At 39.8% G+C, this 57026-nt stretch carries 63 protein-coding genes, 2 pseudogenes and 1 other annotated feature (2 of these 66 only partly in view); of the genes and pseudogenes, 19 read left to right on the forward strand and 46 right to left on the reverse strand.

What is annotated here, in order from left to right; genetic code table 11:
- On the forward strand, positions 1-879 hold the 3' portion of the coding sequence (locus ACLHK8_RS03970) for an LCP family protein (RefSeq protein WP_082854879.1). The gene continues 279 nt to the left of window position 1, outside the view; 879 of the gene's 1158 nt are visible here — the last part of the coding sequence; its start codon lies off the left edge, out of view; its stop codon occupies positions 877-879.
- Positions 880-965: 86 nt separating this feature from the next.
- Here ACLHK8_RS03970 and ACLHK8_RS03975 read toward each other — a convergent pair whose 3' ends face one another.
- The 5 genes from ACLHK8_RS03975 to ACLHK8_RS03995 form a co-directional block, all read right to left on the reverse strand.
- Entirely contained in the window at positions 966-2390 is a 1425-nt protein-coding gene (locus ACLHK8_RS03975) for a GW dipeptide domain-containing protein (RefSeq protein ID WP_063698174.1), read from the reverse strand.
- A gap of 111 nt (positions 2391-2501) precedes the next feature.
- Positions 2502-2948, reverse strand: a complete 447-nt coding sequence (locus tag ACLHK8_RS03980; RefSeq protein ID WP_057771831.1) for a threonine/serine exporter family protein — start codon at positions 2946-2948, stop codon at positions 2502-2504.
- A 13-nt stretch (positions 2949-2961) separates the two neighbouring features.
- The gene (locus ACLHK8_RS03985; protein ID WP_063698177.1) at positions 2962-3705 is read right to left on the reverse strand and encodes a threonine/serine exporter family protein; all 744 of its coding nucleotides are present in this window, start codon (positions 3703-3705) and stop codon (positions 2962-2964) included.
- Between the two features lie 161 nt (positions 3706-3866).
- Positions 3867-4067 (reverse strand): cold-shock protein, encoded by a 201-nt coding sequence (locus ACLHK8_RS03990; protein ID WP_046871276.1) that lies wholly within the window; start codon positions 4065-4067, stop codon positions 3867-3869.
- A 218-nt stretch (positions 4068-4285) separates the two neighbouring features.
- Positions 4286-4948 (reverse strand): metal-dependent transcriptional regulator, encoded by a 663-nt coding sequence (locus ACLHK8_RS03995; protein ID WP_057771829.1) that lies wholly within the window; start codon positions 4946-4948, stop codon positions 4286-4288.
- 145 nt (positions 4949-5093) lie between these two features.
- Between ACLHK8_RS03995 and ACLHK8_RS04000 the strand changes: the two genes are divergently transcribed.
- Positions 5094-5435: a hypothetical protein gene (locus ACLHK8_RS04000; RefSeq protein ID WP_057771826.1), complete on the forward strand. Its 342-nt coding sequence runs from the start codon at positions 5094-5096 to the stop codon at positions 5433-5435.
- Positions 5436-5450: 15 nt separating this feature from the next.
- On the opposite strand, the gene ACLHK8_RS04005 is transcribed toward ACLHK8_RS04000, so the two are convergent.
- Both ACLHK8_RS04005 and ACLHK8_RS04010 read right to left on the reverse strand, forming a co-directional pair.
- Positions 5451-6347, reverse strand: coding sequence for a cation diffusion facilitator family transporter (locus ACLHK8_RS04005; RefSeq protein ID WP_057771824.1), 897 nt, complete (start codon positions 6345-6347; stop codon positions 5451-5453).
- A gap of 100 nt (positions 6348-6447) precedes the next feature.
- Positions 6448-8010 carry a bifunctional metallophosphatase/5'-nucleotidase gene (locus tag ACLHK8_RS04010; RefSeq protein WP_057771822.1) on the reverse strand — a complete coding sequence of 521 codons (1563 nt, stop codon included), beginning with the start codon at positions 8008-8010 and terminating at the stop codon, positions 6448-6450.
- A gap of 232 nt (positions 8011-8242) precedes the next feature.
- Here ACLHK8_RS04010 and ACLHK8_RS04015 point away from each other — a divergent pair, with 232 nt between their 5' ends.
- Complete coding sequence (locus tag ACLHK8_RS04015; protein WP_057771820.1) at positions 8243-8704, forward strand: hypothetical protein; 462 nt, start codon at positions 8243-8245, stop codon at positions 8702-8704.
- A 69-nt stretch (positions 8705-8773) separates the two neighbouring features.
- Here ACLHK8_RS04015 and ACLHK8_RS04020 read toward each other — a convergent pair whose 3' ends face one another.
- The 10 genes from ACLHK8_RS04020 to ACLHK8_RS04065 all read right to left on the reverse strand — a co-directional run bounded on the left by ACLHK8_RS04020 (position 8774) and on the right by ACLHK8_RS04065 (position 17210).
- The gene (locus tag ACLHK8_RS04020; protein ID WP_057771818.1) at positions 8774-9454 is read right to left on the reverse strand and encodes a phosphatase PAP2 family protein; all 681 of its coding nucleotides are present in this window, start codon (positions 9452-9454) and stop codon (positions 8774-8776) included.
- Positions 9455-9466: 12 nt separating this feature from the next.
- A complete protein-coding gene (locus tag ACLHK8_RS04025) occupies positions 9467-10132 on the reverse strand; it encodes an HD domain-containing protein (RefSeq protein WP_057771816.1) in 666 nt (221 codons plus the stop codon).
- Positions 10133-10134: 2 nt separating this feature from the next.
- Complete coding sequence (gene rny / locus ACLHK8_RS04030; RefSeq protein WP_057771814.1) at positions 10135-11682, reverse strand: ribonuclease Y; 1548 nt, start codon at positions 11680-11682, stop codon at positions 10135-10137.
- Positions 11683-12147: 465 nt separating this feature from the next.
- Positions 12148-13122 carry a Gfo/Idh/MocA family protein gene (locus ACLHK8_RS04035; RefSeq protein WP_063698181.1) on the reverse strand — a complete coding sequence of 325 codons (975 nt, stop codon included), beginning with the start codon at positions 13120-13122 and terminating at the stop codon, positions 12148-12150.
- Positions 13123-13138: 16 nt separating this feature from the next.
- The gene (locus ACLHK8_RS04040) at positions 13139-13585 is read right to left on the reverse strand and encodes a hypothetical protein (RefSeq protein ID WP_057771810.1); all 447 of its coding nucleotides are present in this window, start codon (positions 13583-13585) and stop codon (positions 13139-13141) included.
- A gap of 145 nt (positions 13586-13730) precedes the next feature.
- Positions 13731-14330, reverse strand: coding sequence for a GNAT family N-acetyltransferase (locus ACLHK8_RS04045; protein ID WP_057771808.1), 600 nt, complete (start codon positions 14328-14330; stop codon positions 13731-13733).
- A 98-nt stretch (positions 14331-14428) separates the two neighbouring features.
- On the reverse strand, positions 14429-14980 hold the full coding sequence (locus tag ACLHK8_RS04050) for an NUDIX hydrolase (protein WP_057771806.1): 552 nt from the start codon (positions 14978-14980) through the stop codon (positions 14429-14431).
- Positions 14973-15851: an RluA family pseudouridine synthase gene (locus ACLHK8_RS04055; protein ID WP_057771805.1), complete on the reverse strand. Its 879-nt coding sequence runs from the start codon at positions 15849-15851 to the stop codon at positions 14973-14975. Before ACLHK8_RS04055 ends, ACLHK8_RS04050 begins: the two co-directional genes overlap by 8 nt.
- A gap of 13 nt (positions 15852-15864) precedes the next feature.
- Positions 15865-16497: a TMEM175 family protein gene (locus tag ACLHK8_RS04060; protein WP_057771803.1), complete on the reverse strand. Its 633-nt coding sequence runs from the start codon at positions 16495-16497 to the stop codon at positions 15865-15867.
- A gap of 137 nt (positions 16498-16634) precedes the next feature.
- A complete protein-coding gene (locus tag ACLHK8_RS04065) occupies positions 16635-17210 on the reverse strand; it encodes a hypothetical protein (protein ID WP_057771802.1) in 576 nt (191 codons plus the stop codon).
- 184 nt (positions 17211-17394) lie between these two features.
- Between ACLHK8_RS04065 and ACLHK8_RS04070 the strand changes: the two genes are divergently transcribed.
- Entirely contained in the window at positions 17395-17541 is a 147-nt protein-coding gene (locus tag ACLHK8_RS04070; protein WP_164481576.1) for a hypothetical protein, read from the forward strand.
- A gap of 140 nt (positions 17542-17681) precedes the next feature.
- Positions 17682-17921 (forward strand) — a binding site (T-box leader).
- 74 nt (positions 17922-17995) lie between these two features.
- Positions 17996-19381: a branched-chain amino acid transport system II carrier protein gene (brnQ, locus tag ACLHK8_RS04075; protein WP_063698183.1), complete on the forward strand. Its 1386-nt coding sequence runs from the start codon at positions 17996-17998 to the stop codon at positions 19379-19381.
- Between the two features lie 53 nt (positions 19382-19434).
- Here brnQ and rpsN read toward each other — a convergent pair whose 3' ends face one another.
- The 3 genes from rpsN to recQ all read right to left on the reverse strand — a co-directional run bounded on the left by rpsN (position 19435) and on the right by recQ (position 21729).
- Positions 19435-19704: a 30S ribosomal protein S14 gene (gene rpsN / locus ACLHK8_RS04080; RefSeq protein ID WP_063698215.1), complete on the reverse strand. Its 270-nt coding sequence runs from the start codon at positions 19702-19704 to the stop codon at positions 19435-19437.
- 6 nt (positions 19705-19710) lie between these two features.
- Entirely contained in the window at positions 19711-19833 is a 123-nt protein-coding gene (locus tag ACLHK8_RS04085) for a putative metal homeostasis protein (RefSeq protein WP_158694967.1), read from the reverse strand.
- Between the two features lie 111 nt (positions 19834-19944).
- Positions 19945-21729, reverse strand: coding sequence for a DNA helicase RecQ (gene recQ, locus ACLHK8_RS04090; protein ID WP_057771796.1), 1785 nt, complete (start codon positions 21727-21729; stop codon positions 19945-19947).
- Between the two features lie 174 nt (positions 21730-21903).
- Here recQ and ACLHK8_RS04095 point away from each other — a divergent pair, with 174 nt between their 5' ends.
- Positions 21904-22293, forward strand: a complete 390-nt coding sequence (locus ACLHK8_RS04095) for a hypothetical protein (RefSeq protein ID WP_057771794.1) — start codon at positions 21904-21906, stop codon at positions 22291-22293.
- A gap of 114 nt (positions 22294-22407) precedes the next feature.
- Here the strand turns inward: ACLHK8_RS04095 and ACLHK8_RS04100 are convergent.
- The 7 genes and pseudogenes from ACLHK8_RS04100 to ACLHK8_RS04130 form a co-directional block, all read right to left on the reverse strand.
- Positions 22408-22503, reverse strand: a pseudogene (locus tag ACLHK8_RS04100) (LPXTG cell wall anchor domain-containing protein); the annotation flags it as partial.
- 61 nt (positions 22504-22564) lie between these two features.
- A complete protein-coding gene (locus ACLHK8_RS04105) occupies positions 22565-23161 on the reverse strand; it encodes a hypothetical protein (protein ID WP_057771792.1) in 597 nt (198 codons plus the stop codon).
- 203 nt (positions 23162-23364) lie between these two features.
- Positions 23365-23676, reverse strand: a complete 312-nt coding sequence (locus ACLHK8_RS04110; protein WP_057771790.1) for a hypothetical protein — start codon at positions 23674-23676, stop codon at positions 23365-23367.
- A 75-nt stretch (positions 23677-23751) separates the two neighbouring features.
- The gene (locus ACLHK8_RS04115; protein ID WP_057771789.1) at positions 23752-24345 is read right to left on the reverse strand and encodes a peptidylprolyl isomerase; all 594 of its coding nucleotides are present in this window, start codon (positions 24343-24345) and stop codon (positions 23752-23754) included.
- 88 nt (positions 24346-24433) lie between these two features.
- Positions 24434-25294 carry a TMEM175 family protein gene (locus ACLHK8_RS04120; protein ID WP_063698218.1) on the reverse strand — a complete coding sequence of 287 codons (861 nt, stop codon included), beginning with the start codon at positions 25292-25294 and terminating at the stop codon, positions 24434-24436.
- On the reverse strand, positions 25282-27087 hold the full coding sequence (locus ACLHK8_RS04125) for an ABC transporter ATP-binding protein (protein WP_057771788.1): 1806 nt from the start codon (positions 27085-27087) through the stop codon (positions 25282-25284). Before ACLHK8_RS04125 ends, ACLHK8_RS04120 begins: the two co-directional genes overlap by 13 nt.
- 23 nt (positions 27088-27110) lie before the next feature.
- The gene (locus tag ACLHK8_RS04130; RefSeq protein ID WP_057771787.1) at positions 27111-27653 is read right to left on the reverse strand and encodes a MarR family winged helix-turn-helix transcriptional regulator; all 543 of its coding nucleotides are present in this window, start codon (positions 27651-27653) and stop codon (positions 27111-27113) included.
- A 176-nt stretch (positions 27654-27829) separates the two neighbouring features.
- On the opposite strand from ACLHK8_RS04130, the gene ACLHK8_RS04135 reads away from it, so the two are divergent.
- Positions 27830-28786 carry an alpha/beta fold hydrolase gene (locus ACLHK8_RS04135; RefSeq protein WP_057771786.1) on the forward strand — a complete coding sequence of 319 codons (957 nt, stop codon included), beginning with the start codon at positions 27830-27832 and terminating at the stop codon, positions 28784-28786.
- A gap of 90 nt (positions 28787-28876) precedes the next feature.
- Here the strand turns inward: ACLHK8_RS04135 and ACLHK8_RS04140 are convergent, their stop codons facing one another.
- From ACLHK8_RS04140 to ACLHK8_RS04160, 5 genes are all read right to left on the reverse strand, one after another.
- On the reverse strand, positions 28877-29332 hold the full coding sequence (locus ACLHK8_RS04140; RefSeq protein WP_057771785.1) for an acyl-CoA thioesterase: 456 nt from the start codon (positions 29330-29332) through the stop codon (positions 28877-28879).
- 155 nt (positions 29333-29487) lie between these two features.
- A complete protein-coding gene (locus tag ACLHK8_RS04145) occupies positions 29488-30045 on the reverse strand; it encodes an NADPH-dependent FMN reductase (protein WP_057771784.1) in 558 nt (185 codons plus the stop codon).
- A 250-nt stretch (positions 30046-30295) separates the two neighbouring features.
- A complete protein-coding gene (locus tag ACLHK8_RS04150) occupies positions 30296-30679 on the reverse strand; it encodes an iron chaperone (protein ID WP_057771782.1) in 384 nt (127 codons plus the stop codon).
- A gap of 96 nt (positions 30680-30775) precedes the next feature.
- Positions 30776-31174, reverse strand: coding sequence for a VOC family protein (locus tag ACLHK8_RS04155; protein ID WP_057771779.1), 399 nt, complete (start codon positions 31172-31174; stop codon positions 30776-30778).
- Positions 31175-31576: 402 nt separating this feature from the next.
- A complete protein-coding gene (locus ACLHK8_RS04160) occupies positions 31577-31702 on the reverse strand; it encodes a hypothetical protein (protein ID WP_320531932.1) in 126 nt (41 codons plus the stop codon).
- A 130-nt stretch (positions 31703-31832) separates the two neighbouring features.
- On the opposite strand from ACLHK8_RS04160, the gene ACLHK8_RS04165 reads away from it, so the two are divergent.
- Positions 31833-33158, forward strand: coding sequence for a dihydrolipoyl dehydrogenase family protein (locus ACLHK8_RS04165; RefSeq protein ID WP_057771777.1), 1326 nt, complete (start codon positions 31833-31835; stop codon positions 33156-33158).
- Positions 33159-33203: 45 nt separating this feature from the next.
- Here ACLHK8_RS04165 and lepA read toward each other — a convergent pair.
- Together lepA and ACLHK8_RS04175 are read right to left on the reverse strand one after the other, a co-directional pair.
- A pseudogene (gene lepA / locus ACLHK8_RS04170) lies at positions 33204-34998 on the reverse strand (translation elongation factor 4).
- A gap of 33 nt (positions 34999-35031) precedes the next feature.
- On the reverse strand, positions 35032-35451 hold the full coding sequence (locus ACLHK8_RS04175) for a MerR family transcriptional regulator (RefSeq protein WP_057771773.1): 420 nt from the start codon (positions 35449-35451) through the stop codon (positions 35032-35034).
- Between the two features lie 106 nt (positions 35452-35557).
- On the opposite strand from ACLHK8_RS04175, the gene ACLHK8_RS04180 reads away from it, so the two are divergent.
- The 7 genes from ACLHK8_RS04180 to ACLHK8_RS04210 all read left to right on the forward strand — a co-directional run bounded on the left by ACLHK8_RS04180 (position 35558) and on the right by ACLHK8_RS04210 (position 38584).
- Positions 35558-35782 (forward strand): NAD-dependent epimerase/dehydratase family protein, encoded by a 225-nt coding sequence (locus ACLHK8_RS04180; protein WP_057771771.1) that lies wholly within the window; start codon positions 35558-35560, stop codon positions 35780-35782.
- Positions 35764-36189 carry a hypothetical protein gene (locus ACLHK8_RS04185; RefSeq protein ID WP_057771769.1) on the forward strand — a complete coding sequence of 142 codons (426 nt, stop codon included), beginning with the start codon at positions 35764-35766 and terminating at the stop codon, positions 36187-36189. Before ACLHK8_RS04180 ends, ACLHK8_RS04185 begins: the two co-directional genes overlap by 19 nt.
- A gap of 210 nt (positions 36190-36399) precedes the next feature.
- A complete protein-coding gene (locus tag ACLHK8_RS04190) occupies positions 36400-36582 on the forward strand; it encodes a type II toxin-antitoxin system HicA family toxin (RefSeq protein WP_231908609.1) in 183 nt (60 codons plus the stop codon).
- Between the two features lie 45 nt (positions 36583-36627).
- Positions 36628-37020 (forward strand): type II toxin-antitoxin system HicB family antitoxin, encoded by a 393-nt coding sequence (locus tag ACLHK8_RS04195; protein ID WP_057771765.1) that lies wholly within the window; start codon positions 36628-36630, stop codon positions 37018-37020.
- Positions 37021-37264: 244 nt separating this feature from the next.
- Positions 37265-37447, forward strand: coding sequence for a type II toxin-antitoxin system HicA family toxin (locus ACLHK8_RS04200; protein ID WP_063698224.1), 183 nt, complete (start codon positions 37265-37267; stop codon positions 37445-37447).
- 33 nt (positions 37448-37480) lie between these two features.
- On the forward strand, positions 37481-37879 hold the full coding sequence (locus ACLHK8_RS04205) for a type II toxin-antitoxin system HicB family antitoxin (RefSeq protein ID WP_057771761.1): 399 nt from the start codon (positions 37481-37483) through the stop codon (positions 37877-37879).
- A gap of 33 nt (positions 37880-37912) precedes the next feature.
- The gene (locus ACLHK8_RS04210; protein ID WP_320531935.1) at positions 37913-38584 is read left to right on the forward strand and encodes an HAD family hydrolase; all 672 of its coding nucleotides are present in this window, start codon (positions 37913-37915) and stop codon (positions 38582-38584) included.
- Positions 38585-38623: 39 nt separating this feature from the next.
- On the opposite strand, the gene ACLHK8_RS04215 is transcribed toward ACLHK8_RS04210, so the two are convergent.
- Positions 38624-39148: a dihydrofolate reductase family protein gene (locus tag ACLHK8_RS04215; protein ID WP_057771757.1), complete on the reverse strand. Its 525-nt coding sequence runs from the start codon at positions 39146-39148 to the stop codon at positions 38624-38626.
- Positions 39149-39300: 152 nt separating this feature from the next.
- On the opposite strand from ACLHK8_RS04215, the gene ACLHK8_RS04220 reads away from it, so the two are divergent.
- Positions 39301-39996, forward strand: a complete 696-nt coding sequence (locus tag ACLHK8_RS04220) for a CPBP family intramembrane glutamic endopeptidase (protein ID WP_057771755.1) — start codon at positions 39301-39303, stop codon at positions 39994-39996.
- Between the two features lie 76 nt (positions 39997-40072).
- Here ACLHK8_RS04220 and ACLHK8_RS04225 read toward each other — a convergent pair whose 3' ends face one another.
- From ACLHK8_RS04225 to ACLHK8_RS04255, 7 genes are all read right to left on the reverse strand, one after another.
- Entirely contained in the window at positions 40073-41836 is a 1764-nt protein-coding gene (locus tag ACLHK8_RS04225; RefSeq protein ID WP_057771753.1) for an ABC transporter ATP-binding protein, read from the reverse strand.
- 30 nt (positions 41837-41866) lie between these two features.
- Positions 41867-42418, reverse strand: coding sequence for a MarR family winged helix-turn-helix transcriptional regulator (locus tag ACLHK8_RS04230; RefSeq protein ID WP_057771751.1), 552 nt, complete (start codon positions 42416-42418; stop codon positions 41867-41869).
- Positions 42419-42600: 182 nt separating this feature from the next.
- Positions 42601-45135 (reverse strand): M1 family metallopeptidase, encoded by a 2535-nt coding sequence (locus ACLHK8_RS04235; RefSeq protein ID WP_434520419.1) that lies wholly within the window; start codon positions 45133-45135, stop codon positions 42601-42603.
- 196 nt (positions 45136-45331) lie between these two features.
- Positions 45332-46513, reverse strand: a complete 1182-nt coding sequence (locus ACLHK8_RS04240) for an NADH-dependent flavin oxidoreductase (protein ID WP_057771748.1) — start codon at positions 46511-46513, stop codon at positions 45332-45334.
- A gap of 79 nt (positions 46514-46592) precedes the next feature.
- Entirely contained in the window at positions 46593-47627 is a 1035-nt protein-coding gene (locus ACLHK8_RS04245; RefSeq protein WP_434520420.1) for a DUF4767 domain-containing protein, read from the reverse strand.
- Positions 47628-47766: 139 nt separating this feature from the next.
- On the reverse strand, positions 47767-48630 hold the full coding sequence (locus tag ACLHK8_RS04250; RefSeq protein ID WP_057771746.1) for an aldo/keto reductase: 864 nt from the start codon (positions 48628-48630) through the stop codon (positions 47767-47769).
- A 26-nt stretch (positions 48631-48656) separates the two neighbouring features.
- A complete protein-coding gene (locus ACLHK8_RS04255; protein WP_057771744.1) occupies positions 48657-49523 on the reverse strand; it encodes an aldo/keto reductase in 867 nt (288 codons plus the stop codon).
- 130 nt (positions 49524-49653) lie between these two features.
- Here ACLHK8_RS04255 and ACLHK8_RS04260 point away from each other — a divergent pair, with 130 nt between their 5' ends.
- Positions 49654-50529, forward strand: coding sequence for a LysR family transcriptional regulator (locus ACLHK8_RS04260; protein WP_057771742.1), 876 nt, complete (start codon positions 49654-49656; stop codon positions 50527-50529).
- A gap of 52 nt (positions 50530-50581) precedes the next feature.
- Here the strand turns inward: ACLHK8_RS04260 and ACLHK8_RS04265 are convergent, their stop codons facing one another.
- From ACLHK8_RS04265 to ACLHK8_RS04280, 4 genes are all read right to left on the reverse strand, one after another.
- Entirely contained in the window at positions 50582-51769 is a 1188-nt protein-coding gene (locus ACLHK8_RS04265) for an acetate/propionate family kinase (RefSeq protein WP_057771740.1), read from the reverse strand.
- Between the two features lie 128 nt (positions 51770-51897).
- Positions 51898-53295, reverse strand: a complete 1398-nt coding sequence (locus tag ACLHK8_RS04270) for an amino acid permease (RefSeq protein WP_057771737.1) — start codon at positions 53293-53295, stop codon at positions 51898-51900.
- Positions 53296-53504: 209 nt separating this feature from the next.
- Positions 53505-54512, reverse strand: coding sequence for an aldo/keto reductase (locus ACLHK8_RS04275; RefSeq protein WP_057771967.1), 1008 nt, complete (start codon positions 54510-54512; stop codon positions 53505-53507).
- A gap of 37 nt (positions 54513-54549) precedes the next feature.
- The gene (locus tag ACLHK8_RS04280) at positions 54550-55191 is read right to left on the reverse strand and encodes an NAD(P)H-binding protein (RefSeq protein WP_057771735.1); all 642 of its coding nucleotides are present in this window, start codon (positions 55189-55191) and stop codon (positions 54550-54552) included.
- 178 nt (positions 55192-55369) lie between these two features.
- On the opposite strand from ACLHK8_RS04280, the gene ACLHK8_RS04285 reads away from it, so the two are divergent.
- Both ACLHK8_RS04285 and ACLHK8_RS04290 read left to right on the forward strand, forming a co-directional pair.
- Positions 55370-56764 (forward strand): FAD-binding oxidoreductase, encoded by a 1395-nt coding sequence (locus ACLHK8_RS04285; protein WP_063698229.1) that lies wholly within the window; start codon positions 55370-55372, stop codon positions 56762-56764.
- A gap of 14 nt (positions 56765-56778) precedes the next feature.
- Positions 56779-57026, forward strand: partial view of an SAM-dependent methyltransferase gene (locus ACLHK8_RS04290; RefSeq protein WP_236698809.1) — the beginning only. Its footprint extends 922 nt past the window's final position; 248 of the gene's 1170 nt are visible here — the first part of the coding sequence; the start codon lies at positions 56779-56781; its stop codon lies beyond the right edge, outside the window.

The following is a 57026-nucleotide window of genomic DNA, read 5'->3' on the forward strand; positions in this document are numbered from 1 at the left end:
GTTATCAAAAAAAATAAGCCCATTTCTATCTTACTTTTAGGAACTGATACCGGGGCTCTTGGCCGAAATTATCGTGGCCGAACCGACACTATCATCATTGCCACTTTAAATCCCAAAAAGAAAAGCATGACCCTAACTAGTATCCCCCGTGATACTGCTCTTTCAATTCCGGGATACACACAATATGCGCCTTCAAAATTAAATTCCGCTTACTCATTTGGCGGTGCGGGAACCAGTATCAAATCCATTCAACAACTATTAGATGTCCCCATTGATTTCTACGGATTGATCAACATGGGTGGCTTAGAAAAAATCGTCAACGGTGTTGGTGGCGTGACCGTCAAACCAACTCTCACATTTAAGTATGGGGCAGCCAACGTTGTCAAAGGTAAAAAGATCCATTTAGGCGGAAAGGCCGCATTAGACTATTCTCGGATGCGGGATGACGATCCTCAAGGTGATTATGGCCGGCAAGTTCGTCAACGCCAAGTTTTGATGGCTATTTTACGTAAAAGTGATTCCATCTCCACTTTGCTCAGTCAAAGCTTTATGGATTCTTTAAAGAAACAAACCCAAACTGATTTAAGCTTCAATGAGATTGTTGCTTTATCCACTAAATATCGGGTAGCTACACATCATCTTAAGTCTACCCATCTCCAAGGAACCACTCAACTTATCAATGGACAGGATTTTGAAGTTACCAGTCAAACTGAAATGCAGCGAGTCACAAACTTCATTCGAAAAGGTTTAGATCTTGGTCACAAATCAACCGGAACAGCCAATTTGACCAGCGTCACAACCGGTACCACTGCTGACACAAGTCAATCAAGCTATTACGATAGTACCCAAACAGGAACAGATAACACAACTGGTTATTAAATAAAAATTTACACCAAAACAGGCTTTAGTCACATGCTGATACATGTACTAAAGCCTGTTTTGTTGGTTTTAATTTCTGAAATTTCCTAGTTTAAAGCACTACCGTAGATCCAGCCAATTATTTTACCGTTATATAAGCAGCGGTAATAAGGGACTTTGCAATCCGCACGATAAGCAATGTTATCAACAGTAACCTGTTTACCGGCATAATCCTTGCTATAGTAGGTTCTTTTTACGGTATATTTACTAGCGGTCACATGATTTAAAAAGTCATGTGCACCGGGAACTGCCTTGACCGTCTTGGTTTGATTGATGGTCTTGTAGGTAACTTGCACTCCTAAAGCACCGCCATAAATCCAGCCAATCCGTTTGCCATTGTAGTAACAACGGTAATACGGTGTTTTGGTGCCATCGCGGTATGCCACATTATCAATCGTGACCGTTTTTCCTGCATAAGTTTTGCCATAGTGTAACAATTTATTATTATATAAACTGCTTGTCACATGATTATAGAAATTGTTACCTGGTGCTACTTTTACATCCATGGTCTTGCTAGTCGTTGTATAACTCACGTGCTTAGCTAAGCCGCCGCCGTAAATCCAGCCGATCAATTTACCGTTATAATAACAACGATAATAAAGGGTGCCAGTGCCGTCACGTTTACCAGTCATATTAACCGTGATCGTCTTACCCGCGTAGGTCTTTCCATAATGAACCCGTTTCGTCGTATACTTACTTTCAGGAACATGATTATAAAAATCATGACCCGAAGTTGACTTGACGTCCATCGTCAAGTTAGTGCTCGTATATTTCACATTTTTAACGTGGATAGAAGTATAGTATTTCTTAACTAATTGATAGAACTGCGCCATGGTATAACCCTGGCCAAAGTATTTTTTCCCATTACTCATGTAATAACCATAAGGATCAGTATGGGTTGAACCCCCATAATACTGGGCAACTGCCTTGTGAGACCACACTGTCCCTTTTCCATCATAACAAGCGTCATTCGGGCTTAAATTGTATTTATTTAGCAAATAAGCTGTATACCAAGCTGCATTGGCAATTTCATGGGCAAAGGCACTTTTAGAGTGCACTTCAATTTGTTCAAACTGGACATATTTGCCGTTTCCTGGATACCCAACACCCCATGACAAATAATTTGTATTGGCAATGTTAATAATGTGAGTGGCATCCACAAAACTGTGGACAAACGCATTATTATAATTAGCCTTCATATAATTAATTTCGCCATAAATTGTGGAGCTAGCGTTAGCCGTTTCATGGACGACAACCCCTTCAGGCTTACCATATCCCTTATTGTAATCATTCTTTGGAAAACCACTCCAAATTGCTGTTGTAATACCAGCGGGTTTAATTTTTTTTGAACTAATATAGCTATTGACTGCTTCTGCTTTTACACTTGGTGTTTTTACGACTAATAGTCCGACCAATAAAGTGAGCGTTAATAAAACCGCCGTCATAATTCCCCGTTTTTGTGTCTCTTTCAAACTAATTCCTCCAATATTCTCCCGATCTGCACAATTAATCACTATGTATAGTTTCATACTAATATTTCTACCCAACATTCCGATATCATCATTTTTACAATTTTATGACATTCACACAGATGCTTTTTTTGCCTTGAGCTTTTTCCATAGTTTATTCAACAATTCGGCAAGCAAAAAGCCAATCGCGATTGAGCCTGTAATTTCAATCACCTGGGTTAAAAAATGAACCCCTTGAGCGACATTTCCCAATGCAATGTTGCGGACCATCTGGTAGGCCTGCCCTCCCGGAACAAGGGGCACCAAACTGGGGATATTAAAAATCAGCATTGGCATTTTCATTTTCCTAGCTGCTACATCACTTAAAATCCCGATCACCACCGCAGCTGTCAAATTGCTTAAAGCTAAACCAAGTTTCATGTTAACAATCGCCCAATAAATCAGCCAGGCAACCGTCCCAATCGACCCAGCTGCCACCAGGGCACGATGAGGAATATTAATAATAATGCCAAAACCTACTGTTGCAATAAACGCAAAAAACAATTCAACTATCATAATCATTTCGAGTCCCACCTTAGAAAAATCGGAATACAAACGCGATACCAAAACCAATTGCTGCCGCCGTTAGAAGTGCTTCAATGCCCCGTGCTGGCCCACTGACAAAATGGCCGTTCAAAATATCACGAACGGCATTTGTTAGTGGCACACCGGGAACTAAAGGCATCACAGCACCAATAATAATATTATCCACCGAATGGCCCATGCCAAGACGTACCGTTATCACTGCCATTATGCCAATTAAAAGGGATGCCACAAATTCACTAATGAACTTGATGTTAAGGTATTTGTTGATCACATAATAGATAGCAAATCCCACTGCCCCAATAATGGAAGTAACCCCAATGTCATAAAAATTATTACAAAAGATGGTCATTAATGGCCCACTTACTAAAGCTGCTCCCAAAACTTGTAACCAAAAAGGAAAATAAGGAACCGCCTGATCAAGGGTCTGGAGTTGATCGTAAAACGTCTCTAGGGTGATTTTGTGCTCCGCATAATCTCTAGAGAGCCGATTCACCCAACTCACTTTTTCCAAATCAATGCTGCGGCGACTCACACTTATTACCTGCGCATTTTTTTGATCTGGAATTGACATAATAATTCCTGTGACCGTGGAAAAAACTTGGGTACTTGGAAAACCCGAGTTTGTCGCAATTCGCATGATTGTGTCTTCCGCGCGCGCCATTTCTGAGCCGCTCTCAATCATAATTCTTCCTGCTAACAAGCAGGTATCCACTACCAAGTCAGTTTGGTCCATAACTATCACCCCATTAATTAATCAAGCTCTATTATGCCATAGCCTTTCAAACAAAACACCCACTAATTCAGGATTCCTAAAACTGGCACAGGAATATTTAGGCTCAAAACACAAAAAAAGCCAGGAATAAAATTCCTGACTTGATAAATTCTAATTTTAAATTAGTCTTTGTTTACGTTAACTGCTTGTGGTCCACGGTCACTTTCTTCTACATCGAAAGTAACTGCTTGGCCTTCTTCAAGAGTCTTGAAGCCGTCGCCTTGGATAGCTGAGAAATGTACGAATACATCGCTACCGTTTTCGCGAGTAATAAAACCAAAACCTTTGTCTGCGTTAAACCATTTAACTGTACCATGTTCCATAATAGAAAATCCTCCTGAGTGCTTTTTGCACTAAATATTTTAATACTTGATCCGGTGCAAATTGGGGATATTTCTTTATGAAACAATCTTACCAAAATTACCTAACCAAAATACAAAGTAATTGTACCATGTATTTTTAGAAAAAGAAAGTAAATTCAGAAATTAGTGTTGTTTTTTTGTTAACGGGTCTTTTTAAACTTAAATTAAGCCTTATAAAGCTAATCTTCTTGGACGAAAACATAATGAGCTGCCTTATAACTAATTTGACGCTCATCAGTCGCCGAATCATTATCAATTAGTTTAACCGTTGTGGCACCTTCAAATGGGGCGTGATGAATAACATGTACTTTATCGCCAATATCTAAATCGATCTCATCTAAGTAGTTCAACAGTTCATGATTATCAATAAATCGATCTACTGTGACCGTTGTTCCCTCTTTTACGTCGGCTAACAGCGTATGACTGTCTTCGTGATAGTTTCCCTCTTTATCCGGAATCACACCACCATGGGGGCAATGGGTTGGATAATCGAGAAATTTATCAAGCGAATCCAATAAGTGGTCGCTAGTCACATGCTCCAAAACTTCCGCATCGGTATCCACTTCAGAAAGTTTATAATCCAATTTATCCACCAAAAAGGTTTCCCAAATCCGGTGTTTGCGAACCATGATCTCAGCAATTTGAATTCCTTCATCAGTTAGCGAAATTCCAGCATAGGGTGTGTGCTTTGCGAGCCCCTCTTCCACTAGCTTGGTTACCATTTCCGTAACCGAACCGGCCGCAATATTTAGTCCCATTGCAATTTGTTTGTTAGATATTTTCTTTGATTTCCCGCCTAGCTCAAAAATGATTTTGAGATAGTCTTCCTTCATAGGGGTCAATTCATTCACCTCATTATTATTAATACTACTTTTATAACTCATATAGCTCGGAAATACAACTAAGGCATCCCAAACTTTAATTTTACACTTTTATTGATTAAGGTCTATACTTAAATTGTAAACAACAAAGTTAGGAAGGACTATTATGGGTAATTCAGTATCAATCACAGAATTGAGTGCACCAAATCAACTCAAAGCAGTTAACGCATTTGCAAAGTTTTATATTCAACTTTACAAGACAGAAAGTCTCGAGATTATTTCTTCATACGTTCCTGCTGGCTATCTTAGCGATATCAACGCCTTCATTACACGCAATCGCTACCTAACTAAAGAAGGGCTTCTAGCCATCAGTGTTGAAGCTTCACGAACAGATTATGTGCAAGTAATTGCACATCTGGATCAAAACTTCACTTCTAATGGAGTTCCAGAAACACCTTGGCATGACTGGCTTAACGCTCATCACAAGCAACTTGTCAAAGAGAGCTAACCAACTGCCCCCTTTTTAAATATCATGGCGATCACGCGTAAATAGCTCATTACTTTTTCCACGAAAAACTTCAGCTTGTAAAGTCACGTGATCCACGTGATATTTTTTTTGCAATAAATTCTCTAAATGTCGATAAATAGGCTCCACATCACTTAATAATTGATCGTTTAAATTGATATGTGCAGAAAACATAATCCGATTTTCATCGATTTGCCAAACATGAATGTGATGCACATTGACAACTCCCGGTTCCTTTAACATATCTCGTTTTAACGCTTCGTAATCCAGAATTGGAGCTGCTTGCATCAAAATATCAATGGACTCTTTCAAAACGGGCCACGTCTCACGTAATATATAAATTGAAACTAGAATTGTAACAATTGGGTCAACAAGATCAATTTTCCAAATCTGAATGATAATGGCGCCAATAATAATCCCAAAAGAGGATAATGCATCACTTAAAATGTGCAGATATGTAGCCTTTAGATTTAAATTATCTTTAGCTCCTTTGCTCAACAACAAGGCAGACACAAAGTTTGCAATTGTGCCGATAATAGCCACAATAAGCATAATGCCGCCATTTACTGGCTCGGGATGCATTAGCCGGCGTAAACTTTCGCCAATCAAGACAACCGAAACCAAAATCAAAAAAATGGCATTTACAAACGCTGAAATAATTTCGGCCCGTCGATAACCAAAAGTTTTAGAATCATTTGAAGTTTTAAGTCCAATTCGACTTGCCACGTACGCTAACACGACCGATGCAGAATCACCTAAATTATGAAAAGCATCAGAAAGAAGCGCTAAACTACCAGAAAGCATCCCTCCTACCAGTTCAACCACCGTGATCAAAGCGTTCAAAATTGTAACGAGCAAAAACCGGGTCCCGCTCATTTTTGACTTGTTATGCATCATAAAACTCCCCTTCGGTCATAATTATTAACCAAAACAGACGACTAAGCAAGCTCAGGCTGTTATCTAAAAAGAGCCCGCAATTTTTAATCGCGAACTCTTATTTGATGATTTTAAAATTATTATTAACGGTTGCTTCGATGATTGGATGTTTTTGAAGATAATCGGCAATCAATTCTGACATGGCCTCTGTATTTTCGCGAATGATTTTAGATTCTGAAAACATCGGATAATGGCCACCACCGACTGCGCGATATTTATTCAACACAATTTCAAACGAGTCGTTAGGTTGAATGACATGGCCTTTGCAACTCAACCGAGTTACCCGTTGACCAACCGGTTTGGAAATATCCAGTGTATAGTCAATGCCCTCGTACATATCATAATTATAATGACGTTTCTTGGGGGTCAAATACCTTGGATTCACAATTAACTCATCATGTTCATTCAGTTTGAAATATTTGGCACTCACTTCAAGAGCTGCGCGAATATCTGTTCCTGAAACTCTGAGAACTGCTAGTGAATTGGGATAAACATAATTTGTGACTACTTCTCTCATCGAAATCTCTTCACCAAACCCAGTTGCTTCATCGTTAAATAGCGCCGTTGCAGAAATGGACGTCCCGGTGGCTGCCATCTGTACCTTTTGAATAAACTCAATGAAGGCTGATTCTTCAATCCGCGCTTGGAAAGGATCCGTAATTTTCATATCACCATGAACCCGTCCAAGCGGTTGATCCAGCCAAGTTTGCGTGTCGGCTTCCACATCTGCCATAACTGCTTTTATATCTTTATGTACAGGCATTTTTGCCGTTGAACACAGTTCAGAAGTGGCCCCGACAACCATATGTGGGCTCTTGGGATCAATTTTTAAAACAATCTTGCCAACCGCAGCGCCGCGATGCCCTGCTTGAACAACCGGAATTCCAAATAACTTAGTCGCAATTAAACGATGTTGATGCGCCGAAATCAAAGCATCAATGCCCTTAACTGTTTCCAAAAGTTTATAGCCAACATTCTCACCACGTAACGATTCGGTCTCTAAGCCCGTTTTTAGATCTCGTTCAAATCCACCGTGATAAACAACAATAACCACGTCAGCCCGTTCTTTTAACCAAGGTACATAATGTTTTGCCGTTTCGAGCACCTTGTTAAACTTGAGCCCTTCAATATGTACTGGATCTTCCCAAAAAGGGATATAAGCAGTTGTTAGTCCTAAAACAGCTACGCGAACCCCTTTAATTTTAAAAATCCGATAGGCACCATCGCCGATTGGGTGATTCTCTTCATCCAAAATATTAGCTGATAAAATTGGATAAGTCGCACTCTGAATCGCGGTCTTCAGATAATTCAATCCGTAATTAAATTCATGATTGCCTAAAACTCCAATGTCATAATTAATCGCATTGTAGGCTTTCAGTAAGCGGTGCGGTGCGGGCGGATTACTAAACTTAGCCAAATATTCGGTCAACGGGGACCCTTCTAACACATCTCCTGCATCAATGGTTAAAACAGGATCTGTCGTACTTTTACGCTCATTTTCAATAACAGTTGCCGCTCTTAAAAGGCCGAACGGTAAATTTGAATGGCGTTTTATAAAATTAGTTGGATACACGAAGCCGTGAACATCACTTGTTGAAAGTAACGTTAAATTAAATGCCAAAATTTCGCCCCCTGCAATACTTTCGATAACTTAAATTTTACCACAAACTAATCTAAGCGCGAGGTTTATTTAATCCAAAACAAATGATAATGGTAATTTTCGTAAAATAATTTCTAAACACCTCAAAATTAGTTACCTAATACTGTTACATTTGTAGCCTTTAAAAATTGACCCCAACCCCGTGAACCCCTATACTGACAGTATTACAAATGTAGAAATGAGGAAACTTAGAATGGCTTATGAGGTAAATTTTAAAACAGTTTCAACAATTGGTCTGGAAACTTCACCTGTTGCTGAAACTTTAGCTGGTTTACGCGCTAATGAGGCTCGCTATTACTGGAATAAATACAAACACGTCTTTGTGACGTCCCCGGCAAAAGACGACTCAAAAACGCTGGAATGGATCAATAAAGTTCTCTTAGAAAAAGATATGAAGTTTCCATATGAGCCACTGGAAACGAGCACGTTTGAAGTCGACGGTCTCAAAATGGCCTACGTCTTTTATGAAAATGGCCTTGTCGTAAATGTCATGTATAGCTTGGACCCCACTGGCAAACGCGCAGTCGGGTTTAAACTTTCAGACGGGATGGCCGTACCAAAGGAATTTGAAGGTAAATTCAAATTTGCCCATCAGAAATCTCGCTTAGCTGGTACCATTCGGGGTTCTTATTTTGTCATTAAAGGAACTTACTAGATTCTCCTATCAAAAAAGGCGTCTTCAAACGAAAATCGTTTGAGGACGCCTTTTTATTAACCACTTATTTTAATGTTGACTGTGCCGGCCTTGAACGTCTTTTTCAACGAACCGGGCAACAAAATCATAAAGCTTTTTGTATAGCCATCGGGCAATTGCTAGCCAAGCCACAGCTAAAAAGAATGCTGCCAATACGTCTGAAGGATAATGAGCACCCAGATAAATTCTAGAGTACATCACCAAAACAACCCAGATGATCAAGATGATTTGGCAAACTTTTTGTAAGTTTTGTGACCGAATGCGGCTCACAAAGAACCAAACCAAGAAAAAGACAATTAGTACGGCGCCAAACGTGTGACCACTAGGAAAACTAAAGCCGCTCTCTGGGATTACTTGATTCCACCTTGGTCGCGCACGCTGCACAAATTCTTTGAAAATGTATGCCACGACATCCCCACCAGCTAAAGTAGCCAGTGTCCAAATTGCATCCACTCTTAGCCGCATGAACCATAAAACAGCCGCAATAATAACAGCATAGACAATGGCAAATTTAGGTTCTGCAATGGTTGTAACAGCCTTCATCAAACTGGTTTCAAATGTAGGCATGCTGTTTTGAACAATCCCAATAATCCCAGTGTCCAACTTTAAAAGCATCGCAGAGTTGGCTCTGACAGCTGCCAGTAATAAGACAAAAAGAAGCCCTGAAGTCCAGGCATATTTAGCAGAAATTGAGTTTTGATTTTTTAACATGATACGCTCCAATTATTTAGTTTGATTCCATTCAGCTTTGAATTCATCTAGAAAATCTGTCAGGACCTTTGTTCGCTGTTCGGCGATTTGCTTTGCAGCTTTGGTATTCATTAAATCTACAAGTTTTAAAAGCTTTTCGTAAAAATGATTAATCACGGTTTCGTTTTGCCGATATTGTGCATGCGTCATCTCTGTTCGGGGGGCAATTTGGGGATCATACATAGTATGCCCATGAGCACCTCCATAATAGAAGACCCGGCCAATACCAATGGCCCCAATTGCATCTAACCGATCAGCATCTTGCACAATTTGGCCCTCAACAGACAGCTGATAGTGATGTTCAAGATTCTTCGAAAACGACATGTGCGTAATAATTGCAAAAATCGCCTCAATATCAGTCTGAGCTACATCTTGGTCTTTCAAAAATGCGCGAACTTCATTTTCAGCCTTCGTTTGATCTGAAACGATCTTTTCATCAATGACATCATGTAATTCAGCACTTGCTAACACCACAAAAAGCTGTCCTTGATCACTGTCTGAAGCCAACCGTTGGGCCATTTTTACCACCCGTTGAATATGTGCATAGTCGTGGCCGGTTTTATCATCATTTAGTTTTGAAAAGACAAATTTATCAATTCCTTTGAGAATTGTTTGTTCGTTATTATTTAATTCTTTCATACTTACCCCGCGTACTCAACTACTTGTAATTTACGGACAACAGTTACCTTTACCTGTCCCGGATAGGTCACTTCTTGCTCGATTTGATCCTTAACGTTGCCAGCCAATTTTTCAATACTTTTATCTGACGTTTGGTTAGGTTTGACAATCACCCGAAGTTCACGACCTGCCTGAATCGCATAGCTTTCTTGGACGCCAGGATATTTATTGGCAATCCCCTCTAAACTAGAAATTCGTTGCAAGTAATCAGCTGCTGATTCACTTCGCGCACCCTGACGAGAACCAGAAATAGCATCTGCAGCAGCCACCAAATCAGAAATAACATACTTAGCTTCAACATCCCCATGGTGCGATGCAATTGCATTAATAACAACGGGATCTTCATGATACTTAGTGGCAAGTTCCACCCCTAATTCAACATGGGTGGCTTCAACATCGCGATCAATGGACTTTCCAATATCATGCAAAAGGCCCGCTCGTTTGGCCAGATCAACGTCTTCTCCCAATTCAGCAGCAAACACGCCCGCCAAATTAGCGGCTTCAATCGAGTGATCCAAAATATTTTGACCATAACTGGTCCGGAAATGCATTCTGCCAATAAACTTAATTAAATCTGGATGGATATTTTTAACATTTAATTCATTAATTGCCTGTTCACCAAAGCCGCGGATCAGTTCATCAACTGTTCTGACAGTCTGGTTCACAATTTGTTCCACAATATCTGGATTAATTCGATTAACTTGAACAATCTGAGTCATCGCCCGTTTTGCAATTTCGCGGCGCATCGGATCATACCCATTCAACGTTATCAAACGTTGTTGATCGTCAATATTAATATCAATCCCGGTCAATGCCTCTAAAGTCCGGACATTTTGGCCTGAATTACCAATAATTTTACCCAGTGCCTCATTATTTGGCACATCCATCGTCCGATTTGATGAGTACACATGGGAGCGAATGCCACTATGCTCAATAGAATGGGCAATTAAATTCTTAGCTTCCTTCTCACTGCTACTTTGATACTCCGTTTCTGTGTTCCGAACGACGCGCTTTTCTTCTTCCTTCAAATCACGGGAAGTCTGATCTAAGACATAATCTTTAGCCTTACCTTTGCTCATCTCCGCCACATCTTGGAGCGTGTCTTCGCGTTTGTTAACTAATTCTTCTGCCTGTTGTTTAATTTCTTTAACGGCTTGCTTTTCGGTTTTTAAACCAGCTTCTTTAGACTTAAAATTATCAAAACGACGATTCAACAAGTCTTCTTTTTCTTGTAAAACCTGTTCTCGTTGATCAAGCCAAGTTGATTTACGTTCGTTGTCTTGTACGTCAGTTGTAATTTCTTGCTCAATTGATTCTTGATAAGCCAATGTCTCAACTTTGCCCAACTTCAAGGCTTTTTTGGCCGCAACTTTGCCTTCTTGTTCAGCTTTTTCAAGGGTCTGTTGTGCTTGTTCGTGGGCAATTCTTAACTGCCGTTGATGTTCAATTTTACGAATTTCAAATCCAATTGCAACAGCAATCAGAAGGATAATAATACTCACAACAAACATCTAAGTTTCCTCCTATTTCAAAATTTAATCGTTAATTTCATATCTTTCATTATATCACATTGTCTCTGGTTGCTTCTTGCTTTTCCAGGCATATAAAAACTCGTAAAAATCCATCAAAAAAGCACCTTTCAAGAACCTGCTCAACTTGAAAAGTGCCTGGGGATAGATCTAAGTACCAATCTAAAACATAAAGTTTCAAGGTACATATTGTTTCAATTACGATTCCTTACTTTTCCTAGGATTCGGTAGGAAGAGTAGCCAAAGCGTATTTGTACGCATCTAATTAAAAAATCTTTCACAAAACTTTCTTCTTAAAAACGTTGCAACATGATAAGCATCAGCCCATCCAAAAAATCGGCCGACATTGCAGGTATTGCTTGGTACTAAGATCGAACCCTACCCCCAACAAAGAGTAGCATCTTTGAAACTAACTAACAAGCAAAAAGGCGTGAAAGAACCAGAACTTTAATGTTTGGGATACCAACCGCGATATAGGTCCTCAATAATTTTCGTCGTTTGTAACGTAATTTCTGGCGTCATAACGGAACTGGTTTGTTTTCCGCGTAAAACTTGTTTCGAGACATGATCAAATTCATAAACAAATTCACTGGCTTGCGTGTGTTTAAACGTTTGGGTCTTATTGCCAATCGTCAATTCATAACGATCAGTCTTCCAATAGTTTGGCACTGTCAAAGAACCCTCAGTCCCCCAAAAGGTGATCTGACTCGGAACTTCATCTGTCGTAGTGGTCACATAAACATTTGCCAAAATTCCTGAAGCAAGTTGAACATGCACTTGTGCTTGATCATCTGCTTGTGAACCAACTTTACTTATTTGGCCTTGATAATCCGTAATATCGGTTTTCAAGACAAGCTGCAGGTATTCCAAAGAGTACGATGCACTTCCGTAAAAAGCACCCCCACCGACGGATACATCGTGAAACCACGGAATTTTATCGATCCCTGGATGAGATTCTTGAATCGTGACTCCTTGAATTTGGCCAATCGCTTGCTTATCTAAAAGCTGGGTACGTACTTGCTTCGTAATGGGCAAAAAAGCGGCCTTTTGTGCTTCCATTAAAAAGCAGTGTTGCTTTTTTGCCAGCTCAAATAAGTCTTGAGCCTGTGCAAACGTCAATGTAAATGGTTTTTCCAAAAGCACATTTTTATGGTTGTCCAACGCAAGTTTAGCTCCCGAATAGTGGCCAGCATTCCAAAGGGGAATGTAAACCACATCAATATTAGGATCCTCGCAAAGCTCTTGATAACTACCATAGGCTTTGGAAATTTTAAATTGACTTGCCACCGCTGCGGCCTTGTCTAATTTACGTGCAGCAATCGCCACAACCTCACTATTAGGCGACTCTTGAATCCCCGCAATGATACGTGGAACGATGGAAGCTGCTCCCATAATGCCATATCGAACAAGTTTTTCTGCCATTTTATTGCCTCAAAGATTAGTCTTTCTTTGGTTCCTCTTCTGCATCTGGATCATTGATCATCCGCCACTCACCTTCGCCGGCTTTGGAAATATCATTCACAAAACCAGTTACCATTTGGGCACGTTCCATATCTTTTTCAGCTAAAACATTTAAACCCTTCCCAGTGGTCATTGGCACACCGAGTTCAAACTGTTCCTTGCCCATTTTTCCTTCTGTAAAGGCCACAACCCAATCTTTTGAATCAATTTGGGTATACAGGAAAAAGATTGAAAAGTCGTCTGCCATATAAGCTGGAACGGCCCAAACGTTTTCGCCAACTTCTTGCATGTCATTGCCATTAAAATTATATTCACTGGCATTGTCTTTTGTAATACCGTGATTTAAAACCATCAGCATCTGGTCAAACTTTTCGTCACCTAATGTTAATTCGATATCTTGGAATTCTTCATCTTCATTACTCAATTTAATTACCTCATCACTTTCTTATTTTCTTGATTACCTTGATTTTATAATAAAACATGGGTAAAAGATACTGCTACGATTAGAAAAAAGCCGAATTCAGAAAACTAACTGAATTCGACTTATGCATTTTATTTAATTTAAGTATTTAAGCGTAAACTGGTTCGGTCGTCACAATCGGTTTTTGCATATGATCATACATGTGATCGCCAATTTTTTTAGTCCCCACTTTTTTAAATCCATGCCGGGAATACAGACGTTCGGCGGCGGGATTTGCAAAGTCCACATTCAACCCAATGATGGTATCACCGTCTTGACGAACGAATTCTGGCAAGGCCTTTAATAGCCGACCGCCAATTCCTTGCCCTTGATAGTCTGGATCGACTGCAATGGAATCAAGATACCATTCATCTTTAAAGGCTTCCAAATCAGGATCCAACACATCCCCGTCAAAAACATTTGCCTTAAGACTGATTCGATCAATAATCGCATCTAAATCTTCTTCATACTGGTCTGGATACCCGAAAGCTACCCCTACCACTTTACCTGTGGTATTTTCCTCGGCCACAATTGTTGTGGCTTTTTCACCAGTATAAGCATCTGTTTGATAGGCCCGCTGTAACACGCGCATCCAGACAGGGTCAGGGACATCATCCAATTCATCAAGCTCCATTTCTTCATAAATAATATTAATTAATGGGGCTATCTGACCGGCGTCATCTTTATCAGCTTCACGTATAATTATCACAAAAATCCTCCTTTAATCTATTTACTAGATTACGGTATGATGATAAAAATGTAAAGCTACCTGCCCTTAATGCCAACTTCTTCTGAACTAGAAAATTACTATCCACCAAACATTTCGTAGTAACCAACTGTTGCAATTGCTTGGGCCGAGCGAATTCTACCTTGCTTAATTAACTGTTTTAAATGGTCATAGCGAATCAACTGGCTATTTACAAACTCATCTGCATCAAAATGTTGAGCAGCTTTTTTAACCGGATTGATCTTCGCCACAACCAAAATTACTTTTTCGGTTGAAAATCCTTCCGATGCCGTAATTGTGGTCAACTCTTGTACTTTTGTTGCTTCATAACCCGTTTCTTCCAGTAATTCTCGCTTGGCGGCGTCTTCTGCCGTCTCGTTTGCGTTTATTAATCCTGCCGGTAAGGACAAACTTTCCGCGTTAACCCCAACCCGATACTCTGTATTCAACAAAACGTGTTGATCTGGCGTAAACGCCAAAATGGTTACGGCCGGTTGGTGCACAATCACATCCCGATTTACCAACAAACCATCCGGCGTTTCGATTTTTTGTTTATCTAATTGAAAAATTGGCCCCGCATAGACTTGTTTCTGAGCCACTATCTTGCCTGTTTTGCCTTCATTTTTAAACATTTTTTACACTCTCCATATCTTTTGGTAACACCACTTCAAATGTATGTTCTTGATCAGTTAGCGGATCTGTAAACGTTAAGGACTCTGCATGCAGTGCCTGTCGCTTAATCCCCATGTTCATCGGTCCACCGTACAATTCATCACCCAAAAGTGGCTGGCCCAAACTGGCAAAGTGGACCCGAATTTGATGCGTTCGACCAGTCAGTAATTCTGCTTCTACTTCTGCAAAATGAGCATACTGGTGAATTAGTCGAAATCGGGTTTGCGCCTGTTGTCCTTCTGCTGAAACTTCACGATGAATGCCATCTGCTGCCTTGGCAATTGGCTGGTTAATGACTCCTTGCATTTCATCTAACTGCCCTGAAACAAAAACTCGATACTTTTTTTGAATCGTATGATTTTCGATTTGTGGGGATAAAGCACTGGCCGCCAAGCGATTTTTCGCAATTAGCATCACTCCACTCGTAAACCGGTCTAATCTTGTAATTACGTGTGGCACTAAATCCTGGCTTCCTTGATTTTTCAAATGGCCCTTAACTCGATTGACCACCGTATCATCCCGGTTGCTTGGGCCTGGTACTGATGAAAGTCCCGCTGGTTTATTGATTACCAGCCAATTATCATCCTCGAACACCACAGAAAGTGGCTGAAAACTAAAAGGAACATTTGGATCGGACTTTTCTTTCGGTAATCGTAACTTTAAAACCTCAGTAGGAGCAATCATGTCTGCAGTCGTTTGCTTTTTACCGTTGATCTGTAGGATCCCGCCTTTTTTTATTGAACTAATTAAGCGGTGGCTAAAGCCTTTAGAAACCAAAAAAACTTTAATTTTCAGCGGTTCTGCAGTTGTATTTTGAAAGCTAATTATCATGTTTAATTCTCCATTATTTTGAAACTTTGAGCGCATGCCGCATTGACTTGCTTAATCTTAAATACGCAAGAAAATGATAAACAATTCCGGCTAGCAATAAAAATGTCCCTAGCCAAATTGAAAAGAACGTCGCGACAATTGCCAAGCCATAGATTAAAACACTGCGAATGGGATCAAATTTGATGGCTTGATAAAAATGTTGCTGATCTTTTTTCATCTGCGTTAGCTCTGGGTGATGACGAACATAGCTGTATAACCACGCAAAAGTTAACGAGATAAACAGCGCTACAAGGTCATAGTAGATAAAAGCAACGCGCATATCGGCCACATTTCCCATGATCAATGAATTTGAGACTAACGCCGTTGGATAATCAATCAGCGTCACAGAAAAAAGCATCACTAAATTGATGACGTTCAAACTCGTATTCGTGAATTTTAGCGTTTGGAAAAAATCGTGATGAAACAGCCAAACCGTCCCAATGTATAGGAATGAAACCACATAGGCAAACATGGTAGGCCATTGTTTAATCAGGGCTGCCAGTAAATTTCCCACATGATATTCTGGGACGTTAAAGTCCAACACCAAAATTGTGATAAGAATGGCATAGACCCCATCGCTAAACGCCTGCATCCGATCAACTTTCATAATTTTAACCTCCCCGCTCCTGCTTCAAACAAATTATTTCAACTCGTTAACATTATACCCTAGTTTATTGGCAGGGTGAACGAAACACGGCTTGCTAGGTCGGTAATAAAAAAACTCTCCTATCATAATAGGAGAGTTTAAATATCAAAATCAGTCGTTTTATTTTTCGGTGCATAACTAGCTTTCCATTCAGGCACTTGCTGCTTTGCTTGGACTTTTAAAAGGGCCGTGATCAACTCATCATTATTGAGTTGTTCGGCCATTTTGGCAATTTTTACTGTTTGCTGATCCCAAGCCGAGGTCTGCTCTTGCTTATGATCGTGCACAATATCTGTTAAGAATCCGAGATTGCTGACTAGATTTCCTTGGTCATTTAAGTCTCGCTCTTTAAACCAGCGTAAAACTTGAATGCCATCACCAGAAAGCTCAACCGTATGTGTTTTTAGCGTCGCAATTTCATCTAAAAACATTGTGTTGGTCATGTGCATTAATGATCGAGCCACCCGGATTTCTTCGTCCTCATAGTTAACCAATAAATCCTTGTCATCCTCAATGGCGTTCATAATCCGGCTTAGACGTCCAAACGTAGTAAAGAAGTTAGCAGGTTTGGGTCGTCTTTTTTGGAGCTGCTTTTCAATCCAATTAGTAAAATATCCATGTCTTTTAATAAGCAATGCTCCTTTCTGATCGTTTCTTGAATTTGTTTGACTCATGTTAATTACTTTAACTTGTCCTCAATCTTACCGATAAAGTATTTCAGAAAGATTACTAGACGTTGAAACTAAGATTAATAAAAGCTTACATCGGCGTATTAGTTTATTTTTCTTTAAAATATATTTGCATTTTAGGGTCGTTTAAGATTACAATGGTAATAACTTATTTTTTAGGAGGAACATCATGCGATCACCATATAACTCATTTGCAAAGCGTCGTCCAGTTGCTGGTAAACGTGAACGTCGTCGTCGTCAAGCACGAATCGTCGCTATCCAACGTTTCGCTAAAGGCAAGACTGAAGAAATTGTAGATACACCAAAAGTTAAATAATCGGCTTTTTGCCATTTAAAAAATTCAACTGTGATTTTAGCGGTTGTTTTTTTTTTACATTTAATTTCAAAAAAGTTTTCATTTGGTACTTGACGTATTTTAAATATTAGAGTAAATTAAATCCATATTATAAATAAATGAGAAAAGCTGTGAAAAGAAAAGTACGAAAAATCTCCATTGTTTAGCGAGCGTCGATTGGTGAAAGGACGTCAATGAATTTTTCAAGCTATCATCTTTGAGCGATGCTTACGAATCTTGAGTAGGCACTGGGGGCTCCCATTATAGAGCTAGAGTATCGATCTGCAGGTCCGTACTCGAAAAGGCAGTGTTAGTGATGACGCTGTAAACAAAGGTGGTAACGCGTTTAAAACGTCCTTGTTGGAATTTATATTCCGACAGGGGCGTTTTTTTATTTCTTCTTGCGGCCAGTCATTAAAATTTAAGGAGTGTTTATATGTTAGAAGAGAAAAAATTAACCAAAAAAGATTATGTAGTCGTAAGTTCAATGTTGTTTGCCTTATTTTTCGGAGCTGGAAACCTTATTTTCCCCCTTCACCTTGGCCAATTATCGGGGTCAAGTTGGTTACCTGCTGCCTTAGGCTTTTTAGTAACTGGCGTCTTGTTGCCCTTGCTATCAGTACTGGCAATCAGTATCACCCGTTCCGAAGGGGTTTATGATATTGGCAAGCCTTTGGGAGCTACTTTTGCTTTAGTCTTCATGGTTCTCATTCATGGCACGATCGGCCCGCTTTTTGGAACCCCAAGAACGGCAACTGTTTCTTACACAGTTGGCCTCGCTCCGCTCATCCCAGCTCAGTATCAGACTTTAGGTTTAGTCGTTTTTTCCGCAGTTTTCTTTGGACTCGCATATTTCTTATCTGTCGAACAAAGTAAAATTGTTTCTAATGTCGGCAAACTGTTAAATCCAGTTTTTCTCGTTTTACTAGCATTCGTATTCTTTCTTGGTTTCAGTAATCCCATGGGAACACCCGTTAAACAAGCTGTTACTTCAGCTTATAAGACTGGCGCGTTCACAAACGGATTCTTGCAATGTTACAACACCATGGATGCGCTCGCCGGCCTGGCCTTTGGTGTCACAGTCGTTACAGCCATCAAATACATGGGAAAGAAAAATCCCAACGGAATCGCCATGGTCACTGCCCGCGCTGGCCTGTTCTCAATGGGATTTGAAGGGGTTATCTACGTGGCCTTAATCCTATTAGGCTCCATGTCACTTGGCAAATTCAAACTTAGTGCCAATGGCGGAATTGCCTTCGACCAAATTGTAAATCATTACTTAGGAGTTGTCGGTCAATCAATTCTAGCTGCATTGATCACTTTAACTTGTTTGACAACCGCGATTGGATTAGTTGCCGCATTTGCCCAAGATTTCCACAAACATTTCCCAAAAATCAGTTACAAAACCTGGTTAGCATTTACCAGTGCTGCCTCATTTTTAACAGCTAACCTCGGGTTAAACCAAATCATTTCGTGGTCAACCCCTGTGTTAATGTTCCTGTATCCCTTAGCAATGGCTTTGATCCTCTTATCTGTTTTGTCACCACTTTTCAAACGAGATCCGGTGGTCTACAAATTCGTTGTTACTTTCACAGTCATTCCCGCCCTATTTGATATGATGGCTGCTTTCCCTCCTGTTGTGAGTCAGAGCGCGCTTGGTAAACTCATGGCTAATTTCCAACAGAGTTATCTACCGCTCGCTCAGTATGGCTTAGATTGGCTCCTACCTGCTTTACTCGGCATGGTGCTTGGCGTTGCTTGCCATCTGGTAAAACAACACGCTGCCACAAAGGTTCAAGTCCCACAAGAAGATCAAAACTAATCAAAAAAATACTTCACATCAGCTTGAAATTGATGTGAAGTATTTTTGTGTATTTACCAACTAGCTTTTCGAACGCCAGGAATCTGACCCTTATGCGCTAATTCACGGAAGTTTAAGCGTGATAACCCAAACTTACGCATATATGCGTGTGGGCGCCCATCTAAGTGATCACGGCGATGCATTCTTGTAGGGGAAGCATTCCGTGGTAATTGACTTAATCCAGCATAATCATGATTCTTACGTAGCTCTTCTCTGATTTGTGCATAGTGAGCAACGGTTGCCTCAATTTTCTGCTCTTTAATAATCTTAGATTTCTTTGACATTGTGTTTTATGCAACTCCTTTTCTTTGCTTCTTAGCGGCTTTAATAACTCTTAAAGCTGCTTTTCTCGTTTTCAAACTTGGACTCTTCAAACGGCGATAAGCACTTGCTGTATCCATTGCTTTTCTCATAATCTCAATGCCTCTTTCTGTTAATCGTAATGATTACTATTTAACCACATTAACTTACTTTTGCCAAGCATTTAGTTTAAAAAAAGATTAAACCGGTTAAGTTTAATCTTTCTATTTTTCAGCAACTTGGGAAAGGACACCCTCGTCTGCTTGAATCACATCAATAAATTGTTGTCCATATTTTTCTAACTTTTGACTCCCGACCCCTTTGACCTCTGCCATCTCACTTAGCGTCTTTGGCAAAAGTGCACACATCGACCGGAGCGTTTTATCCGAGAAAATAACAAACGGTGGCACGCCTTGCGTCTCCGCCAAATTGCGACGTAACATCCGTAACTTGGTAAAGAGTTCACTATCCTCCAAAATATTGGTTTTGACTGGAACCGCCATTTTACGGAAAACCTGTTCGCTTCCTTGTAAAACATGAACGCCAGTCTGCGTTAACGAAAGGACCGGATACTGTCCATTTGATGCCTGTAAGTAGCCGGCTGCTGACAAGAAATCAATTAATTCGGTTAGTTGCTTCTGGGATTTATTTTTTAACAAGCCGTACGTGCTTAACTGGTCAAAGCTAAATTGTTTAATCCGTTGATTCTTGGAACCCGCTAAAACTTGGGCAATTAAAACTTTCCCAAAATTTTCGTGCATCCGTTTCACACAAGATAGCACTTTTTGGGCCTCGACCGTAATGTCTTGCGAATCGCGCTCATCTAAACAGTTACTACATTTCCCACATTTAGGGCCCTCTTCACCAAAATAATTCAAAATATACTGTTGCAAACATTCTTGCGTATTTGCATACTGCGTCATATCCTGCAATTTCTGATACTCGCGACTTTTATTATCATCATCCATTTCAGATTGATCAATAAAGAAATGTTGAATTTGCACATCATGTAGTTTGAATAACAAAATCACATCGCTAGGCAAGCCATCTCGCCCAGCACGGCCCGCTTCTTGATAGTAAGCTTCTAAGCTGCCAGGAACCTGGGCATGAATCACAAACCGCACATTACTCTTATCAATTCCCATCCCAAACGCATTAGTCGCCACCATAACCCGATCACGATCGTAAAGAAAGTCCTCTTGATTCTGGCGCCGATCGTCCTCTGACATCCCGCCGTGATACATAGTCACACTCACTTTATGTTTTTTAAGAAGCTTCGTTAATCGTTCCACTTCCTTGCGCGTGCTACCATAAATAATGCCGGCTTCGGTTTTATTGGTTTTTAAATAATCCAACAAAAACTGATCACTATTTTGATCTTTAATGACCTGAAAAGAAAGATTATCGCGGGTGAAATCTGTTTTAACTTCCTGTTTAGCAGGAATGTTCAACCGTTTCTTGATGTCTTCAGCTACCTTAGGCGTTGCTGTCGCTGTCAATGCCACTACGGTAGGATTCATTTGTAATTGAGCCAAAGTGTCGGTTAAACGCAAATAGCTGGGTCGAAAGTCATGACCCCATTGGGAAATACAGTGTGCTTCATCAACGGCTACTAAAGAAATCTCTAAATCCTGCAGTTGATATAAAAAGCTACTGGAATCTAAGCGTTCTGGGGAAATATATAATAACTTCACTTGCCCACTCGCTGCTAATTGGAATCGTTGCCGCATTTCAGTCACACCAATGCTACTATTAATAAAGGTGGCAGGAATCCCATTTTCATTCAGAGCGTCAACTTGATCTTTCATCAAAGCAATTAACGGTGAAATAACTAAGGTAATGCCACTAAAAAGCATTGCAGGAATCTGATAACAGAGAGATTTTCCGCCTCCAGTTGGCATAATTGCTAAAACACTTTGCTTATTCAAAATTTTATTAATGACTTGTTTTTGGCCATCACGAAAGGTACTATACCCAAATTTTTCTTTTAGAATTGTTTCTGGTGTCATATGCAGCCATTCTTTCTGTAAGATCTTCATATCTATCTTAACGGAAAACTAGATAAATTGATAATAAAGTTCTAAGTATACGTTACATAAGTTAATACGCAAACGTGACGGAAGCACTTTAAAGAGTTATGATATTGTTACTTAATCTAATTATTTGAAAAGAGGTTGGATGTCATGTCCGCAGAAAATTCATCTTCAAAGATTGATGAATTAACTCAACAAAAAGAAAAACTTGCGGCTGAGGTTATTAAAAATCAACAACTTGTTAATAACTTATATAGCCGCTTTGAAGTGCTGAATCGACAAGAGACAGAATTAAGCAAAAAAATCAGTCGAGAAACTCAAGAGCTTGCTCAATTAGATGCTGATTTGGAGGCTAAAAAACTCGTTCTTCAAAACAAAAATCTGGATCCACACCAATATACAAACCTGCAACAACAAGTTGCTGATTTAAATGTTGATAAACAAAATCTCTTTAAAGATTATCAGGAATTACGCGACAGACCTCTTGCAAAACGAATCAGTAACAAACTACCAGAACGTCACTATCTCCCAAAGGAATAGGACGGTCTTTTTTTATTGAAAAATTTCTTAATTAGACACATCATAATTGAAATTTTGAACACAAAAAAAGACGATCATAAGATCGCCTTTTTGATTTAGAATAAGTTATTTAATTTAGATTTCACGACGACGGATACCTGCTAAACCGAATAATGCAGTAACAGCACCAAGTAAACCAACTATGGCTACTGAACTGTTTGCTTCATCAGTTTGTGGTAATGTCGTTGTAAAAACAGCGTTTGTTCAGTTCATTCTTATAATTTTTTGTGTTTTAGTAAAGCAGATTAAACTTTCCTTTGATATTTACTTCATAGTCATGGACCTGAACTAGCTTGCCATTTTCGGTCTCATAAGCCCCGACTTCATATACTTTATCCTTAGAATAACGGCTGATCTTAGTCTTAATAAATTCATATTTTTCGACGTTTGTTTGAGTTCCTTGTTTTTCGTAATAACCCTTAACAATCTTGACCGCGTTTTTTTCAGATTGCTCCTTTTTTTCAGAAGAAGCTTTTTTCGATGAAGCTTTTTCAGAACTTTCTTTCTTTTTTAGATCCATTGAAGAACTCTCAGCAGATTTATCGAAAACCTTGTTCTTGACACTCGAAAAAACTTTGCTCGTTCTTGCAAACAGATTCATGTGAATTGCACTATTTTGGGGAGAAAAATGACCATAGCCAAGATCCCCTGCTAGTGCTAAGACTAAAATAATTAAAATTAGTCGGGTTCGTTTGAGCAACCTTTCCAATCCATTAACTGCGTGTCTTGCAATTTTTTGACGTGCGTATTTCGAATAAGCGAAATAAAAAATAATTAGTACCAATAAAATAAGTGCGCCCAGCACCCAAGCAATTAATTTATAATCCATTCCATGCAACCTCCACTATGCTACTAAATAAATCAATTATATCAGTTATACATCTATAATAAACCAATTTTCTAATTTATTTACCTGATATCGTAATTAAAGTACCCCTATCCGTTAACGAACCCTGCTATTGACCTGTCTGGTTGAAATTTTGGAAAAAATAATGTTCAGTTAGTCTCTGAACATTACTTATCAATTAATCGTTAATTCAAATGTTGCTCTCTGGACTTCAAAAAGTTATTTAAGGCTGTTTCCAGGTCAATTCCATTGGCCTCGGCAATACTACTCAACCACCAAATATTTTCTGCAATTTTATAATCAAGTGTTGGCTCCGGATCTGAAGTTGGCCAACTTCCTTGCTTATCCATCACCAATCTACCTACTAGTCCAGCATCCGTCAAAAACGCTAAGGCATCTTGTTCTGGGGACCATGGTCGACCATCTTGCTTACGTTCTAATTCATGATAGGCTTCCCGAATTCTCTTTGACCGGTCAGCTAATTCTTTAATTTCCATACTGATTCTCCTTTTTCTTTCAATAAAAAACGTGGCGATCACAAAATTATTGATCCCCACGTTTAATCAAACTATTTACTTTGTCGCGTCTTCAATAATAACCGTTTTGATCGTAATATCATCATTAGGTTTATCTTGATAATCACGAGCTGCGTTGCTAATTTTTTCGACCACATCTAAGCCGCCGATGGTTTGACCAAAAACAGTATGATGATGATCTAACCATGGCGTTCCGCCTTGCTTGTAGGCATCAATAACTTCACTTGGGTAACCAGCTTGTTTCATGTCACCAATCATATCAGCTGGCACATTCTCCTTTGAAACGATAAAGAACTGACTACCGTTTGTATTAGGGCCAGCATTGGCCATTGAAAGAGCACCCTTTAAGTTAAATACTTCATCAGAGAATTCATCTTCAAACTCTGTGCCAAAGCTACTTTGACCACCAGCACCAGTTCCAGTAGGATCCCCGCCTTGAATCATAAAATCAGGAATGACACGGTGAAAAATAATGCCATCATAGTATCCTTGTTTAGCAAGAGCTACAAAATTTTCGACCGCTTTTGGAGCTTGGGCTGGAAACAATTGAATCTTAATGTCCCCTTGGTTGGTTTGGATGGTTGCTTTAGGTCCGGCAACATTTTCTAAATCTAATTGTGGATAAGTCATGTTAAATCTCCTTTGAATTTTAAATTCTAATGATTAAGTCCGTGTGAGTGCTAATGTATTTTCCCAGGTAAACTAAGCTCTGTCAAATTTATTTGCTTGGCTTATCTTTCTTTTCTTGATCGTTATTTTCTTCAAATCGATGTGGGCGACCCGAATAGCCACCTCTCACTGCTGATCGATCAAACCTACCATCTTTAAATAGGTCGCGCATTTCTTTTCCCATATCGTCTTGCCAATTTGGATTAGTCTGTCTTTGTTTCATATACTTCTGCCCAATTTGGTGTTGTCTTTTGCGAAATCCGCGCATATCTGTGTTCGAGAGATTCAAATATTTGTCCTGATCAGCTTGGGGCAGCTTCGTAACTTCTTGTAAATCTACTTGATCATCGCGATTGAACACAAATGAAATCACTGGTAATGCTAGATAACACCAAACTGCCCAGTTTGGTTTGAAATAGGCAAGAATCAAAACAATGACGTTAATCATCCCTAAAAAGTTACTGTGATTCAGGTAAATCTTCTGAAAGATCTTTTGAGTATCACTTTTATCACTGTACTTCTGGTGCACAACTGCATAACTCGTCAACATAAACAATCCGTTTACAATAAATGTGAGAATTCCGTACGACAAAACTGTGTGGCGATTGGTATCAACCGTAATTAACTTTGTAAAGGTCGGAATTAATGACAGAAAGGCCAAAAAGATGAATTCAGAGATAAAGACCTTATTATTAATCGTTTCTGCATCACTGTATAAAATTGAGTGTTGATACCAGATGTTGGCCACATAACAAAAGCTAATAAAGAAGATCCCAATCGCCTTCCCAAACTGCAAATACTCCGATACAGAATCATGCTGTGGCATGGGCAGTTCCAACACCATAATGGTAATGATGATGGCAATCACCGCATCACTAAACATATCGAGTCGTTCCTTTAATTTCTCCATGATGACAATTTTCTTCCATTAAGCACTGCTTCATCTGATTGGACGTTCAACTGGTTTTCAACGTAATCATGATACAACGGTAAGGTATCAATCAGTTCTTGATGGGTTCCATGACCACTCACTTTTCCATGTTGAATAAAGTAAATCTGATCCGCATCCACAATTGTACTCAAACGATGGGCAATCACTAAGGTGGTCCGGTTATACATTAATTTTTCTAAAGCCTTTTGGACCATCATTTCTGATTCTGAATCTAAACTAGCCGTTGCTTCGTCCAGCATGAGGATTTTGGGATCGCGAAGAAATGCCCGCGCAATCGCAATTCGTTGGCGTTGGCCTCCGGAAAGCTTCGTGCCACGTTCCCCAACCTGGGTATCCAAGCCTCTTTCCATATGTTTGACGAACCCTTTGGCATACGCCATGTCTAGCATGCGCCAAAGTTGATCATCCGAATATTCATCCTTTAATCCGTACGTGAGGTTATAGCGAATGGTCCCACTCATCACGGTTGCATCCTGGCTCACTAACCCAATCTGATTCCGCCATTCGGTTAAATTAATATCTTTAATTTTCGTGTCCCCAATTTTAATTTGACCACTAGTTGGCTCGTAAAAACGTTCTAGCAAGCTAAAAATTGTGGACTTACCGCCCCCAGATGGACCTGCAAACGCAATTACTTTGTTAGGTTCCGCTGAAAAAGAAACGTCCTTTAAAATTGCCTTTTGATCTTCGTAGGAAAAATTAACATGTTCAACCGATAATGTCTTTCCTTGCGCATTCGCCGGTTTCCCCGGTTTTTGAACCTCTTCAGTTACCTGAAGTAATTCATGAATGCGGGCGGTTGAGCCACTTGCCTTAGCCATACTGGTGAAAAATTGGCTTAAAATGGCGAAGGGCCCAATCATTTGTGTTAAGTATAGTAGGAAAGAAATAATAGTTCCAAATGACATCGTCCCCTGGGTAACACGGCTCGCCCCATAAATTAAGGTACACACAATTAGTGCCATCATAGCCATTTGAGTGATAGGTTGCGTCACCGAATCATAAATGGCTTCTTTAAGCCCTATTTTGTACAAGCGATTGATTTTACTATATCCAGAGGCCCGTTCGGCGTTCTCAGCAGTGGATGCTTTCACCAAATGAACCGCACCTAATGTTTCACTCACTGCCCCATTAAACTTCGCAAGGGCATCTTGTCTAGCCAGCGCAATTTTATGCGACCTGGAAATGACGGGCATAATACATAAAATCACTAACGGCACGCCAATAAACATAATCAGCGTCATTTTCCAGTCCATCACAACCATGAATACGAGCGCACCCACCAACTGAAGGATGGATGTAATCATATTTGGTAAGGAATTAGCCAACATATCCTTTACTTGCGACGTATCGTTAACTAGTCTGGAAGTGATTTCTCCAGATTTAGTTTCATCAAAGTAGCTCACTGGTAAAGATAAAATCTTATTCCATAAATATCGGCGTAATTTGTTTACAACGTCTTCTCCAAAGAACCCCAAAACAGCCCCTGAGATCGCACTGATAACGGCACCTAACACACATAGGGCAACGACGACAATCACGAGTTTGACATTGATTGTGTGGTTCAACTGATTGACCAACTTTTGGGCGATTTTCGGCACAATCAATTGTGAACCAGTAGCAATAATTCCCAATATTAAACCCACAACTAGTTGCCAAAAGTGGGGTTTGATTTGTCTAACTAAACTGGCAAAATCTGTAAAATTAAATTTATCCTGTTTTAACTTGGCTGTTTCTTGTGTATTTTGCATCTCTTTATCTCCGTTATATAACGTTAATTTTGAAAAGGTCGATGATTCCAATTTTTGGGATTAAAACCCTCTGGAGCCCCTAAAACTTCCGCCCAATTTTGTTTGGTTTCCCATTCAGGCGCTTTATCATTCAAGTTTTGCAGTAATTTTTGCATGTAACTTTTAAATTGCTGTTGTTCCTCATCAGATAAAGTTTCGAAAAAAGAATCGGATAATTCGTTCTTAAACCTTCGCGATTTTTCGAGTGATGCGCGCCCTTTATCCGTTAATGAAATGAAAGTCACGCGTTTATCGTCTGGCGAATCGACTTTCTTCACTAATCCGCTGTCTGCTAGTTTACTAACGAGCACACTTGCGGAACTCGGCCGAATATCTAGTTCTTCGACAATTTGCGAATTCGTTAATGGCTCCTTGGCTACCAGCAAACGCAGAACGCGGAGTTGCCCACGCTGATTAGCTTGTGAAGTCTCATCATCGCGACTACTTTTAACGGCGGCGGCTACGAAAAATCTTTCTTGGAATAAATTTCCAAAAAGGCTAAGTAATTCCTGTGATTCTTCTGACATGTCTATTCCTCTTTTAGTTAATTTTAATGGCTCATTTACAAACGAAATCCATTGTACGTATTTAGTTAGCGGTCGTCAACACAAAACTAACTACGCATGACCATTTTATTTGCAAAATACCCGCCAACTTCTTAGACTTTAAGTTAAGAAATCAATCTCTAAAAGAAGGTGCGCAATTGAAAAAATCAATGCCCAGGCTAACCGCGAAAAACGCAATTTCATTTCAAGGCTACCTACCTATTAATGGCATTCAACAATGGGTCCAAATTGAAGGCCAGGAAACAACGAATCCGTTATTATTTATCATTCATGGTGGACCGGCGTCAACCTATTCGATGTTTACCGAAGCCACTCGTTTTTTCTCGACAACATTTACCGTTGTTCATTGGGATCAGCGTGGTGCTGGCAAAACTTACCTAAAGCAACCCGTCATGCCTGATAACCTCCAAACATTAGTTAATGATGGTCTTGCTCTGACAAAACAACTAAAAGGCGCGTTTCCGGGCGTCCAAATTGTCCTCCTTGGTAGTTCCATTGGCAGTATCATTGCCAATTTAATGGTGCAGCAAGCTGAAAGCTCTTTTGCAGCCTACATCGCTACTGAACAAATGACCAGTCGTTCTCATCAAATTGCCTTTAATCAAACCTTATTCGATTCTAAGAAACACGTTTTAAAAACGGCTTGGCTGAATAAATTACCATACGCCGCTAGCACGTGGTCTGCCAAACAAATTGCCCAATTTACTATTTTTTTCGCGCTGCAACACACGGACGTCCCAAATATGGTTACAGATTTATTCATCAAAAACTTGCTGCATGCTTATGGCCTAAATATTAAGGCGTGGCTGGCCTTTTGTCGCGGACTTATTGCCAGTCGTCAGGCTATTCAACCAGAACTGGACAGTTTCGACTATAATCGGCTGTTCTCCAAAACCAGCATCCCTTTCGTGGTTTTTCAAGGCAGTCATGATCCAATTACGCCAACCGCTGCAACTCAAGCATATTTCAATCAGGTCCAGGCCCCATACAAAAGGATGATCATTGTTCCAAATAGTGGGCATCTCTGTTTTTTTTCTAATCCAAAATTTTTCTTGGCTGAATTAACCAAGCAAGTGACACCACTAATTAGTTAACGTCAAAAAAAGCCCCCTTAGATAGATTTGAGCGACAAGTTATTGTCCGCATCTACCTAAGGGGCTTTTACTTTTTTAAATTAACCTTATCTAATCTTTGATCCAAACTTGAGCAGCAGCGTGATCTTCCATCGAACGCTGCTGCCGTTTCAGAAAATCGGCCGCAATTTGCTTTTCTTCATCAGTCTCTGGAATAACTTCCGGTAGCTGATACGCCTTATTCAACACGATGTATGTGAAGAAAGCATAAGCAATCAGTTCGTGCTTTGAATTGTAGGCTCTCCCAAACACTTCAGCAACGCGCTCATCGGTTCCTGAAACCGTGGAAACAACTGTAATTGTGTCTCCTAATCGACCGGGACGAATAAATCTAACTTTATCAACACTTCCCGTCACGGCATTTTCGTCCGTTAACTTCCGAATTGAATTGGCAAAATCAAGATCCATCTCCGCAATCGTTTTTCCACCAAATAAAATACCTAAATAGTTTAAATCCTTTTTGGTCACCACAAATTTGGCTTCATAGCGCGTTTCACTAGTTTTCATTGAGTTCTACCACCTTGTTAAAGTATAAATATAATTGTAAAACAATCCGCCTTAAGAAGTCCAACGCGATTCACCCCAAAATAAAAAAGATTGAAAGCAAAACTAGCTTCTGGTAAGTGCCAAAAATCAGTTTTGTTTCAACCTTTTGTAAGTTTTTAGTCTTTAAAACGTTGGATTAAATCTACAAATGCATCCATCGCGCTTTGCAAGAATTTAAGGGTTCCTTCGCTTGTAATCTTCAAATTGTCATCCAGAATATTTGTGACATTACCCAAGTAGACTTCTGGTTGTTGGACAACTGGCATATTCAAGAATACTAACGACTGACGCAAGTGATGGTTTGCTCCAAAGCCACTAATGGCACCAGGTGAGACACTTAAGATAATAGCTGGTTTCTTGTCCCAAACACTAGCCCCGTAAGGACGTGAGCCAACATCGATTGCGTTCTTCAAAACACCAGGAACGGAACGGTTATACTCTGGGGTTGCAAAAATCACAGCATCCACGCTCTGCACATCCGCACGGAATTTCTTCCAGCTTTCAGGTGCGCGATTTTCATCATCCAAATCCTGATTATAAAGATCAAGATCACCAATATTAATTTGTTTAACTACATAACCTTCTGGTAATAGGGCTGCTGTTTGTTCGGCAACTGCCTTTGTAAATGAACCTTTACGTAAACTTCCTACAATTAATCCAACTGTTGTTGACATAAAAAAATACCTCGCTTTTTATTTACTATTAGTAAGTATAACGATCCTAAATAAAAAATGCCACCATTTGTTCTCGCACTTATAAAAAAAGGCTGCCTACACGTTTAATTCCTAATGATTGAAAGGACAAAAGCGATTCTAAACACTTCCATATAAGTATTTTAAAAGCCAGAAGTCATTAATACCGTCTTACTATCTTTTTAATGATCGCGCTTATGTTCTTCAAAACTAAAATTAAATTTATTTTAGCTCACCCACGTTTTAGAGGGCGCCAAAATTTATCAATATCAGCCTTATCTTGGATGTTAAATTCAATCATTTGCTTCAATAATGCATAATTAAATGGCTGATTCCATGGCATTCTGACAATTCCTTTAGTATGGTCAATGCCCGCTGCTTGAAGTTCGTCTTCAAATTGACTTATACCAGCTTCTTCCGGCGTAAATGCCATATGCTTTTGAGAAACACTAAATCCAATGATAAACGTCCCGTGATCTGTAAACATCGGTTGATTCCAGGCAATTCGTGGCTTTAATTGGGGAAAAGTTTGGCTCACCCAATTCAGCACTTCTTTCACACGGGCTTGATGAGTAGAATCCTGGATGGTGCCGATAAAATCTCCAAAAGTATCCATGGTTTTCCTCCCTAAACTATTTTGATCTCAGTATACCGGATTTTTTAGTTATTCCATAATAAAAAGCCAACTCCAAAGTTAGAGTTGACTAAGTCTTTACATTGCCATCCAAGCTACCGATAAAATATTTCCATCTGGATCCTTCACTTCAAGTTCATACATCTGTTCTTCAGACATTCCCAATTCAACGTGGTAGAAATCACCACCATGCTCTTTTGCAGTTTGGGCAAATTTCTTTACCTCTGCAATGCTGTCCATACTAAATGCAGTCATGGAACCACTGACTTCTTGTGTGTCAGCAACTAGTTGTCCTCTTAAAAATTGTTGATAAAAATCATGGGTTAACAACATTACCCAAATATTGTCATCCCACATCATTCCAGTGCCATCGTCGTCAGAATAATCAGGATTCTTTTTAAATCCAAGCGCTTCATAAAATTTAATTGAACGCTGCATATCAGTCACAGGCAAATTAACAAACACCATTTTTGTCATTAAATTAACCTCCTAAAATTATACGGTCAGATTTTATCATTCCATTTTTCTTATACAAGTTATAATCATTTTAGCTTGTAAGGGGATTATGACACAGCCAAAAATTGGAAGCAAAGAAGCTGCTTCCAGTCTGTCAATGACAGCTATTCAAAAATTCCAAATAGCTTTGGTTATCACTATTTGATTACAAAATTGATATTAAATGACTGACAAAGCTTGAAATTAGTCGTCTTTAATCGTTATTTTTCCACCGCTAATTGTGGCTCTTTTAACCTGAATATTTTATTGAATAGCCATCTCTGTTAACCGATTAATATTATTTACAAGTGCAATTGTATAGAATTTATTGCTGAGTGAAGTCATGCTATCAGCAATTTGTTTACCATCCTGACCATCAAGTTTTTAAATATCTTTAACACCCCCACCTGGTAAGTCAGTGGTCGACGGATTTGACGATAGTTTCGAATAAATTTGAAAAGATCCCTCCCCAATTCTAACGAGCGTTTTCTGACTCACTTTCTCAATCATTTTGCCAGTTTCCCTGGTATTTACCTAGTCTCAAACGATCGCAAGCCTTTCCTTTGCACAATCTTAGTGGTCGTGCTAGTTTTAAGTTAAATTTTGGATCTACCATAAAACCGAAGAGGAGCTGGGATATATGTTTGATGTATTATTTATTGGTAGTGGACAAGGCGCTTGGAACGGCGCGATTCCCATGAGCAAAGCTGGATTAAAAGTCGCTGTCGTCGAAGAAGGCCTTTTTGGCGGTGTTTGTAGTAACCGGGGCTGTAACGCCAAAATTACGTTAGATAAACCGGTTGAGTTAGTTCGGACCATTGAACAGTTACAAGGACGCGGTTTTGACAGTGTGCCGAAAATTAATTGGCCTGATCTAATGGCGCACAAACATGAAGTCATTGGCAAATTAGCTGAAAGTAATAAACAAAAATTAATTGATGCTGGCGTAAAAGTCATTGTTGGCCGCGGTACTTTGGTAGATGCTAAGACGGTTCAAGTTGGTGACAAAAATTATCAAGCTAAAAAAATTGTGCTGGTTTTGGGACAACATCCCCATCGTTTAGATATTCCTGGCAAAGAATACTTGCATGACAGTACGGACTTCTTATCCATTTCACAAATGCCAAAACAGCTCACAATTATTGGTGCTGGCTATGTCGGAATGGAATTCGCCTCCATCGCTAATGCCGTTGGTGCGTCTGTGAATGTCATTTTAAATAGTCACACCCCTTTGCGAGGATTTTACCAACCTTACGTTCAGCGGTTAGTTGAAAATTTACGGGGCCGCGGTGTTAAGTTCTTCTATGATCAAGAACTGACAAAAGTCGTCAAAACGGAAAGTGGCTTTAAACTTCACGGACCTAATCAGTTTGAATTAACCAGCGACTACATTGTCGATGCCAGCGGTCGCATTCCTAGTTTGACAAATACTGGACTGGAAGAAGTTGGCATTACGACCAATAAAAACGGCATCGAAGTTGATGATCATATGCAGACCAACGTGCCTGGCATTTATGCAACGGGCGACGTGGTGGACAAAATCCAACCGAAGATTACCCCCACCGCAATTTTTGAGTCCCAGTATTTGGCTCAACTGTTTACGGGAGAAACAACTGATGCGATTAATTATCCGACAATCGCCACCACAGTCTTTTCTTCACCGCGGATTTCTCAAGTTGGGATTAATCCAGATGTGGCGGTCAAATCACCCGATAAATACACTATTGAACATTTCGAGTACGCAGACGATTGGTTCAAGCAGGTTCAAAACGAAATTGATGGTGGCTTAACCTTAGTGTTTGACCAAAATCATATTTTAGTTGGGGCTGTTGAATACAGCAACGAAGCGGTCGATGCAATTAATGGGTTACTAGACATTATTGAATTGCGCCTCACTCACGAACAAGTCCAACGATTTATTTACACATTTCCAAGTGTTCAGCATAGTTACTTCCGAAAAATTTAACCAAAAAATGCGGTGTCAGTTAAAAATAGCTGACATCGCATTTTTCTATAGATCTAATTCCAAAACAGCATTAAATACGGCTTGTGGTAAATCAATACTATTTTTAGCAGACTGGCGTTTATTAACTCCTTGACGACGAAGAAGTGCCTGCTTTTTTGAAATACTCTTCTTACCGCCAGAAACGGCCGCATTTTTTCTTAGTGGTGGAATGTCCACTCGTGCTACTGCCTTACCTTCCACAACAGCTTGGACTGGGGTGGGATAAAGTCGTCGCGGTACCGCAACTTTTAGTTTCTTAACAAGTTCTTGTGTTAGTTTATCAGCATCTTGACGATGAACGACAAAGGATAGCGCATCCACGGTCGCATAGTTAATATCCACTTCGACCTTAACTAAATCAGCAACTTCATAGTCCAAAGCTGTCGTATCGAGGGTCGCATAACCATGTGAAACTGATTTTAGCTGATTAAAAAACTCGTAGGCAACTTCAGAAGTCGGCATTTTGTACGTTAAGACAATTAAGTCTGCCTGATTATCCATATCGAGCAACGTACTTTTATGCTTTTCGGCGAGTTTCATAACATCACTTAACAACTCGTTCGGTGTGGTGATTTCAGCCTTAACAAAGGGTTCTTCCACATACTCAATTTTTGAAAATTCTGGAAAATTGATCGGATTATTCACAATCATGGGTTCCGTTTGGCCATTCAAATGCACATGGTACGTAACATTGGGAGCTGTCGTGAGGACTTCTAGACCATATTCGTCTTGTAGTCGTTCCCGAATAATCTGTAGATGTAACATCCCTAGGAAACCACAGCGGAATCCAGCTCCCAGTGCCTCTGAGTTTTCAAGACTGTAATGAAACGAAGAATCGTTTAATGATAACTTTTCAATTGCTAATTTTAATTCATTATAATTGTTGTCTTTCGGATAAAAGCCTGCAAAGACCATGGATTTGGCGGGTTCATATCCCGCTAACGGTTCAGTCGTTGGATTGGCAACAGCGGTCATGGTATCGCCGACCCGCACTAATTGCGGATCCTTCAAGCCGGTTATAACGTAGCCAACGTCACCCGCATTTAATTCACCGATTGGCGTCATATTGGGGGCAAAGTACCCCAGTGAATTAGCGGAAACTTTCGTTTGTTCGGCCATCAGTAGTAGCGCATCATCGGCCTTAATTGAGCCGTCGATCAACCGCACGTATGCAATGATTCCTTTAAAGGCATCATACATATAATCAAACACCAACGCTTTTAATGGTGCAGTTTTATCCCCGGTAGGCGCTGGAATGGTTGTTCGAATGGCTTCCAAAACTTCATGAACACCCATCCCGGTTTTAGCAGAAATTTTTAACATCTCTAAATTTTCAAATGCTGGATCTAACTTTTGAATCTGCGCTTCGGTTCTCGGGACATCAGCCGCGTCACTATCGACTTTGTTAATTACCGGAATAATTACTAAATGATTTTGTTGCGCCAGGCGTAAGTTAGCCACCGTTTGCGCCTGAACACCTTGCGTGGCATCGACCAACAAGATCGCGCCATCACTGGCTGCTAAACTTTTAGAAACCTCATATGAGAAGTCCACATGACCTGGTGTATCAATAAAATTATATTCATACGTTTGCCCGTCATCGGCCTCATAGTGATTCCGAACAGTTCTTGATTTAACGGTAATACCATGTGCCTGCTCAACAGCCATGTCATCTAATAATTGTGCTTTGGTATCCCGTTCACTAACTGTGTGGGTCTGCTCCATAATCCGATCGGCTAACGGACTTACCATGATCAATATGCGCAATGATGGAAAAGTTTCGAATGTTTGCTTGTTTCATGAGAATTTATTTACTTCCTTTTTTAATAGATCATTATTTTTCACTCAGTTGTTTTTCGTTTTTAACATAGGCTCTTGCCTGATTAATCATTTCTGGACCTTCGGGAGATTCGTAAATTCCCAATTTATAATCAATTTCTTGGAGGCTTTCAGCTAACTGCTTTTGTTTATCTAAAACTTTCTGTCGTTGCGCCGAAAGCAACTTTGCCCTTTTATCAATAGTAACAGATCCCGCCATCACATATTCAATGTATTTGCGAATATCACTAATTTTCATATCCGTATTTTTCAGACAACAGATTGTGTGGATAATGCTGAGATCTGATTCTGTGAATGTCCGATAACCCGCCTCGTTTCTCATAACAAATGGCAATAACCCCTGTTTGTCATAAAAACGGAGCGTGTAAATCGACAATCCGGTCTTTTGCGCAACTTCCTTGATTGTATAAGTCATATTTTATCTCTTTTCTAAATTAGTGCTTGCCCTAGAGTGCTGTCGAAGGTTTATGCTCATTATCATAAACGTTAACTAACAAACAAGCAACTATGTGGGGGTAACTATGAAAAATACAATTTTAGTAACTGGGGGCAATGGATTTTTGAGTATGCAGCTTATTTTGGAACTTTTAAAACAGGGCTATTTTGTCCGGACAACTTTGCGGTCACTGCATAAGAAATCAAGCGTGCTTAAGTCACTCAAAGCCAATCACGCTAGTAATCTAGGAAATTTAAGTTTTGTGGAGGCGGATCTGACAAGTGACGAGGATTGGGCGGAAGTGTCATAGATGGCTCTCTTAAGCGAATTCCTAATATTCCGTTGAACGTTATCGACGTTCGTGATGTTGTTGACTTACACATTCGGGCCATGACAAATCCCAAGGCAGATGGCCAACGATTCATCGCCAGTGAAGACGGCCAAATTACATTACCTGAAATTGCCACTTTAATTAGAAACCAGCGTCCGCAACTCAGTCCCCAAATCCCAACAAAAGTTATGCCAAATTGGATTTTGCGTGTTGGTTCATTATTTAGTAAGCAAGCCCAAGAAGGCAAACTGCTCATTGATATCAACCGCAATGTTAGTAATCAAAAAGCTAAACAGATTTTAGATTGGCAGCCTTTAAGTAATAACGAAGAAACTGTTTTAGCTACTGTTGATTCCTTAGTGAAATATAAACTTTTAGAAAATTAAAAATAACAACCACTCTATAAGAATAATTGCTTAGAGTGGTTTTTTAGTCTTGTAATTGTGATAAAAATTGAAAAAAATAAAATTATTTGGTTATTTATACGTATATTAATTAAAGGAAAAATCATAAAAAAGCATTTTATGCGCATTATGTGTATTAATTGTAAATGCACAACAATGTATTATAATATAAGGCAGCGAGTTACTATGCCCATGAAAACCAGAGAGTTTGAGAAAATATTGCAAAAAAATGGGTTTGAAGCAATCCGACAATCAGGTTCACATCGAACCTATTACAATTCTGATACACGTAAACAACTGGTGGTTCCAATTCACGCCGGAGAAATGCCTAAAGGGCTCTTGAGCAAAATGATGAAACAAGCCGGTCTGGAATAAAACTTAGAACTATATTTTTAGCTTAACTAATAGGAGGACTCTATTATGAGAAAAGCCAATATCGTTACTTATCCCGCATTAATTACCGCTGATGAAAATCATACTTATGATATTGAATTTGTGGACGTTCCAGAAGCATTTTCGTTTGGAAATTCAATCAACGAGGCTGTTATTCACGGTCAGGATGCTTTGGGATTAGCATTGTACGGGCGTAAAACATTACCAAAGGCAACGGACATTGAAAACATAAAGAAGGATGATGCTCAAATGATTGTGATCGTTTCCGTTGATTTAAATATTATTAAATCACAAATAAAGGAACCAACCGTTCACAAAAATGTCACCATCCCTGCCGACCTTGCAGAAAAAGCACAAAAACAAGGGATTAATTTTTCTGCAACCTTGGCAGATGCCCTAAGAGCAAAAATTGAGGCTTAACCTCTCACCAAACGACATCTTGATAAAAAGTTTTTTAATACAGCCTAATGCGTCACAAACTATTTTTATAGCTTGTGACGTATTTTTTTACTCAAAAATTTTCAAGAAACTTTGGGCGTATTTATTTAATAAGCAGTTGTTACTTTCTGTGTTGAAAAACAGTTGATATAAATAATCAAAGCGTTTCTGTTAAACACGTGCATAATACGTGCTATTATAATAATGGGCCCGGAGGTACGAAACCGTGAACTCTAGAAAAGTCTTAAAAATTTTGCGAAGGGATGGTTGGTACAAAGTACGAATAACTGGCGATCATTGGCATTTTAAAAATGCGCACAAATCGGGAATTGTTACTGTTCCACACCCTCGAAAAGACATTCCTAAGGGAACCCTAGACAATATTTGGAAACAAGCAGGCCTTAAATAAACTTACTTTTATTTTGGAAGGAGAACCTTAGATATGAAGTATTTATATTTTGCGGTACTCAACACGACAGAAGACAAGAAGAAAATGGAAGTCTCTTTTCCTGATCTCGCTCCTAATGCCGCAACCTTTGGAAATGACTTACCTGATGCACTGCATATGGCTCACGATGCTTTGGAGGGCTATTTACTTACAGCGGAAGATTTTAAAGAAACACTCCCCATTCCAACTTCTTATGAAAATTTAGTTGTTAAGAAGGGAGAACTTTTGGTTCCGATTGAAGTCGACACTAGCTTGGCACGTGAACGTGAACAAAATCAGGTTGTAAAAAAGACGTTAACAATCCCCAAATACCTAAATGACTTAGGAAAAGCAAATAAAATTAACTTCTCTGCTACCCTGACCAACGCTTTAAAAGAGAAACTGGATGCCTAAGTACTGATTGCGCAAATGAAAGTAGTGACAAAATTGTTAAGCAATAAAAAAGTGGTTTTTTTCGATATGGATGGCTTATTGCTGGATACAGAAAAACTTTATTTTGAAACACGTCGCGACATTTTAGCTAAATATGGTTTTACTTTTACAAAAGAAGACCATATCGACTATATCGCTAAGGGTTTCCCAGTAACAATTCAAAAATTAACTCAATTAGTCGGGAGCGCAACTTTGGGCCAGCAAGTATTCGACGAAGCCATGGTACTTTATCGGCAACGTCTAAAAAATGGTGACGTTCAAATTAAAACAGGAGCCGTTGAATTACTAAACTTTTTAAAACGGGCACACAAAAAATGTTATGTGACCTCCTCTGCTGCTAAGAAAACGATTATCCAAACCGCCGAAATTACTGGAATTGCTGATTACTTTACTGACTTCATTAGTGGCGATGAAGTTTCCCACAATGAACCAGCTCCAGATATTTACTTACATGCCCTAGAAAAAGCTCACGCCACCACAACTGAAACTGTCGTTTTTGAAGATGCAACCAGTGGCATTTTATCCGCAGCTAATGCTGGCCTAGATGTTGTTCTAATCCCTGATTGGATCCAACCTGAGCCCCAAATTCGGCAAAAATCAGTAGCAGTTCTACCAAATTTATTGAAGGCAGTTCCGTTATTTGAGCGTTCAAAAACAAATAGTTAAACAAAATAAAGAAACTAAAATCAAAATTTACTTTTGGTCTTAGTTTCTTTTTTTCAGGTGTAACTCTGCTAATTGATTATATTGAACCACTTCCTCCAAATTTAAACAGGTAGCATAGTTTCCGTTTGGAAAAAGACGAATCCCTTCGCCTAGCAGAACCGGTGCAATTTGAATCCACCATTCGTCAATCAAATCTTCTGCCAATAAATCAGCGACAATTTGACCACCACCCACAATCCAAATGTTACCTCCGGGCTTTGCTTGCAATTGGCGGACTAGCTCTACCGGGGAATGTTTCGTGTAAACGGCGTCTACTTCCTGTCCCTGACGAGTTCTTGAAAGTACAAAATTAGTTTTATCAGGAAATAAAAGTTCGTTCCCCATTGTCTTTTTAGTCACATCATAAGTTTTGCGGCCCATAACGGTCGTATCAACTTGTTGTAAAAATTGATCAGTATTGGCCTCTTCCCCACCGGCAGTATCAAATAACCACTGCAAATCGTGTTTCTTGGTTGCCAAATAGCCGTCTAACGAAATGGCCCCATAAAATTGAACTTGCCGCATAACTGCATCCTCCTTTTGACTGTTTCGTTCCCTTTCATTTTAAAGGATATAATTCGTACTTTCATTATCTATGTTTTCAGAACACTATCGCTTTGTTACTTAACCGCTAACATGGTATGATGCACAATATAAGCACGTTGGGGGAATTTCTTATGTTAAATTCAAATAAACAGTTCAAAATCAGTCCCATTAAAACCATTATTGCCATTTTGATTCCACCTTTGGAACTTTGGATTGGACCAATGGCAATCAAATTGGTCAGTGGTCAAATTGCCAAAGCTGCCATTATGGATCTCGTTTTCTTCATTGGCTTTATTGCTGCCATCTGGCTGTATCATGACGTCTTAAGTACCGATTGGAAACAGTTTAAACATCGCTGGTTCTTCAAATTTCTGCTCGCCATTGGTGGTGTTGTGGTGTCCTATCTTATTTTGATTGGTGCCAGACTGTTACTTAAATCGGTTGGCCTAGCTGATGGTGCAGGCACGACTAACTTATTAAGTATCCAGAGCGCTACGCTTGGACTGGTTGGTAGTCTGACCGTTCTAATGGCACCTTTTACTGAAGAAATTATTTTCCGCCACGCGCTATTCTATCAATGGAAAAACCGTGGTCTGTTAACCTGGTTAATGTTCATTGTTTCAGCCATTTTATTTGGTCTTGGACACTGGAATAATTTTGACGGAAACGTCATTGCCATGATCCCTTATATGTTAGTCGGTGCTTGGTACGCACTCATTTACTATTTCTCTCACAATATTTGGCAGAATATCCTAACCCATTTTTTGTTTGATATCATGCAATTTTTGGGCGCCTTGCTCGTATTTGTGGTTGCCTTCTTTCAATGATAAATTGTGCCTACTAAAAAATCGCTCATTCTATTGAATGGCGATTTTTTTTACGATCTAATCTATTTAATGCTGCCTAACCGGCAAACTGGTTTTCCACATAGTCATGATAGATCGGTAGCTTATCAATTAATTCATGATGCGTCCCGTGGCCACTTACTTTTCCGTCCTCAATAAAGTAAATTTGGTTTGCATTGACAATGGTGCTTAAACGATGAGCACTAACGAGTGTCGTTCGGTTGTGCATCAATTTTTCTAACGCTTTTTGAACCATTTTTTCTGATTCCGAGTCCAAACTGGCTGTTGCTTCATCGAGAATTAAAATCTTCGGATCACGGAGAAATGCGCGGGCAATTGCAATTCGTTGTCGCTGTCCACCAGAGAGTTTAACTCCTCGCTCGCCGACTGTTGTATCCAATCTATCATCCATCTTTTCGACAAATTCCTTTGCATAAGCCATTTCAAGCACATGCCAAAGCTGCTCGTCAGTATATCTTTTCTTCAAACCATACGTTAAATTGTAACGAATTGAACCACTCATAACGGGAGCATCCTGCCCAACAATGCCAATTTGTTGACGCCAATTATTTAAATTGATGTCTTCGATATTTGTGTTGCCAATCGTAATTTTGCCACCCGTTGGCTTATAGTAGCGCTCCAGCAAGCTAAAAATGGTTGTTTTTCCACCACCAGAAGGTCCCACAAACGCAATGACCGTATTTGGTTTAGCAGTAAATGAAACATCTTTTAAAATCGATTTCCCATCTTCGTAAGCAAAATCAACATGTTTAACACCCAAGGTCTGCCCTTGTGCAACAACCGTTTTTCCCTGATTTTGAACTTCTTCATCAACTGCTAGTAGCTCTTGAATTCTGGCCGTTGAGCCACTTGCTTTAGCCATTGCGGTAAAGAATTGGCCAAGCATCGTAAACGGTCCGATCATCTGAACAAGATACATCAAAAATGAAATCAAAGTCCCAAATGTCATCGAACCGTTTGCGACCCGACTCGCACCATAAATTAACATGCCGATCATCATCCCCATCATCACCATTTGCATAACGGGGCCGGCCACAGAATCATAAACGGCCTCTTTGAGACCAATTCGGTACAGTTTGTTAATGTCCTTATCTCCAGAAGTCCGTTCAGCCTCTTCGGCCGTTGACGATTTTACCAACCGAATCTCACTTAGAGTTTCACTAACTTCCCCGTTAAAAGTCGCAAGCGCGTCTTGCCGAGTGTGGGCAATTTTGCGTGAAAGTGAGGTTATCGGAATAATGCACAAAGTCACTAGCGGCACACTGATAAACATCAGCAAGGTCATTTTCCAATCCATCGTCAGCATCAGTACCAAAGCACCGACCAACTGGAGAATTGAAGTGACCATCGAAGGCATCGAATTGGCAAGCAAATCTTTCACTTGCGAAGTATCGTTAACTAGTCTTGAAGTAATTTCACCTGATTTGGTGTCATCAAAATAACTAACCGGTAACTTCAAGATTTTATCCCAAAGAAACTTTCGTAACTTATTTACAACATCTTCTCCGAAAAATCCCAATGCGGATCCCGATGCCGCATTAATGATCGCCCCAAAAACAAATAACACAATAACCAAAACAACCAGACTGGTATCGACGGTATGTCCCAATTGATTGACCAACTTCGCTGCAACCTTTGGTACAACTAAATTCATCCCCGTAGAAATAATTCCTAGCAACAAACCCTCGAGAAGCAACCAAAAGTGTGGTTTGACTTTTGTAATTAAGCTTGCGAAATCTTTAAAACTAAATTTTTGGCGTTTAAATGCTTGTGTGTTTGGTTCGTTTTGTCTATTTTGCATGTTTCTTTATCTCCAATTATTATTAGTTACTTATTTGCGAAAATTGAAACCCTCAGGAAAGCCACCAAAGCTTGAGGGCCTAAATCCTCTGCCGTTGAAAGGTGCCTTCCAATTTTGTTGTTGATCCCATTCAGGGGCTTTTTTATCTAAATCTGCATTAAGCTTAGTTAAAATATCTTTGAGTTGCTTTTTTTCATCATCAGATAAAACAGCCAACAGCGAATCTGATAGGTCGTCTGTAAATTTGTGAACCTTTTTAATTGATTGCCGTCCTTCTTCCGTCAAGGAAATGAACGTTACCCTCTTATCATCAGATGATTCAGTTTTTTTAACTAACCCATTTTCTTCAAGCTTACCAACCAGAACGCTCGCTGAACTGGGACGAATATCTAATTCTTCAACAATTTGCGAATTGGTCAATGACTCTTTATCAAACAACAACTGAAGTACGCGTTGTTGACCTCGAACATTACTTCGGGGATTATCCGTATTCTGCGTGCTTTTGATTGTCGCAAAAACAAATGATTTCTGCTGAAATAACTTTCCAAATTGATTCATGAGTTCTTCTGTATTATTAGCCATAATTAAATTCCTCTTTTTTATTTTTAGTTAGTTAGTTTTGAATTCATTTAACTAACAAAAATGATTATAAAACGTTAGTTAGTTAAAGTCAACGTAAAACTAACTATTTTTAAAAATAAAAAAAAGAGCTCTCAAAGTTACCAAATGGTCAACCTTAAAAGCTCATTTTCAATTTTTGCTTTTTATCCAATCACCTTTGCGATGGCGTCATTCACACTAGCTTTGTCAGCTTCGATCAAGCTCACACGGTCTTCAATTACTTTTGTATCCATGGTGATTTCACGTGTTAACCCAGGAGTGTTTAGTTTAGGTTCAAAGAACGCTTTGAACTCTGCTAATCGTTCTGGAGTCCGGAAGATGCCGGCGATCACTGTGATATATGTGGTAAATTCCATATCACCACCAACCGTATCTTCTAGCCATTGCCAATCATTGCGGATCCAATCCCAAGCTGCTTGTTGACCTTCGTCATTGGCCAAAACACCTCGGAACCAAGCCCGTAAATCTTGTGGCTTGATTGTGTCCGCATCTTCGAACTTCTCAATCAAACGGCCGATTAAGCCAGCATCAGGGGTGCTTGTCAAAGCTGCAGCGATGTCTTCTTTGTAACTTCCATCAGCAGTTTGACGATGAGCAGCCAACAATTTATCAAACAACTCGGCACTCCCAAAGTTTTTAACTTCATTCTTTAAAATGTAGAAACGGGTATCAGCGGGCAAGGTCTCAAGTTTATCGGCATTAGCTGTAAAAATTTCGTGAGCCGCTGCGATTGCATCCGCATCCTTAGCGTACAATGTTGCGCTCAAAACATAAGGACGAGTCAGTTGGTCGTCATTTGATTCACCAGCTTTTGGTGTCCAGCCCAAACGAGCAACTTGGTTTTTACTTAATTGATCATATAAAGTCTGTAATTGTTTTTCTTCTTCAGAATCTGGTGTCACAAATTTCTTTAAGTTGTTTGCAACCACGTACAAAGCGGCATTGACCACGTTTGATTTGCTGTCTGCAAAGTCTTTCAACAATGGCACAATTTCAGCATACGAAATTTGGCGGCCTTCTGCTAATAAACGCAAGTCTTGTAGCACTTGTAATTGTGAAATAGCGTCTAATGAATTTACATTGTCTAAAATATCTTGTAACAATGCACTATCATATTTAACAATAAAGTGAGAGTCGTTGCCGACATTTAAACGGAATGGTTTGCCATTAGCTTTACGTAATTCATCATAATCACCAAGAGTAAGACTCTTTTCGGGCATGATGGTTGGGGCAACCTCATAATTACTATTCAAAGGAATCTGCCATTGACGGCCGATATCCTTACCTTGACCGCTAAAGAATTGTTGTTGTGACAAGGTTAACTTGCCATCCACTACAGATACGGACACAACTGGATATCCGGGTTGTTCCAACCATGAGTTCATGATTGCTCCAACATCAAGATCAGAAGCTGTGCCTAACGCAGCCCATAAATCAGCCCCGGTTGCATTGTCATATTTATGGGTCGCAAAGTACTTCTTCAAGCCAGCACGCAATGCATCGTCGCCAAGCAAAGCACGGACCATCACCAACATCCGTGAACCCTTCGCATACACAATTGCGCCATCAAACAAGGCATCAATTTCTGCTGGGTTTTCTACTTGCACATGAACAGATTGAACACCATCGATGGCATCCCGTTGTAAGGCTGATGAAGCTTCAGATGTTTGGAACATTTCCCAGATATGCCAGTCAGGTTCAATAGCATCAATTGCGACATATTCCATCATGTTGGCAAAACTTTCGTTTAACCAGAGATCGTCCCACCACTTCATTGTGACCAAATCACCGAACCATTGATGAGCCAACTCATGAGCAACTACTGTAGCCACAAGTTGTTTCATTTCAAGCGCCGTATTATCAGGGTCAAGGACTAAATAAGCTTCTCGATAGGTAACCAAGCCCCAGTTTTCCATTGCGCCGGCCGAAAAATCAGGCAAAGCTAACTGCCATGAATGTGGCAATGGATATGGTGTTTGGAAAAAGTCTTCGTAAAATTCAATTGAGCGTTTGGCAATATCAAGTGCAAAGTCGAGTTCATTAGCTTTGTGAGCTTTGGTTGCGAAGACACCAACTTTAACGCCACTCTTAGTCGTTGTTTGTTTGCTTTGTAAATCACCGAATGCAAACGCGATTAAGTATGTGGACATCCGAACAGTTGTATCAAAGTAGTGCACGCCATTTTCAGTACGAACCTCTGGCATGTTACTAATAATTGTTTCACCAGGTTGTTCGTCAAATTTAAGTGCTAAATCAAATGTGGCTTTTGCTTCTGGTTCATCCACACAAGGAAATGCCTGACGGGCAAAATTAGTTTCAAACTGGGTCCCAATAATTTGTTTTTTTACACCTTCAACTTCGTAGTATGAAGGGTAAATCCCCATCATGCTGTCCGTAAGTTTGGCGGTATAAGTAATTGTAACCGTTGTGTTGCCAGTTTTTCCTAGGTCAACGCGAATTGCATCAGCATCATTGTCCGTAGTAAATGGCACGTCAGCACCATCAGCTTGAACCGTAGCAACAACTAAACCTTTTTGATGAATGGCAATTTCTTGTGCCTTGGCCTCACCAGTAATAGTTGTTTTACCATTAAATCGCTTTGATTCCCGATTGATATCTAAATAGACATCATAGTGGGTTGGTTGAAATGTCTCATAGAAACGTTTGAATTCTGTCATCGTATTCTCCCTATTTTTTTAGAATAATGCCATTATACGACTTTTATTGGAAAAATCCTATATTGACGGCCGTTCGAAAATTTTTTACTTATTTCTCCCCGTTTGGCTAAGAAACTATGGAAGCCTATCCACTTCATTTAAGCGTCAGAAAAAACGAGAACCCTGAAGATTCTCGCCTTTTCGTATTTTAAATCAATTAAGCCCCTTCGTGTGGCGCTAACTTATTGTCAAATTGATCTTTATCATAATCAGGTTGATTAGAAATATGCATCGCAGATTTCAATCTAACAGTGACGAAATTCCACATCGACGGTGTAATTCCTAATTCATCTACGTCACGCGTCGAAATTGTGTAACGAATACTTTCTTCATCATCAGTTTCAACTTTTTGAACCCACTTTGGTTCCCGTAAGCTTTCACGACCCAAAGCCACAAAATCAATTCCTGCATCCATGACTTTTTCAGCATCTTCTGGTTTTTCAACAGAACCAACCGAAATTAATGGTAACCGCCCATTAACCTGTTTTTGAATCTTTAAAATCAAAGGTTCCTTATCCGCTTTATCATTTAAAGACGTGCGCCAAGCGTAGCCCATCGAAACATGTAGATAATCAATTGGTTGATCAGCTAGGACATCGATAAAGTGCAAAGTATCTGCCATGCGAATTCCTGGATTTTCAATCTCTTCTGGAGAAATTCGATAACCGACAATAAATGGCCGATCAGCATATTTTTCAACGGCTACTTGCACGCTCTTGATAACTTCCAAAGCAAATGTCATGCGCTTATCAACACTGCCACCCCATTTATCAGTTCGCCGATTAGAATGGGGAGAGAAGAATTGTTGTAAAAGATACGTATTAGCACCGTGTAATTCAATCCCATCAAACCCAGCTTGGATTGCGCGCCGAGTTGCCTCACCAAAATCAGTGATGATTTGGTTGATTTCAGCATCAGTTAACTCGCGAGGGGTCTCAGCTCCTGGTCTTAAGGCTGCTACCGCACTGGCACTAACCGGTTTGGTTCCACGTAAGATTTTAGAATTAGACATTCGCCCAGCATCGAAAATTTGTAAAATGGCCTTAGTCCCGTTTTGTTTCATTGCGAGTGCCATTTTCTTCAATCCTGGTAAGAAGCGATCGTCGTCAACAGAAAGTTCACCCTCAAAACCTTTGCCATCTTCGGATACATTGGCAACAGGAGAAATAAACATGCCGACCCCACCGCTGTGTAAACTAAAGTAACGAAGTTCATCACGAGTAACGGATCCTTCTTCAAAAGCAGAAGCCTCAGTCATTGGCGGAATCACAACCCGATTCTTAATCTTGACCCCATTTTTAAATGTATAAGGTTCTAAAAATTTATACTTTGCAGACATACAAATACCCCTCTTTAAATTATTCTTTTCACAAACTTTATTTTAGTGCTTTTTTTCATAAATTCTAATATATCGACTTTTAGTCATCATCTTGAGTCTTTGATTCATCCCCGGATTTAAAGTCCTGCATTTGGGCAGCAATCGCCTTGCTCTGATAAGCATTGCCATCAGACCATGCGCCTGCACCACTAGCTAGCATCATTACCGGAATTTGTTGACCATCGTAATAACGATAACGTACATATTCAAAAGCACCATCGCCAGAAGTTTGATTCTTTCCACGAATATTAAACCACCTAATTTTCTGGATTGTAATATACGCAAGTTCAACATCACTAATCTTTTCTTCCCGGATACTGCTAATCTTTTTATCATAAGGACTATAAGAATACCAAGTCCCCTGATACGCACTAGGCCAGCGTTGTGGAGAAGCTTTCACCGAACTCTTAACATCCGTGTTTAATGATGCATCTGTCAAAATTGCCGGGTTCGTTCCCGTAACGATTTCAGCAAAACCCGCCTGTAGTTCCGCATTTTGCGTATCTTGAAGATACAAAATACCACCGTTAGTTGTTTGGGTCATGAAAACAACCGGCCGATTATTATGAAGACAGAATAGATAGGTTGTCGGGAAACCTGTTCCTGATTTACCCCCAGTCGCTACCTCGACAATTTGAAATTCATTGCCATTCTCACCATTATTGGACCAAGTTAAATTAATCTTTCGATTTCCCCACTTCACCTTGCCGTTTAATTTGCCATCTTTGATAACATCTGGGAAAACAAAGCCCATATGATCAGGCTTATCGCCGTTATAGGTTCCTTTATAGGTTTGTCCCATCTCAGATTGCCAGGTCTGCATAAACTTCGCTAACTTTTGTTCTTTTGTTTTATTCCAAAGTGTTGCTGCAACAGGCCTAGATTGGGCAACTGTTTTCTTTTCATGACTACTTTGACTAAGCTGTGAGGTCGTTTTGCTAGTCTTCTTAGTTACTGACGACGATTGCGATTCTTTAGAAGTCGCCTTACTTGTGGGCTTGTTTGCATTTGTCGAACATCCACCTAGTAACAAAACACCCACTAGCATACTCCACCATATTTTTTTCATTTCCATTTGAATGATCGCGCTCTCCACGTGGTTAGATCATTCATCCTCCTCTTCATTTGGCTATATAATACCCGATAAAATTATAGCACAAAAAAACTGTCTCCGCTTTCACACAGAAGAAGACAGTTTTTGTGATAGATTCATTTTAACCGTTAGCATGCACGTCAAATGCTGATAACAAGCGTTCCCCCAGACCAGGTGCGTCTGGATCGTGATTGCCTTTACCTTTATCTAATCCTCGAATCTCTGCCAATTCGGCATCCGTTAATTCGAAATCAAAAATATCCAGGTTACTCTTGATTCGTTCAACATGGACTGATTTAGGAAAGACAATAATTCCTTCTTGATTTTCAAAACGAAGAATTATTTGACCTGCATTTTTGCCATATTTTTCGGCTAACTTAGTAATAACTGGTTCGTTCAATAGATCATGATTTCCTTGACCCAGTGGCGCCCAAGCTTCAATTTTCACATTGGCAACATCCAAAATTTTTCGCAATTCTTTTTGTTGGAAATATGGGTTAAACTCTACCTGGTTTACAGAAGGTAAAGTGGCAAACTGGGGCACAACCTGATTCCAAATTTTTGGACTCATGTTAGAAACGCCAATGGATTTGATTTTTCCATCCCGTTTGGCTTCTTCCATTGCTTGCCAAGCGCCAAGAACATCCCCATATGGTTGATGAATTAGATACAAATCAATGTAATCAAGTCCGAGTTTCTTCAATGAGTGATCAATGGCCTTTTTCGCTGGTTCATAGCCAAAGTCTTGTAACCAAAGTTTGCTGGTAACCCAGATTTGGTCCCGGGCAATGCCACTATCTTTTACTGCTTTGCCAACTTCGGCTTCATTAAAGTAAGCTACAGCAGTATCAATATGACGATAGCCAACCTTCAAAGCCTCACTAACCGCTTTATACGTCGACCCATCACTGGGGATTTGAAACGTTCCAAATCCAATTGCTGGGATTTTGTTTCCATCATTTAACTTAATTTTTGGTGCTGTCATGTTATCATTCACCCTTCTACGTGAGCTTACTGTAATTGTTTCAAGCTAGAGCCAAAGATTTGTTCAATTGTCACTGGATCACGATGATCAAAGAATTGACTTTCATTCTTATCAAGAGAAGCCATCGTCTGCATCTCTGCGTCAGTTAATTCGAAATCAAACACATTCAAGTTTTCTTCCATGCGGTTACGATGCACAGATTTTGGAATGACGGTAATACCACGTTGTAAGAGCCACCGCAAGATCACCTGACCATTTGCTTTTCCGTACTTTTGCGCAATCTTAGCGATAGTTTCATTTGTGAAAATGTCATGCTTACCTTCTGCAAATGGTGCCCATGCTTCCACACGAATATCTTCACTTTGGGCAAACTTAACTTCATTGGTCTGTTGATACCATGGATTAACTTCAATTTGGTTAACCACGGGTTTAACAGGCATGGTTAATTCCAAGTTTTTTAATTGATCGGCATAGAAATTAGAAACGCCGATAGCACGGATTTTTCCAGCCTTATAAGCTTCTTCCATTGCTCGCCAAGCACCCATCACATCACCATATGGTTGGTGAAGCAGATACAAATCCATATAATCCAGACCTAATTTTTGTAATGAAGCATCAATACCCTTTTTTGCCCGATCGTAGGTGAAATCAGAAACCCATAATTTAGAAGTAACAAAGATATCTTCTCGTTTAACGTCACTTTTTTTGATGGCTCGGCCAACTGCCTCTTCATTTTGATAAGCAGTGGCAGTATCAATTAATCGGTACCCAGATTCCAATGCATTTGTGACGGCATCTTCCGCTTGGCTTAAATCTGGTACTTGGAAAACACCAAACCCTAATTGGGGCATCTCGACACCGTTATTTAATTTAATTGTTGGTACTTTTGTCATTTTAAAACATCCTTTCTATTTTCAAACCTAACTTTATTCAACATCCTTATGATAACCGCAATCCTGTGACTTGAAAATTACTAGTTAATCATGCTAGCATACAGATAACGTATACTAAGAGGTGAATATTGTGATTGAAATCTATTTATTAGAAGAATTAGCCGTTTTTTCTAAGGCGGGCACGCTTGCTAAAACGGCAGAACAGCTGAATGTCACCCAACCCACTGTGACCCGGGGTATGCAAAAATTGGAAGACGAATTTGGTGTACAGTTATTTGATCGCCAACCTAATCGAATCGCCTTAACTGAAACCGGCAAGCTTGCGGCTCAAGAAGCAGTCGCCTTAATGCTGGCCAACCAACAGTTAATTGACAAGGTTCAAAACTTTGACCAAAGTCAACGTACCATTCAAATTGGTTCTGTCCTTCCGGGACCACTGATTTTACTTAGAAATTCTTTAAAACAACCAGCCCAAAATTTTCAAATTGCGACTACCCTTACTTCCCCGGCACACACAGAATCGTTACTTTCAACAAATACTTACACTGGCATAATTTCCAACAAAGCACTTTCAACCTCTGATATTGGCTCTCAATACTTAGGAACCGAAATCCTGGCGGTTAATTTAGATAAATTTATGTATCATGCCAATCAATCTTCCGTTAGTTTTTCAGAACTAAAAGGTTTGAGCTTTATTGTATTAGACGACATTGGTCCTTGGCGACAAATTATCCAACAAGAGATCCCTGACGCAAAGTTTCTTTATCAAGCTCAGCGGGATGCGTTTGCTGAAATCACAAAGTATTCGGATTTTCCTTATTTCAGTACAAAACTCTCCAGAACAGATGCCACCTTTTTTGAACAATTTGACAATGACGATAATCGAATCCGCATTCCGATAAGTGACCAGAATGCCCATATGAAAATTTATTTTAACTATTTAAAAAAACAAAAGCAGCGGGTTGAGCCCATCATTAGCCAGATTCAACAAATTTGGCCTGTGTAAAACACAAAATAGCCTCCAGAACCAAGTTTTATCGGTTCTGGAGGCTATTAATCTACAATCGGGCATACACATCACGGGCGATCATCAATTCTTCGTTAGTCGGAATCACTAATGTCTTAACTTTTGCATCTGCCTCGCTAATATCAATTTCTTTGCCAGCTACTTTATTTTTAGTGGCATCAATTGTGGCTCCTACATAATCAAAAGAGGTCATAATTTGGCTTCGCATTTCAAAACTGTTTTCACCGACACCGCCGGTAAAAATCAACGCGTCAACTCCATCCATCAAGGCAATATAGCTTCCAACAAACTTAATGACGCGATTTGCAAACATGTCCAAAGCCAACTGTGCTCGCGGCTGGGTCTTTGCCACCTTTTTTAATTCACGTTGATCATCGGAAATCCCAGAAACACCTAACAATCCGGATTTACTATTTAAAATAGTGATCATTTCTGCTGAATCCTTAAGACCTAATTTTTTAGTCAGATATGGTACTAACGATGCGTCAATTTGCCCACTGCGCGTATTCATCATCAGGCCATCCAGTGGCGTAAATCCCATCGAAGTATCGAGTGATTTCCCCTTATTAACTGCCGTCACACTCGAACCAGCTCCCAAATGCATCACAATCAAACGTAAATCAGTTAACGGTTTATTCAAAAGTTTAGCTGCCCGCTTCGAGACGTATCGGACACTGGTCCCATGAGCGCCATACTTTCTGGCGCCGTACTTTTTGTAGTAATCGTAGGGGATGCCATACAAATAATTTTCAGCTGGCATCGTATGATGAAACGCGGTATCAAACACCGCCACCTGTGTAGTCCAAGGCATCAACTGGCGAAAAAGCTCAATCCCGCCTACTTCCAGATGATTATGTAACGGCGCGAAGATATCTAAATCATCAATCTGTTGTAAAACGTCCTTGGTAATCACGACAGACTCTTTGTACACTTCACCACCGGCAACCACACGATGCCCAACACCGACGATTTCATGTAATTGCGTAACTAATTTCAAGGATTTTAATTCTTCCATTAAAACTCTAATGGCCTGTTTGAGATCCAACTTTTCGTCAAAATTACGCGTTTTTTTCTGATCACCAAATTTAACCGTAATTTTAGCCTTGGTATTATCCAAAAAATCGACCAGTCCAGAAGCAATTTGTTGTTCTTCAGGCATTTCAAACAAACGCCATTTAAGTGTCGAACTACCTAAGTTTACCGATAAAATTTTGGCCACGTCTTCACCTTCCGTAATCTACATATTTACCTGTATATTAGGCTAGTTGCCAAGAATAATCACGAAGTTGGCTCACAAGTTTCTGATTACGGAGATTTTTTGCCCAGTTTGACACAAGCGGGGCCGTTTTAACTATCTAAAATATCGCTTTGATGCCAATGACGAATCAAATAAACCAACGTGGCCACAATCAAGACAAGTGCCCCCACGATTACTGAAACCCGTGTATCTGGGTTAACGAACATGAAAGCCACAATGACCGCCAGCATCACCAATGCGAAGTAATTTGAATACGGATAGAAAGGTAATTTAAACGGATGTGTGGTCATTAATTTAGAATTGTTTTTTCGAAAGCGAAGTTCTGCTAAAAGAATCACGAACCAAGGTACCATTCCCGGTAGCACAGAAGAACTAAAGACGACCACAAAGAGATTTGAAGTCGACTTACTATAAATTGAAGCCACCGTGTCGATGATAAACCCAATTAAAATTCCACCCGAAATCCCCAGAATGGCCATGTTGGGAACAATTTGCTTAGATAATTTTCCGAAAAATCCTGGTGCATCCCCTTCATGAGCCAGTTTAAAGAGCATCCGACTAGACGAATAAATTCCAGAATTAGCTCCTGATAAAGCCGCCGTTAAAACAACAAAATTTATAACTGACGCGGCCGAAGTGATCCCCACCTTGGCAAATGTCGAAACAAACGGGGAACCAACAGAACTAAGCTCGTTCCACGGATAAATCGTCACGATCACAAAAATTGCGCCGACGTAAAAAATTAGAATTCGCCATAGTACTGATTTGACTGATTTCACAATTGCTACTTGTGGATTAGCAACCTCCCCTGCCGAAATCCCCAGCAATTCAATACCTTGATAAGAGCCTACAATAATTGACATTGAGAAGAAGAAGCCTTTGAAACCGCCAGTGAAGAAACCACCATGACTCCACAGATTACTAAATCCAATTGGATGCCCACCATTACCGAATCCAAAGAAAATGATCATGAATCCTAAAAGAATCATCATAATAATGGTAATTACTTTGATCATCGCAAACCAAAATTCCAGTGATCCGTAAGCTTTGGCACTGGCTAAATTAGCCAAAACCAAGAATAAAATAATGAATATCCCGGCCAAAAAGGGATTGATATGAGGCCACCAATATTTGAGATACTCAGTTGCTGCCACAACTTCCGACATCCCAACCACTATGTATTCAAAAACATTGGCCCATTTAGCAAGATATCCGGCAATTGGATGAACGTATTCTGTCGCATAATCGGCAAATGAGCCCGTTCCAGGATTAATATAAATCATTTCGCCCAGGGCCCGCATGACAATATACAAAATTAGGCCTACAAACATGTAAGCCAAAAGTACAGACGGACCAGTCCATTTAATGGTTGAAGCTGAGCCCATAAACAGTCCAACCCCGATTGCGCCTCCTAAGGAGATCATTTCCATTTGACCAGCTGTCATGGACCGTTGTAGTTCTGGCGCTTGTTTTGTCTTCTGTTTCATCTGTTTATCTCCCAGAAATCAAGTTTTTGAATAAGCTGCTCATTAGAACAATATTTATATAGTAAAATATAATCTCTCTTTAATCAAATTCAAATCTTAACTAGTTTCTCTCCGGCGTCAAAATTTCGCCTTCATTTCTACAAAAAAAGGCTTTTCAATTAAGAAAGCCTTTGGGAAACTATATTATCTGTTTAAGATTAATCTTTACTTTATTTCTTCTCATCAATTAATACTGTTCCCTGAGCTGGGTTATGACTAATCGCCCCCACAATTTCATGTGGCACATACAATTCTTCCAGGTAATGCACATCTTCATCTGTGAGTTTCACACTCAACGCTTCAACAGCCTCATCCAAATGACTAACCTTGGTTGAACCCACGATTGGTGCCATGACACCTTTTGCCCACTGCCAGGCTAGAGCGATTTGGCTCATTGAAACATTATACTTCTTAGCTAGTTCATCAACTCGCTCAACAATTCCCAAATCTTCTGATTCAGCTCGGTCATATTTGCCCATGGCTACGCGATCAGTTTGACTACGTAATGTATTTACTTGCCACTGTCGATGACTCAAATGTCCGGCTGCCAATGGACTGTACGGCATTAATGAAACGCCCATTTGTTTGCAAATTGGAATTAATTCCCGTTCATCTTCACGATACAAAAGATTGTAGTGATTTTCCATGGTTTGAAATTGTGCCCAACCATGGTCTTTAGCAACCTGTTGCATATTATGAAATTGATATCCATACATTGCTGAAGCTCCAATTGCCCGCACTTTACCGGATTTAACCAACTCATTTAGAGCCGACATTGTTTCTTCGATTGGTGTGTCATAGTCAAAACGATGAATAATGTATAAATCTAGATAATCTGTGCCCAGCCGTTTTAAAGAACCCTCAATTTCACGATTAATGGCCTCTTTAGAAAGCCGACCCGGATTAAAATAGACCTTGGACGCTAAAACAACTTGGTCGCGGGGCACGTTATCAGACTTTAAAGCGCGGCCTAAGTATTCTTCACTTGTCCCTTTTGAATAAGTATTAGCAGTATCAAAAAAGTTAATCCCCAGACTCAAAGCATGTTTAATGACCTTTTCACTGTCCTCATAATCGAGTGACCAGTCGTGCATCGTGCCCGGTTTGCCGAAGCTCATCGCGCCAATACAAATCTTAGACACCTCAATATCCGTATTTCCTAATTTAGTATATTGCATATCTTTATTTGGCATTTTAAAATCTCCTATCTAAATTTCAGATCCAACTAGGTTTATCCCCATCCGTATCAGGTTTATTTAAGCCGACACTTTCATTAACATGTGTTTGTGGTTGGGTAACTACTTGAAAGGCAAAATCAGCCACACTTTTTCGTGAAACTTCCGTCCCTTTAAAAGGCTCATCCACTTGAGTTGTTTCATAAGCTACTTCGTCTTTATCCGTCAACCAAGCAGGCCGAATTTCAGTATATTTAAGGCCTGACTCACTCACTAACTGCGCCGCTTTTCGAAAACCGGGTAAATACGCCCCAATGGCTTGTTCATTCCATTCGCCATATTTTCCTGGCACTTCATGATGAGCACCCAGCGAGCTAATATAAACAAAACGTTCTTTTTGCGCTAGTTTCATAGCGTTAAGCACGCTTTGAATCTGATCAGCCAAATCAACTCCGCCCAGGTTTGAGTAAATAATCTCAGCCTCTTGCATCGCATCAGCTAATTGATCGGTATCTAATACATCGCCATCCACCAATTCAACACGTGGATTGTCTGCATATTTATTTAACCGCTGTGCATTTCGTAAAAATAAAATTAGTTCATCATTTGTCTCATTTAAAAGCTTTTCTGTCAGTAACTGCGCCATTTTACCATAAGCACCAATAATCATAATTTTTGCCATTTAATAGCCTCCGTTCTTTTACAGTAATTCTACTCCTTGAAGTATACTTCAAGTCAAGAAATATCCATTGTTGTCTGGTTATCGGCCAGTGGACGGTTAACTGATACTTAAAAAAAGAGGTAAACTGATCATGTGATTGACAATCAAGCACAAAATCAGTTTTTGAAGGAGTGTCAATATGTTAGTATTCTATGAATATACCAAAGAAGAAATGTTAGATTTTTTAAAAAGCCAAGCCCCACATGCCGAAATTCATGTCCAAGACGCAGTTAGTCAGCAACATGCAGCTAACGGTCGCGCCACTAATACGATGGAAGGCCAATTATTAGCCTACGTTGCAGTAAGCGACACTGACGATATCAAAGGTGTTTTAAAAACTGCCCGCAAATTTCATCTCCCTGTGATTCCCCAAAGTGGTGACACATCCACTGTAATTGGATCGGATGGCATCGATGGTGGGATCATCTTATCAACCGCAAAATTAAATCACATTAAGAAAATCAGCCCCGATGACGGCATTGCAGTCGTTGAACCGGGTGTTATAAATGGTGATTTGGATAGAGCTGCTCGGAAACAAGGTCTGTTTTATGCGCCGGACCCAGCTTCCCGCCCAATTTCAACGATTGGTGGTAATGTCGCCACAAATGCTGGTGGGATGAGCACTGTGAAATATGGCGCTACTAAAGATTCAGTATTAGGCCTAAAAGTAATTTTAGCCGATGGTCGTGAATTAACCCTTGGTGGTCAAACCTATAAACAGGCGTTTGGCTACGATTTAACCCAACTGTTTGTTGGCTCTGAAGGCACTTTGGGAATTGTGACCGAAATCACAGTCCGTTTATTGCCCATCCCAGTTGGTGAACCCGTTACGGGCATTGCGTTTTTCAAAAATATGGTTGAACTCTCCGTGGCCGTTAGGGATTTACGCATGTCAGGAATTGCCCCTGTTATGCTTGAAGCTTTAGATAGCAAAACCGTTGTTGCCCTGGATAAGTTTGAAAATAAGCATTACACCAATGGCACTTCTGCCATGTTGATCTTCAAATTAGATGCTGGCGGACAGCAAAGTTTGGATATTGCTAAAAGAGTCCTGTTAAACGACAACGCGACCAACATTGAAGTTACAACTGATCCACAAAAATCAGCAGAATTATTAAAGTTGCGCCAAGATATGTTGCCGGCCATTTTTATTAACAGTAACCATATCATGGAAGATATGGCCGTTCCATTGTCCAAACTCGCTGAAATGATAGATTACATTTCCAAAGTTGGCGACGATTTAGACGTTAACATTTATACCGCGGGACATGCTGGTGACGGAAATATCCACCCTAGTTTGTTATGGTCTAAAGATGAACCCAATCCACCTGCCAAAATAATCGAAGCCACCCGTTTGTTATTGAAAAAAACATTAGCACTTGGAGGCACAATTTCAGGTGAACATGCCGTGGGAATGCTGAAAAATCAGTGGACCAACGCCGAATTGGGTTTTGATGTCGATGAAATCCAACATGCGGTTAAACATCTCTTTGATCCAATGGGTATTTTGAATCCAAAACGAAAGATTAATTAAATCTACTGACTATTTTGCCCAATTACAAAAAATTATTAAGTCATGCGTTTGATTTTCCTGTAACAGTTAAATATTGGGATGGTAAGTCTGAGACCTATGGTGAAGGCACCCCTAAAGCGGAAATCGATATCAACAAGGAGCTTTCCATGACGGAAATTGCCAAACACGCAACTTTGACTCTTGGTGAAGCTTACATGGATGGCGACATCGATATCAAAGGCTCGATCCAACAGGTTGTGGCGTCAGCTTACCGTTCAACAAC

The organism is Pediococcus sp. M21F004 (assembly GCF_051122535.1).
Lineage (GTDB): Bacteria > Bacillota > Bacilli > Lactobacillales > Lactobacillaceae > Pediococcus > Pediococcus inopinatus.

What these genes read in the sequence shown, in the direction of transcription:
- rny (WP_057771814.1), bottom strand. Translation starts at nt 11,682, where the DNA reads ATGTTTGTTGTGAGTATTATTATCCTTCTGATTGCTGTTGCAATTGGA.
- ACLHK8_RS04285 (WP_063698229.1), top strand. Translation starts at nt 55,370, where the DNA reads ATGTTAGTATTCTATGAATATACCAAAGAAGAAATGTTAGATTTTTTA.
- ACLHK8_RS04035 (WP_063698181.1), bottom strand. Translation starts at nt 13,122, where the DNA reads ATGGCAGAAAAACTTGTTCGATATGGCATTATGGGAGCAGCTTCCATC.
- ACLHK8_RS04095 (WP_057771794.1), top strand. Translation starts at nt 21,904, where the DNA reads ATGTCCGCAGAAAATTCATCTTCAAAGATTGATGAATTAACTCAACAA.
- ACLHK8_RS04160 (WP_320531932.1), bottom strand. Translation starts at nt 31,702, where the DNA reads ATGATTGAGAAAGTGAGTCAGAAAACGCTCGTTAGAATTGGGGAGGGA.
- ACLHK8_RS03985 (WP_063698177.1), bottom strand. Translation starts at nt 3,705, where the DNA reads ATGGACCAAACTGACTTGGTAGTGGATACCTGCTTGTTAGCAGGAAGA.
- ACLHK8_RS04020 (WP_057771818.1), bottom strand. Translation starts at nt 9,454, where the DNA reads ATGTTAAAAAATCAAAACTCAATTTCTGCTAAATATGCCTGGACTTCA.
- ACLHK8_RS04250 (WP_057771746.1), bottom strand. Translation starts at nt 48,630, where the DNA reads ATGACAGCACCAAAAATTAAGTTAAATGATGGAAACAAAATCCCAGCA.
- ACLHK8_RS04150 (WP_057771782.1), bottom strand. Translation starts at nt 30,679, where the DNA reads ATGGATACTTTTGGAGATTTTATCGGCACCATCCAGGATTCTACTCAT.
- ACLHK8_RS04240 (WP_057771748.1), bottom strand. Translation starts at nt 46,513, where the DNA reads ATGTCTGCAAAGTATAAATTTTTAGAACCTTATACATTTAAAAATGGG.
- ACLHK8_RS04050 (WP_057771806.1), bottom strand. Translation starts at nt 14,980, where the DNA reads ATGTTTAAAAATGAAGGCAAAACAGGCAAGATAGTGGCTCAGAAACAA.
- ACLHK8_RS04225 (WP_057771753.1), bottom strand. Translation starts at nt 41,836, where the DNA reads ATGCAAAATAGACAAAACGAACCAAACACACAAGCATTTAAACGCCAA.
- ACLHK8_RS04190 (WP_231908609.1), top strand. Translation starts at nt 36,400, where the DNA reads ATGAAAACCAGAGAGTTTGAGAAAATATTGCAAAAAAATGGGTTTGAA.
- ACLHK8_RS04115 (WP_057771789.1), bottom strand. Translation starts at nt 24,345, where the DNA reads ATGACTTATCCACAATTAGATTTAGAAAATGTTGCCGGACCTAAAGCA.
- recQ (WP_057771796.1), bottom strand. Translation starts at nt 21,729, where the DNA reads ATGACACCAGAAACAATTCTAAAAGAAAAATTTGGGTATAGTACCTTT.
- ACLHK8_RS04070 (WP_164481576.1), top strand. Translation starts at nt 17,395, where the DNA reads ATGCGATCACCATATAACTCATTTGCAAAGCGTCGTCCAGTTGCTGGT.
- ACLHK8_RS04165 (WP_057771777.1), top strand. Translation starts at nt 31,833, where the DNA reads ATGTTTGATGTATTATTTATTGGTAGTGGACAAGGCGCTTGGAACGGC.
- ACLHK8_RS04215 (WP_057771757.1), bottom strand. Translation starts at nt 39,148, where the DNA reads ATGCGGCAAGTTCAATTTTATGGGGCCATTTCGTTAGACGGCTATTTG.
- ACLHK8_RS04130 (WP_057771787.1), bottom strand. Translation starts at nt 27,653, where the DNA reads ATGTCAGAAGAATCACAGGAATTACTTAGCCTTTTTGGAAATTTATTC.
- ACLHK8_RS04025 (WP_057771816.1), bottom strand. Translation starts at nt 10,132, where the DNA reads ATGAAAGAATTAAATAATAACGAACAAACAATTCTCAAAGGAATTGAT.
- brnQ (WP_063698183.1), top strand. Translation starts at nt 17,996, where the DNA reads ATGTTAGAAGAGAAAAAATTAACCAAAAAAGATTATGTAGTCGTAAGT.
- ACLHK8_RS04060 (WP_057771803.1), bottom strand. Translation starts at nt 16,497, where the DNA reads ATGAAAGTTGATCGGATGCAGGCGTTTAGCGATGGGGTCTATGCCATT.
- ACLHK8_RS04175 (WP_057771773.1), bottom strand. Translation starts at nt 35,451, where the DNA reads ATGACTTATACAATCAAGGAAGTTGCGCAAAAGACCGGATTGTCGATT.
- ACLHK8_RS04235 (WP_434520419.1), bottom strand. Translation starts at nt 45,135, where the DNA reads ATGACAGAATTCAAACGTTTCTATGAGACATTTCAACCAACCCACTAT.
- ACLHK8_RS04065 (WP_057771802.1), bottom strand. Translation starts at nt 17,210, where the DNA reads ATGAGTCAAACAAATTCAAGAAACGATCAGAAAGGAGCATTGCTTATT.
- ACLHK8_RS04005 (WP_057771824.1), bottom strand. Translation starts at nt 6,347, where the DNA reads ATGCATAACAAGTCAAAAATGAGCGGGACCCGGTTTTTGCTCGTTACA.
- ACLHK8_RS04195 (WP_057771765.1), top strand. Translation starts at nt 36,628, where the DNA reads ATGAGAAAAGCCAATATCGTTACTTATCCCGCATTAATTACCGCTGAT.
- ACLHK8_RS04220 (WP_057771755.1), top strand. Translation starts at nt 39,301, where the DNA reads ATGTTAAATTCAAATAAACAGTTCAAAATCAGTCCCATTAAAACCATT.
- ACLHK8_RS03980 (WP_057771831.1), bottom strand. Translation starts at nt 2,948, where the DNA reads ATGATTATGATAGTTGAATTGTTTTTTGCGTTTATTGCAACAGTAGGT.
- ACLHK8_RS04110 (WP_057771790.1), bottom strand. Translation starts at nt 23,676, where the DNA reads ATGGAAATTAAAGAATTAGCTGACCGGTCAAAGAGAATTCGGGAAGCC.
- ACLHK8_RS04015 (WP_057771820.1), top strand. Translation starts at nt 8,243, where the DNA reads ATGGCTTATGAGGTAAATTTTAAAACAGTTTCAACAATTGGTCTGGAA.
- ACLHK8_RS04105 (WP_057771792.1), bottom strand. Translation starts at nt 23,161, where the DNA reads ATGGATTATAAATTAATTGCTTGGGTGCTGGGCGCACTTATTTTATTG.
- ACLHK8_RS04275 (WP_057771967.1), bottom strand. Translation starts at nt 54,512, where the DNA reads ATGCAATATACTAAATTAGGAAATACGGATATTGAGGTGTCTAAGATT.
- ACLHK8_RS04270 (WP_057771737.1), bottom strand. Translation starts at nt 53,295, where the DNA reads ATGAAACAGAAGACAAAACAAGCGCCAGAACTACAACGGTCCATGACA.
- ACLHK8_RS04140 (WP_057771785.1), bottom strand. Translation starts at nt 29,332, where the DNA reads ATGAAAACTAGTGAAACGCGCTATGAAGCCAAATTTGTGGTGACCAAA.
- ACLHK8_RS04155 (WP_057771779.1), bottom strand. Translation starts at nt 31,174, where the DNA reads ATGACAAAAATGGTGTTTGTTAATTTGCCTGTGACTGATATGCAGCGT.
- ACLHK8_RS04245 (WP_434520420.1), bottom strand. Translation starts at nt 47,627, where the DNA reads ATGGAAATGAAAAAAATATGGTGGAGTATGCTAGTGGGTGTTTTGTTA.
- ACLHK8_RS03990 (WP_046871276.1), bottom strand. Translation starts at nt 4,067, where the DNA reads ATGGAACATGGTACAGTTAAATGGTTTAACGCAGACAAAGGTTTTGGT.
- ACLHK8_RS04125 (WP_057771788.1), bottom strand. Translation starts at nt 27,087, where the DNA reads ATGCAAAATACACAAGAAACAGCCAAGTTAAAACAGGATAAATTTAAT.
- ACLHK8_RS04085 (WP_158694967.1), bottom strand. Translation starts at nt 19,833, where the DNA reads ATGAGAAAAGCAATGGATACAGCAAGTGCTTATCGCCGTTTGAAGAGT.
- ACLHK8_RS04205 (WP_057771761.1), top strand. Translation starts at nt 37,481, where the DNA reads ATGAAGTATTTATATTTTGCGGTACTCAACACGACAGAAGACAAGAAG.
- rpsN (WP_063698215.1), bottom strand. Translation starts at nt 19,704, where the DNA reads ATGTCAAAGAAATCTAAGATTATTAAAGAGCAGAAAATTGAGGCAACC.
- ACLHK8_RS04230 (WP_057771751.1), bottom strand. Translation starts at nt 42,418, where the DNA reads ATGGCTAATAATACAGAAGAACTCATGAATCAATTTGGAAAGTTATTT.
- ACLHK8_RS04280 (WP_057771735.1), bottom strand. Translation starts at nt 55,191, where the DNA reads ATGGCAAAAATTATGATTATTGGTGCTTATGGTAAAATGGCGCAGTTA.
- ACLHK8_RS04145 (WP_057771784.1), bottom strand. Translation starts at nt 30,045, where the DNA reads ATGTCAACAACAGTTGGATTAATTGTAGGAAGTTTACGTAAAGGTTCA.
- ACLHK8_RS04180 (WP_057771771.1), top strand. Translation starts at nt 35,558, where the DNA reads ATGAAAAATACAATTTTAGTAACTGGGGGCAATGGATTTTTGAGTATG.
- ACLHK8_RS04000 (WP_057771826.1), top strand. Translation starts at nt 5,094, where the DNA reads ATGGGTAATTCAGTATCAATCACAGAATTGAGTGCACCAAATCAACTC.
- ACLHK8_RS04055 (WP_057771805.1), bottom strand. Translation starts at nt 15,851, where the DNA reads ATGATAATTAGCTTTCAAAATACAACTGCAGAACCGCTGAAAATTAAA.
- ACLHK8_RS04255 (WP_057771744.1), bottom strand. Translation starts at nt 49,523, where the DNA reads ATGACAAAAGTACCAACAATTAAATTAAATAACGGTGTCGAGATGCCC.
- ACLHK8_RS04120 (WP_063698218.1), bottom strand. Translation starts at nt 25,294, where the DNA reads ATGGAGAAATTAAAGGAACGACTCGATATGTTTAGTGATGCGGTGATT.